At 63.4% G+C, this 57,671-nt stretch carries 37 protein-coding genes; 18 read left to right on the top strand and 19 right to left on the bottom strand.

The window, feature by feature from the left end:
* Positions 1 to 135: 135 nt before the first annotated feature.
* The gene (locus tag AC3WLP_RS12855) at positions 136 to 1,509 is read left to right on the top strand and encodes an 8-oxoguanine deaminase (protein ID WP_017147710.1); all 1,374 of its coding nucleotides are present in this window, start codon (positions 136 to 138) and stop codon (positions 1,507 to 1,509) included.
* A gap of 189 nt (positions 1,510 to 1,698) precedes the next feature.
* Here AC3WLP_RS12855 and AC3WLP_RS12850 read toward each other — a convergent pair whose 3' ends face one another.
* On the bottom strand, positions 1,699 to 2,190 hold the full coding sequence (locus AC3WLP_RS12850; RefSeq protein ID WP_012052813.1) for a GNAT family N-acetyltransferase: 492 nt from the start codon (positions 2,188 to 2,190) through the stop codon (positions 1,699 to 1,701).
* A 162-nt stretch (positions 2,191 to 2,352) separates the two neighbouring features.
* Between AC3WLP_RS12850 and AC3WLP_RS12845 the strand changes: the two genes are divergently transcribed.
* Both AC3WLP_RS12845 and AC3WLP_RS12840 read left to right on the top strand, forming a co-directional pair.
* Complete coding sequence (locus AC3WLP_RS12845; protein WP_012052814.1) at positions 2,353 to 2,943, top strand: biliverdin-producing heme oxygenase; 591 nt, start codon at positions 2,353 to 2,355, stop codon at positions 2,941 to 2,943.
* Positions 2,944 to 3,142: 199 nt separating this feature from the next.
* Positions 3,143 to 3,517 (top strand): hypothetical protein, encoded by a 375-nt coding sequence (locus tag AC3WLP_RS12840; RefSeq protein ID WP_014860835.1) that lies wholly within the window; start codon positions 3,143 to 3,145, stop codon positions 3,515 to 3,517.
* A gap of 29 nt (positions 3,518 to 3,546) precedes the next feature.
* Here AC3WLP_RS12840 and AC3WLP_RS12835 read toward each other — a convergent pair whose 3' ends face one another.
* Entirely contained in the window at positions 3,547 to 3,702 is a 156-nt protein-coding gene (locus AC3WLP_RS12835) for a DUF2986 domain-containing protein (protein ID WP_003250831.1), read from the bottom strand.
* Positions 3,703 to 3,913: 211 nt separating this feature from the next.
* Here AC3WLP_RS12835 and AC3WLP_RS12830 point away from each other — a divergent pair, with 211 nt between their 5' ends.
* Positions 3,914 to 5,668, top strand: coding sequence for a phosphoethanolamine transferase CptA (locus AC3WLP_RS12830; protein ID WP_080580314.1), 1,755 nt, complete (start codon positions 3,914 to 3,916; stop codon positions 5,666 to 5,668).
* 10 nt (positions 5,669 to 5,678) lie between these two features.
* On the opposite strand, the gene AC3WLP_RS12825 is transcribed toward AC3WLP_RS12830, so the two are convergent.
* From AC3WLP_RS12825 to AC3WLP_RS12810, 4 genes are read right to left on the bottom strand one after another with little or no spacing between them, the layout of a single operon-like run.
* Entirely contained in the window at positions 5,679 to 6,209 is a 531-nt protein-coding gene (locus AC3WLP_RS12825) for a PqiC family protein (protein WP_014753505.1), read from the bottom strand.
* An 11-nt stretch (positions 6,210 to 6,220) separates the two neighbouring features.
* Positions 6,221 to 7,861, bottom strand: coding sequence for a PqiB family protein (locus tag AC3WLP_RS12820; RefSeq protein ID WP_012052817.1), 1,641 nt, complete (start codon positions 7,859 to 7,861; stop codon positions 6,221 to 6,223).
* The gene (locus AC3WLP_RS12815) at positions 7,861 to 8,490 is read right to left on the bottom strand and encodes a paraquat-inducible protein A (RefSeq protein WP_012052818.1); all 630 of its coding nucleotides are present in this window, start codon (positions 8,488 to 8,490) and stop codon (positions 7,861 to 7,863) included. The genes AC3WLP_RS12820 and AC3WLP_RS12815 overlap by 1 nt, the downstream gene beginning before the upstream one ends.
* A complete protein-coding gene (locus AC3WLP_RS12810) occupies positions 8,487 to 9,083 on the bottom strand; it encodes a paraquat-inducible protein A (protein ID WP_014753506.1) in 597 nt (198 codons plus the stop codon). Before AC3WLP_RS12810 ends, AC3WLP_RS12815 begins: the two co-directional genes overlap by 4 nt.
* A gap of 150 nt (positions 9,084 to 9,233) precedes the next feature.
* Between AC3WLP_RS12810 and AC3WLP_RS12805 the strand changes: the two genes are divergently transcribed.
* On the top strand, positions 9,234 to 9,707 hold the full coding sequence (locus AC3WLP_RS12805) for a YMGG-like glycine zipper-containing protein (RefSeq protein WP_003250819.1): 474 nt from the start codon (positions 9,234 to 9,236) through the stop codon (positions 9,705 to 9,707).
* Positions 9,708 to 9,756: 49 nt separating this feature from the next.
* Here AC3WLP_RS12805 and AC3WLP_RS12800 read toward each other — a convergent pair whose 3' ends face one another.
* Complete coding sequence (locus AC3WLP_RS12800) at positions 9,757 to 10,662, bottom strand: LysR family transcriptional regulator (RefSeq protein WP_014753507.1); 906 nt, start codon at positions 10,660 to 10,662, stop codon at positions 9,757 to 9,759.
* Positions 10,663 to 10,939: 277 nt separating this feature from the next.
* Here AC3WLP_RS12800 and AC3WLP_RS12795 point away from each other — a divergent pair, with 277 nt between their 5' ends.
* Both AC3WLP_RS12795 and AC3WLP_RS12790 read left to right on the top strand, forming a co-directional pair.
* Complete coding sequence (locus tag AC3WLP_RS12795) at positions 10,940 to 11,326, top strand: VOC family protein (RefSeq protein WP_003250815.1); 387 nt, start codon at positions 10,940 to 10,942, stop codon at positions 11,324 to 11,326.
* A 41-nt stretch (positions 11,327 to 11,367) separates the two neighbouring features.
* Positions 11,368 to 11,937: a hypothetical protein gene (locus AC3WLP_RS12790; RefSeq protein ID WP_088512752.1), complete on the top strand. Its 570-nt coding sequence runs from the start codon at positions 11,368 to 11,370 to the stop codon at positions 11,935 to 11,937.
* 176 nt (positions 11,938 to 12,113) lie between these two features.
* Here AC3WLP_RS12790 and AC3WLP_RS12785 read toward each other — a convergent pair whose 3' ends face one another.
* From AC3WLP_RS12785 to AC3WLP_RS12775, 3 genes are all read right to left on the bottom strand, one after another.
* Positions 12,114 to 13,793 carry an MFS transporter gene (locus AC3WLP_RS12785; RefSeq protein WP_012052821.1) on the bottom strand — a complete coding sequence of 560 codons (1,680 nt, stop codon included), beginning with the start codon at positions 13,791 to 13,793 and terminating at the stop codon, positions 12,114 to 12,116.
* Between the two features lie 261 nt (positions 13,794 to 14,054).
* Entirely contained in the window at positions 14,055 to 14,474 is a 420-nt protein-coding gene (locus AC3WLP_RS12780) for a VOC family protein (protein ID WP_012052822.1), read from the bottom strand.
* A 75-nt stretch (positions 14,475 to 14,549) separates the two neighbouring features.
* Positions 14,550 to 15,476: an alpha/beta fold hydrolase gene (locus AC3WLP_RS12775; RefSeq protein ID WP_003250808.1), complete on the bottom strand. Its 927-nt coding sequence runs from the start codon at positions 15,474 to 15,476 to the stop codon at positions 14,550 to 14,552.
* A gap of 182 nt (positions 15,477 to 15,658) precedes the next feature.
* On the opposite strand from AC3WLP_RS12775, the gene AC3WLP_RS12770 reads away from it, so the two are divergent.
* Positions 15,659 to 20,548: an NEL-type E3 ubiquitin ligase domain-containing protein gene (locus AC3WLP_RS12770; protein WP_371919691.1), complete on the top strand. Its 4,890-nt coding sequence runs from the start codon at positions 15,659 to 15,661 to the stop codon at positions 20,546 to 20,548.
* Between the two features lie 7 nt (positions 20,549 to 20,555).
* On the opposite strand, the gene AC3WLP_RS12765 is transcribed toward AC3WLP_RS12770, so the two are convergent.
* The gene (locus tag AC3WLP_RS12765) at positions 20,556 to 23,060 is read right to left on the bottom strand and encodes a UvrD-helicase domain-containing protein (protein ID WP_088512754.1); all 2,505 of its coding nucleotides are present in this window, start codon (positions 23,058 to 23,060) and stop codon (positions 20,556 to 20,558) included.
* 185 nt (positions 23,061 to 23,245) lie between these two features.
* On the opposite strand from AC3WLP_RS12765, the gene AC3WLP_RS12760 reads away from it, so the two are divergent.
* The gene (locus AC3WLP_RS12760) at positions 23,246 to 23,944 is read left to right on the top strand and encodes a pirin family protein (RefSeq protein WP_003250802.1); all 699 of its coding nucleotides are present in this window, start codon (positions 23,246 to 23,248) and stop codon (positions 23,942 to 23,944) included.
* 216 nt (positions 23,945 to 24,160) lie between these two features.
* On the top strand, positions 24,161 to 26,932 hold the full coding sequence (locus tag AC3WLP_RS12755) for an amino acid adenylation domain-containing protein (RefSeq protein ID WP_088512755.1): 2,772 nt from the start codon (positions 24,161 to 24,163) through the stop codon (positions 26,930 to 26,932).
* A 27-nt stretch (positions 26,933 to 26,959) separates the two neighbouring features.
* On the opposite strand, the gene AC3WLP_RS12750 is transcribed toward AC3WLP_RS12755, so the two are convergent.
* Positions 26,960 to 27,445, bottom strand: a complete 486-nt coding sequence (locus AC3WLP_RS12750) for an isochorismatase family protein (protein WP_003250798.1) — start codon at positions 27,443 to 27,445, stop codon at positions 26,960 to 26,962.
* A gap of 160 nt (positions 27,446 to 27,605) precedes the next feature.
* Positions 27,606 to 38,432 (bottom strand): peroxidase family protein, encoded by a 10,827-nt coding sequence (locus AC3WLP_RS12745; RefSeq protein ID WP_088512756.1) that lies wholly within the window; start codon positions 38,430 to 38,432, stop codon positions 27,606 to 27,608.
* Between the two features lie 545 nt (positions 38,433 to 38,977).
* Between AC3WLP_RS12745 and AC3WLP_RS12740 the strand changes: the two genes are divergently transcribed.
* The 6 genes from AC3WLP_RS12740 to AC3WLP_RS12715 all read left to right on the top strand — a co-directional run bounded on the left by AC3WLP_RS12740 (position 38,978) and on the right by AC3WLP_RS12715 (position 46,520).
* A complete protein-coding gene (locus AC3WLP_RS12740) occupies positions 38,978 to 40,714 on the top strand; it encodes a type I secretion system permease/ATPase (protein ID WP_014753516.1) in 1,737 nt (578 codons plus the stop codon).
* A gap of 6 nt (positions 40,715 to 40,720) precedes the next feature.
* Positions 40,721 to 42,061 carry an HlyD family type I secretion periplasmic adaptor subunit gene (locus AC3WLP_RS12735; RefSeq protein WP_012052828.1) on the top strand — a complete coding sequence of 447 codons (1,341 nt, stop codon included), beginning with the start codon at positions 40,721 to 40,723 and terminating at the stop codon, positions 42,059 to 42,061.
* Position 42,062: 1 nt separating this feature from the next.
* Positions 42,063 to 43,391: a TolC family outer membrane protein gene (locus AC3WLP_RS12730; protein WP_088512757.1), complete on the top strand. Its 1,329-nt coding sequence runs from the start codon at positions 42,063 to 42,065 to the stop codon at positions 43,389 to 43,391.
* A 215-nt stretch (positions 43,392 to 43,606) separates the two neighbouring features.
* Complete coding sequence (locus tag AC3WLP_RS12725) at positions 43,607 to 44,470, top strand: sensor domain-containing diguanylate cyclase (RefSeq protein ID WP_014753518.1); 864 nt, start codon at positions 43,607 to 43,609, stop codon at positions 44,468 to 44,470.
* Positions 44,471 to 44,487: 17 nt separating this feature from the next.
* On the top strand, positions 44,488 to 45,840 hold the full coding sequence (gene chrA, locus AC3WLP_RS12720) for a chromate efflux transporter (RefSeq protein WP_012052831.1): 1,353 nt from the start codon (positions 44,488 to 44,490) through the stop codon (positions 45,838 to 45,840).
* A gap of 11 nt (positions 45,841 to 45,851) precedes the next feature.
* Positions 45,852 to 46,520 (top strand): class I SAM-dependent methyltransferase, encoded by a 669-nt coding sequence (locus AC3WLP_RS12715; protein WP_012052832.1) that lies wholly within the window; start codon positions 45,852 to 45,854, stop codon positions 46,518 to 46,520.
* Positions 46,521 to 46,588: 68 nt separating this feature from the next.
* Here AC3WLP_RS12715 and quiC read toward each other — a convergent pair whose 3' ends face one another.
* Positions 46,589 to 48,496: a 3-dehydroshikimate dehydratase QuiC gene (gene quiC, locus AC3WLP_RS12710; protein WP_003250790.1), complete on the bottom strand. Its 1,908-nt coding sequence runs from the start codon at positions 48,494 to 48,496 to the stop codon at positions 46,589 to 46,591.
* A 289-nt stretch (positions 48,497 to 48,785) separates the two neighbouring features.
* Here quiC and AC3WLP_RS12705 point away from each other — a divergent pair, with 289 nt between their 5' ends.
* The gene (locus tag AC3WLP_RS12705; RefSeq protein ID WP_014591486.1) at positions 48,786 to 50,159 is read left to right on the top strand and encodes an MFS transporter; all 1,374 of its coding nucleotides are present in this window, start codon (positions 48,786 to 48,788) and stop codon (positions 50,157 to 50,159) included.
* Between the two features lie 113 nt (positions 50,160 to 50,272).
* Here AC3WLP_RS12705 and AC3WLP_RS12700 read toward each other — a convergent pair whose 3' ends face one another.
* The 5 genes from AC3WLP_RS12700 to AC3WLP_RS12680 all read right to left on the bottom strand — a co-directional run bounded on the left by AC3WLP_RS12700 (position 50,273) and on the right by AC3WLP_RS12680 (position 56,450).
* Entirely contained in the window at positions 50,273 to 51,685 is a 1,413-nt protein-coding gene (locus AC3WLP_RS12700) for a DOPA decarboxylase (RefSeq protein ID WP_088512758.1), read from the bottom strand.
* A 149-nt stretch (positions 51,686 to 51,834) separates the two neighbouring features.
* Positions 51,835 to 52,779, bottom strand: a complete 945-nt coding sequence (locus tag AC3WLP_RS12695; protein WP_003250783.1) for a LysR family transcriptional regulator — start codon at positions 52,777 to 52,779, stop codon at positions 51,835 to 51,837.
* Between the two features lie 137 nt (positions 52,780 to 52,916).
* Positions 52,917 to 53,630 carry a YebC/PmpR family DNA-binding transcriptional regulator gene (locus AC3WLP_RS12690; RefSeq protein ID WP_004575404.1) on the bottom strand — a complete coding sequence of 238 codons (714 nt, stop codon included), beginning with the start codon at positions 53,628 to 53,630 and terminating at the stop codon, positions 52,917 to 52,919.
* Between the two features lie 97 nt (positions 53,631 to 53,727).
* Positions 53,728 to 55,119: an FAD-dependent oxidoreductase gene (locus AC3WLP_RS12685; protein ID WP_014753524.1), complete on the bottom strand. Its 1,392-nt coding sequence runs from the start codon at positions 55,117 to 55,119 to the stop codon at positions 53,728 to 53,730.
* Positions 55,120 to 55,133: 14 nt separating this feature from the next.
* A complete protein-coding gene (locus AC3WLP_RS12680; protein WP_088512759.1) occupies positions 55,134 to 56,450 on the bottom strand; it encodes an MFS transporter in 1,317 nt (438 codons plus the stop codon).
* A gap of 243 nt (positions 56,451 to 56,693) precedes the next feature.
* Here AC3WLP_RS12680 and AC3WLP_RS12675 point away from each other — a divergent pair, with 243 nt between their 5' ends.
* Positions 56,694 to 57,563, top strand: coding sequence for a LysR substrate-binding domain-containing protein (locus AC3WLP_RS12675; RefSeq protein WP_014753527.1), 870 nt, complete (start codon positions 56,694 to 56,696; stop codon positions 57,561 to 57,563).
* The last annotated feature ends 108 nt before the right edge of the window (positions 57,564 to 57,671 follow it).

Below are 57,671 nucleotides of genomic sequence, written 5' to 3'. Positions count from 1 at the left end.
GCCTCTTCGCGGCTCAAGCCGCCAAGAGGCCGGCACGGGTACTTCGAGCTGTATACAATCAGTAAAAAGCTTGCTTACAATACCGAGCGCCTATGACATCGGTAATCGCCGATGCGTATTGCGCAGGCTTGCACCATGTCATCTACAAACCCTGCAAAAACGCTCCTCGTCAAAAACGCCGCACTGCTGGTCACCATGGACGGCGAACGCCGCGAAATCAAGAACGGCGGCCTGTTCATCGAAGGCAACCTGATCAAGCAAGTCGGCCCCAGCGAAACCCTGCCGCAACACGCCGACGTGGTTCTGGACATGGCCGGCAAGGTGGTCATCCCAGGCCTGGTCAACACCCACCACCACATGTACCAGAGCCTCACCCGCGTGGTACCGGCAGCTCAGGACGGCGAGCTGTTCAACTGGTTGACCAACCTGTACCCGATCTGGGCGCGCCTGACCCCCGAGATGATCGCGGTGTCGACCCAGACCGCCATGGCCGAGCTGATCCTGTCCGGCTGCACCACCTCCAGCGACCACCTGTATATCTACCCCAACGGCTGCAAGCTCGACGACAGCATCCACGCGGCGGCCGAGATCGGCATGCGCTTCCATGCCGCGCGCGGCAGCATGAGCGTGGGCCAGAGCCAAGGCGGCCTGCCACCTGACGCAGTGGTGGAAAAGGAAGCCGACATCCTCAAGGAATCGCAACGCCTGATCGAGGACTACCACGATGCCAGCCACGGCTCGATGCGCCGTATCGTGGTCGCGCCATGCTCGCCGTTCTCGGTCAGCCGCGACCTGATGCGCGAAGCTGCCGTGCTGGCGCGCCAGTATGGCGTGTCGCTGCACACCCACCTGGCCGAGAACGTCAACGACATCGCCTACAGCCGCGAGAAGTTCGGCATGACCCCTGCCGAGTACGCCGAAGACCTTGGCTGGGTCGGCCATGATGTATGGCATGCCCACTGCGTGCAGCTCGACCAGCACGGCATTGAGCTGTTCGCCCGCACCGGCACCGGCGTCGCCCACTGCCCATGCTCGAACATGCGGCTGGCCTCGGGCATCGCCCCGGTACGCAAGATGCGCGACCACGGCGTACCGGTGGGCTTGGGGGTCGATGGCTCTGCCTCCAACGACGGCGCCAGCATGATCGGTGAAGTGCGCCAGGCCCTGCTGCTGCAACGGGTGGGCTTCGGCCCTGACGCGATGACCGCACGCGAAGCGCTAGAGATAGCCACCCTGGGTGGCGCGAAAGTGCTCAACCGCAATGATATCGGCGCCCTGGCCCCGGGCATGGTCGCCGATTTCGTCGCCTTCGACCTGGGCCATGTGGCGTATGCCGGCGGCCACCATGACCCATTGGCGGCACTGGTGTTCTGCACCCCGACCCAGGTGCATACCAGCGTGATCAACGGCCGCGTCGTGGTGAAAGACGGCCAGCTGGCCACCGTCGACCTGCCGCGGGTACTGGAACGCCACAACCAGCTGGCCCATCAGCTGGTCAGTGGCACTTGAGGCCAGGCATCAGCTCGGCATCGCCGGGTTGAATGAAGGTCATGCGCAGCCCTTTGGGCTGCGCTGTCATGTAGAGAACAAAGGCAGCAAGCCACCAACGTCAATCAAAGCGTTACCTGTTTTCCCATGAGGAAAGCCGGGTGCGTGGCTAGAAGCTGCGGGTAGCGCACACTACGATTTCACGTTCACTCAAAGGCCCATGACCATCTCATGCCAGGCCATGCCGCCGTGGTCCGACGGCGACGGTTTCACGTATCGGTAGCCCAGCTTCTGGTACAGGGCCACATGCTGCTCCTTGCACATCAGGTGAATGGTCTGCTTGCCCGCCGCATGCATGCGCCCGATGAATTCGTTCATCAACAGTTTGGCGTAGCCTTTGCCCTGGTGGGCCGGGTCTACAACCACCGACATGATCACCACGTTCGCGGCCGCCGGGTCATGGCCGACCAGCTCTTTGAAGGCCTCGTCGGACATCACGACCTCGTGGGCGCAGCCACTGTTGATGAAACCCACGATCTCGCCGTCACTTTCCAGCACCAGGAAGCCTTGTGGGTACTGCGTGATACGCGTGCGGATTTTCTCCAGCGTGGCCGCCTCATCCCCTTCATAGGCGCCAATTTCGATGGCGTAGCAACGCTCGGCATCGGCGGGAACGGGGGTGCGGAACTGAAGGGCGCTCATGGCAAGTATCCTTGGCAATGGTAAAGACAGCCGCCATGATAAATGAGCCTCGACCTTGCGCTCCATCATTGCGAACTCGGTCAGGTCGGGCGTGTGACGCTTGATGCTTGCCAAGGATGGCAAGCATCATGGGGACCTTGCTCTATTGCCACGGATACGCCGATGACCGCTGTAACTTCCCCCTTCACCGAACCAAGCCGCTGCAAACGCCTGAAAGCGGCCAGCAGCAGGGATCATGACAGCGTCGATCAATTGGTAATGGCAGCGCGGCCCTTCGAGAACCGCGAGCGTTATGGTCGCTTCCTGCAGGTGCAGCACCGCTTTCATGGCAGCCTGCTGGCGTTGTATCAGGATGAACAGCTCAACCAGCAACTGCCGGGGCTGGCGACGCTGTCACGTTTCGCGGCAGTCGAGGCCGACCTGCGCGACCTGGGCCTGCCGCTGCCAGCGCCCCCCCAACCGGTCTGTGTCAGCTCGGCCCAGGCCTTGGGATGGCTGTATTGCAGTGAAGGCTCGAACCTGGGGGCGGCGTTTCTCTACAAGCACACGCAATGTCTTGGGCTGGAGGGTGACAAGGGCGCCCGCCACCTGGCCCCTCACCCGGATGGCCGAGCGCTGCATTGGCGCGCATTTGTTGCCAGGCTGGACAGCCTGGTGCTGGGGGATCAGGAAGAAGCAGAGGTGGTGAAAGGGGCGATTGCTGCGTTCGACAGTTACCGGCGGCATTTGCGTGAGGTGTTTGCAGGCCTATGACTGACCAGTGGGGCACTCACGGCGGATACTGCACAGCGCCAACCACCCCGGCAAAGTTCTTCAAGTTGTTGCTGTAGCGAACTTTTTCCTGATTTCCTGTCTATGTGTGAGGCACAGAAAGGTAGCGGAACGCGAGACAAGGTTCGCCCCACACCTGCTGGCCAGATGGCTCATTCGTTATCAGAGGTTGGCTACGCTCATGAAAATACATGTCGCAAGGTTGGTGCTGCTCGGCCTGTTCTCGCTCGCGGCGGTGGGCACGGCATCGGCAACGCAAATGAAAGCCGCCGAACCGGTTTCACCGGCTGTCCAGTCACCGTTAAAGCCAGCCGGCAACCCTTGGTCGAGCGTGGCCAGCGTGGCCGTTGAACAGCCGGCCACCCTCCTGGCGCATGATGACGATCGCTGGCACGACCATCGAAGCGACTGGCGCCGCGAACAGTGGCGGCGTGAACAAGCCCGTCGGGACTGGGAGCGGCGGCGCGACTGGGAACGGCGCCGTGATTGGGAGCGCCGCCATGAGCGCGCCATGCGCCAGCGTCATCATGACGCGCATCATTACTACCGCCGTTGAAGCCCAAGCGATCGGTTTTAGGGGCAGTGTCAGTCGGCCAGCTGCGGAGCCTCCCCCGCCGCCTCTGCCTCCATCTTCAAGCGGTCCGCCTTGCAGATGTACTTGGGCTTGCGTGGCGCCAGCTTGGCACTGGCCTTTTTGGCATGCGCCTGCAATAGCTGCTTGATCTTCTTACGACGGTTCATAGTCTACGGGGCCTTTCAGGACGTTTCGCTGCCGCCATCATACCCCGGCAGCCTTGGGAAAACGCGGTGAACAGCCCAGCTTATGCCTGCTACGGCCATGCAGGTCACAGGATTAACCGCGTTGACGTTATTTTCACAGTCCGCAGATTAGCGTCACGCCCTTTCCGGTCACGCGCACAACCGCTGGCCGCCAAGGTACGACGAGGCATACGTGTCAAACACTACATCCCCCGCCGCGCACAAGCGCGTGGACTGGGCCGGGCTCGGCTGGCTCTTGCTGTTCTTCTGGTATTTCTCCGGTGTAACCCAGGCGCTGCTGCTGTTCAGCGGGACGACCGGCTTCGCCGGTTTTCGCGATGCACTGTTCCTCAGCAGCCTGTGGCTGGCGCCCGTCCTGTTGCTGCCGCGCTTCACCCGCGCCACCGCGGCAATCATTGGTCTGGTGCTGTGGGCTGCATCGCTGGTGGGCCTGAGCTACTTCGGCATCTATCGCCAGGAGTTTTCACAAAGCGTCATCTTTGTGATGTTCGAGTCCAACACCGCCGAGGCTGGTGAGTACTTCAGCCAATACTTCAGCGTGGGGCTGGGCCTGGCACTGGTGCTGTACACGCTGGTCGCGGTAATGCTGTGGCGACGCGTGCGCCCGGTCAGCCTGCCGCTTCGCAGCCGCCTGCCGGTGGTCGTGCTATTGCTGGTGGCCAACCTGGTCATGCCGTTCTACAAGCAGATGGTCACCCAGGAGCGCAACTTCGCCGATGCGCTCGAAAAAGTGCAGCAGCGAATGGAGCCGGCCGTCCCTTGGCAGTTGCTGGTCGGCTACCGACAGTACCGCCAGCAACTGGACAACATGCAGAAACTGCTGGCCCAGAATGCCGCACTGCCACCGCTGCAAAACCTGCGAGACAGCAGTGGTACAGCGCCACGCACCTTGGTATTGGTGCTCGGCGAGTCGACCACCCGCGAGCACATGCACCTGTATGGCTATAACCGCGATACCACGCCCAACCTCGACGCGCTGGCCGCCAGCGACAAGGGCCTGACCGTGTTCCGCGACGTGGTATCGCCGCGCCCGTACACCATCGAAGTGATGCAGCAGATCCTCACGTTCGGCGACGAGCAGAACCCGGACCGCTTCCTCAGCGACCCGTCGCTGATCAACCTGCTGAAACAGGCAGGCTACAAGACCTTCTGGATCACCAACCAGCAGACCTTGACCAAGCGCAACACCATGCTCACCACCTTCTCGCAGCAAACAGACGCGCCGGTGTACCTGAACAACCAGCGCAACCAGAATGCCAGCCAGTACGATGACGTGGTGCTGGGACCGTTCGAGAAAGCCCTGCAAGACCCTGCGCCCAACAAGTTCATCATCGTGCACCTGCTGGGCACGCACATGGACTACCGCTACCGCTACCCGGACAACTATGCGCACTTCAACGACAAGCAAGGTGTGCCAGCCAAGCTGACGGCGGACCAGGTAGAAACCTACAACTTCTATGACAACGCGGTGCGCTACAACGACTATGTGGTGTCGACCCTGATCAAGCGTTATGCGGCAGGCAACCCCAACGGGTTCCTGATGTACCTGTCCGATCATGGTGAAGACGTGTACAGCTCCGGTGACCACGACCGCCTGGGGCGCAATGAAGGCGCACCGACCCGGCCGATGTACACCATCCCGTTCCTGCTGTGGACCTCGCCTAGCTGGCAGGCCGAACACCCGCGTGACTTGCAGGCAATGGCCAACCGCCCCTACAGCAGTTCGCATCTGATCCATACCCTGTCAGACCTGGCCGGATTGAGCTACGACCGCTATGAACCGGCCAAGAGCCTGGTGAGCCCACAGTTCGTGGTAGCACCACGCTGGATCGGCGACCCGTACCGCAAGGATGGATTGCGCGAGTTCGATCAGCTGCCGCAGGACACGGCCGAAGGGGCACAGGAAACAGCCAGCACCCGGCAGTAATAAGGCCGGTTCATGCCCGGCAGCTACCCTGCAGGGCACTCCCCCGCACCGCCTCGGCCAACTTGCGCAGGTTGGCCTGGTGTGCATTCACCAGGCTGGTGATGCTGTTGTCCGCGGCAGTCTGCACAGACGTATGGCAGGTCAGCTCGGCCTGCCCTTGCTGCTTCAGGCGCCACACCGCCTCCAGCGAGGCATGGCGCCCCGGTACCGTGTCGAAGCGCTGCACATCCACCCGCAGCGACGCCTTGCCACCGCCCGCCGGGCCGCCCAACAGGTCCTGCAGGGCGCTGCGGAATTCATCCACCAGGTTGGCGCCCCACCACTCCGTCTCCAGGATGGCCAGGCCGCTCTGCCCTTGCCGCACCACCAACTGTGGGCGGTCGACCTGGGGCGGCACAGCCACCCTGACCACCTGGATGCGCTGGCCGCTGTCACGTACCGGTTCGCTCGGTACCAACGTGTGGTAGTTGTTCGGCGTACTGCTACAGCCCCCGAGCCACACCAGCAGGCTGGCCACACATACATTGCGCAGTCGTTGCATCGGCTGTCTCCTCAGGGTTCAAGGTCTGCGGGCCCGGCCGCTTTCGGCCGGCCACGAATGAGCGACTCGGGGTGTCGGCCCAGGTAATCGGCAAGGTCACGTAGCGACCGCGACATGCGCTCCAGCTCGTCCAGTGTTTCGCCCATTCGCTCGCGCTGCGGCGAATCTTCGGAAATGGCCGAGTTGGCCGTGCGCAGGGTCTTGTGCACCTCGTCCAGCGCCACCTTCACCTCCGGCAGCGTCTGGCCATTGAACTGCCTGAGGCTGGCGCGCAGCTCACGCAAGCTACCGTCCAGGTTACCGGCGATGCTTTCCAGCGGCAGCTTGGCAATGCGCTCCATCACCCGCTGCAGCTGTTCCTGCAACTGCTCAAGGCTGCCGGGCAGCGTCGGGATCATGATGGGGTTGGCAGCCATGTCGAAGGTCACCTTCGGGGCATCCGGGTAGAAGTCCAGCGAAATGAACATCTGCCCGGTGATCAGGTTGCCGCTACGCGCCTGGGCCCGCAGCCCATGTTCGACAAACGTGCCAATCAGTTTCCGCGCCCCTTCCATATCACCCTCGGTGTGCTTGAACACCGCCAGCATCTTGCGGTGCACCGGCCCTAGCCGCTGCGGGTAGATCACCGCATCGACCACTACCGGGAAGCTCTGCCGCGTAGCATCGTAATCGAGCTGGATCGAGGTGACCCGGCCAAACTCCACCCCCTTGAATTCCACTGGCGCGCCCACCGACAGGCCACGCATGGCCTGGTCGAAGCGCAACTGCAGGTACTGCGCCTGGCCATGCGGAGGCGACAGCGCCATGTCGCGGTCCGCGAATAGCTGGAAGCGGGCCTGGTCGGCAGCAGGCTCGGCTTGCGCGGCGAAATCGGGCGAGCCGAAGGCCAACCCGCCCACCAGAATAGACGACAGCGATTCGGTATCGACCTTCAGGCCATTGGCACCGATCTGCATGTCGATGCCACTGGCATTCCAGAAGCGCGTGTCAGCAGTGACGAACGTGTCGTAGGGCGCCTGCACGAACACGCCAATCTCTACCCCCTTGCCATCGCCCTGGAGGGCAAAGGACACCACTTCGCCCACCGGGATCTTGCGGTAGTAGATCGAAGAGCCGATATCCAGTGAGCCCAGGTCGCTGGCGACAAGAACGAAACGCTTGCCCTTTTCGTCATAGGTGATCGGGGGTGGCAGCTCCAGGCCGACAAAGGACTTTTCCGGCACCTTCGACTCGCCTGAATCGGCCCCGATGAAACTGCCCGAAAGCAGCGTGTCCACCCCGGAAACCCCGCCCACGCCGATGCGCGGTCGCACCACCCAGAAGCGCGCCCCCTGGGTAGCAAACGAACGGGCATCGTTGGAGAGCTGAACCTTGGCCACCACGCTCCTCTTGTCGTCGGCCAAGTCCACCGTGGTCACTTCGCCAATCACCACGCTGCGGTATTTTACCTGGGTCTTGTGCGCCACCAATCCCTCGCCACTGTGGAAAGAAATGGTAATCACCGGCCCTTGCTGCATCCAGTTGCGCACCACCAGCGAAGCGCCGATCAGGATCGCCAGGATCGGCACGATCCATACCAGCGACACACTCCAACGTCGGGTGCGCACTTCAACCTGCCCAGGGCCCTCGCGCTTGTCAGTCTGTTGCCCCATCAATGCGGCCTCCCCTCGTTGGCATGGCTATCCCAGATCAAGCGTGGATCAAAGCTCATCGCAGAGAACATGGTCAGCACAACCACCATGCCAAAAAACAGAATGCCCACACGCGGCTCGATGGTGCCCAGCCCGCGCAGTTGCACCAGCGCAGCCACCAACGCCACTACCATCACATCGAGCATGGACCAATAGCCGATCAGCTCGACGAAGCGGTACAGCTGCGAACGCTGCCGGCAGGCCCAGGAAGAACCACGCTGGGCAGTGAACAGCAGCAGGCCAAGGGAAAAGAACTTGATGGCGGGCACACCCACGCTGGCAATGAAAATGATCAGCGCGATGTCCCAGGCCCCGGCTTCCCAGAACTCCAGCACGCCACCGCCAATGGTGCTTTCTGTACCACTGCCGAGCATTTCGGTGTGCATCACCGGCAGCAGGTTGGCGGGGATGTAGAAAATCAGGGCGGCCAGCAGAAACGCCCAGCCACGGCTGATGGCATTGGCCTTGCGCCGGTGAATGACGGCGCCGCAACGGTTGCAGGTGTGCGCGCCACTGCGCGTGTCGCATGCCTGGCCACAGCCATGGCACAGACACAAGCCAAGGTCGTGCGCCATGGCTGGGACAGTCATACCTGTTCCCACAAATCGCGGATGTCCTTGCCGGCAATGTGGATGATCAACATGCTCAGTGCGGCCAGGGCCAGCAGGCCGATACCGGGGATCACATCGAGCAGCCCCGCCAGCTTGATCACCGCCACCATCGCCCCCAGCAGACACACCTCCAGCATGCTCCAGGGCCGCAGGCTTTCCAGGCCACGCATGCACAGGGCAAAGCCGGGGGCACGCTGACCGGCAAGGGCAAAACTCAACACCCAGCACAACAGGGCAATTTGCAGCAGCGGCGCAAAAATGATCGACAGCGCCATGACCAGGGCGATGAAGGTGATACTGCCGTGACTGAGGATCTGCACGGCGTCCCACAAGGTGGCCGAGTGGGTCAGCCCCTGCATGCCGATGGTCATCACCGGGTAATAGTTGGCGAACACCAGCAGGACACCGCCAGTCACACTCAATGCCAGCCGCTGCTCGATGGTCAGTGACCTGTGCCGGTACAGCACGCCGCCACAGCGCTGGCAAAGGGCACGTTGATGTTTGAGCAGCGGTGCACGGTGGTACACCGTGTCGCAATACTCGCAGATGATCAGATCTTGCATCTGGCTCATGGTTTGCCCGCAGGTAGCCTTGGATCAGGCCAAGAGGCTAATCGGAACGGCGTCTGATATCCGGTGTAGACCATCTGGGCAAAACTTCCATCACGACCTCAAAGGCGAACTATCCTGTGAGGCGGGCTTTCCGCCCGGTGGAGGTGTGCCATGCGTACGTTCACGTGGAGTTACCTGTTGATGCTGCTGTGCGCAGCATCGGCCGCCCAGGCGCAGTCGGTGGTGCCGCTCAAGGGCCAGAGCAGCCAGCAGATGCAACTGGATATCAACGATTGCAATACCGTCGCCACCAATGCCGCAAACGGCACGGCGACGTCCAGCGACCCCCATGTCGGTGGCCGGGTTCGCGGTGCAGCTGCGGGTGCCGCCGCCGGTGCTGTAGGCGCGCAGGTGCGCGGCAACCAGCATGACGCGTTGTATGACCGGGTGGGTGACGATGCCAAACAGCAATACCGGCAGAACCGTGCTGGCGAAGTGGCCGCCGCCGGAGCCGCGGTCGGTGGCATGCGCCAGCGTCAGGACCGGCGCCAGGACCGGCGCGGCCAGGACGAAGCCAAAACCCAGGCCCATGCCAGTGCCTACAGCGGTTGCCTGCAGGGGCGCGGCTATCAGGTCAGCCCCTGAGCAATGCCACGCCATGCGCCTCCTGCCGGGGTAGCATGGCGTGCTCAGTTCAGAACTTCGCCAGCTCTTCCCGGCAAAACTCCACGAACAACTGCGCCGGTTTGGTCAGCTGGACTCGCTTCAACCACGCCGCAGCCAGCCCCGACAGCGCCACCGGCTCGGCAATGTCGAGCATTGCCAGGCGCTGGCCGTCATAGGTGTATTCCGAGTGCGGACGGGTTACCAGCAACGAAAAACCGAAACCCTGACCGACCATGCCGCGCACCATCTCGATCGACGGTGAACTGAAGACAATGTTCGGTGCCAGGCCCATCTCGTTGAACAAGCTGACGAAGTAGGTGCGGCTAGGGGCCACGTCCAGCAGGATCATCGGCTCGGGGCACAGGTCGCGCAGCGAGACCTGGGCCTGGCTGGCAAAGCGGTGGTTCTCGGGTAGCAGCACATAGGGCTTCTGCGGCGGCATCAGTGGCTCGGCCTCGATGGTGCCATCCAGGTCGTGGTCATAGAGAAATGCCAGGTCGAATGTTCCGGCGGTCAGGCCCTGGATCAGGTCCTGCTGTTCACCGTCGCGCAGGCGAATGTCCACACCCGGGTAGCGCTGACGAAAACCGGCGATCAGGCGCGGCAGGTAGAGTGGCGCCACGGTTTCGAAACAGCCAATGTCGATTTGCCCGGCGACGGTATCGTTGTCGGCCAGGGCGTTCTGTTCGAACTCATGGGCCATCTGCAGCAGCGACTTGGTCTTGGCATAGAAGCGTTTGCCACTGGGCGTCAATGACACGCCCTGGGCGTGGTGGCGAATGAACAGCTGCACACCGAAACTTTCCTCCAGGCTCTTGATGGCCGTGGAGATGGACGGCTGGGCGATGTACAGCTGGCGTGACGCTTCGGCCACACTGCCCGCTTCCACGGTGGTGACGAAGTACTTCAGTTGTCGCAAGGTATAGGCAGCCACAGGGTACCTCTCTGACGCGGGTCTGGGCAGGCTGGGATCATGCCTCACACTTTACCCTTGGCTGCCGCTCTGCGGGGGCTGAGCGCTGAAGGATTTACCTATGCCTTGAACAGGTTTTTTGTAGGGTCTGCCAGTACCTCGTCTCACAGGCCTGCGTAAACCGGCGCCGCACCACGCTTGCACCTGTAACGGGCCCCCGTGGCACTGCAACCACTGGTCAAAAACGCCCGAACGTCTTTACTGATAGTCATCGGCCCCAGGTAAACGGTGTGTGCTTATGAAGATCGTGGTCACCAGCATCCTCGTCGACGACCAGGCCAAGGCCCTGGCTTTCTACCACTACGTACTCGGTTTCGAGCCCAGGCACGACATCCCCATGGGCCGGCACCGCTGGTTGACCCTGACTTCGCCCAACGACCCCAATGGCGTCGAACTGCTGCTGGAACCCGACGCGCACCCGGCGGCCAAGGTGTACAAGGCCGCGCTCAAGCAGGATGGCATCCCCGCCACCTCGTTCGGCGTGCGCGATATCCAGGCCGAATACACCCGGCTATGTGCAGCCGGTGTGCAGTTCATCCGGCCACCCACCCCAATGGGGCCGGTTACCGTGGCGGTGTTCGATGACACGTGCGGCAACTTGATCCAGATTGCCCAGAAGCACTAGCCGGTTGCCCTTACCCCAATGCGCACCCACAAGGAAAAAAGATGCGCCACGAATTCAGCGAAGTGCTCAACGACCTGGTCGACTACTTTCTGCTCGGCGATATCCAGTTGCTCGAGCGCTTCAAGCAAGACCATCAACTGCCCGACGACCTGGCCGGTGCGTTCACCCACGGTGACAGCGGCGACCAGGCGGTGCGCGAAGGCATCGTGCTGCCGCTGGCCGGTGTCGACAACCTGCCCTACCGCATCCTGTTCACCCTCGATAACCACACACCGGCCCTGCGCGAGGCCGGCAGCCGCCTGAAGCACCGGCGCAATGGCTATGTACTGCGGATCGAGCACGGTGCGCTGATGCTGTACACCTGGCGCATCCTGCAGCACTTCACGCCCAAGACCCTGGGTGACCTGATGGCGCGTTACCAGGTGCCAGGGCGGCCGATCATCGAACTGGACAATGGCTGGTACGACGTGGAGGTGCTGGCGGGGGCACTGGTGCGCGACGGGTTGTACGAGCCGGCATTCGAGTTCGTGCTGAAGAAGCGCTGGAGCCGGGGTGAGGCGACAGCTGTGGATACCGGGTATGCATTCGGGCTTCGTGGCTACTTCGACTGATTGATCGCCTGTGCCGGCCTCTTCGCGGGCAAGCCCGCTCCTACACACCATTCGAGGCCTGTGCCGGCCTCTTCGCGGGTGAACCCGCTCCTACACTGCATTCGAGGCCTGTGCTGATCCTTTCGCGGGTGAACCCGCTCCTACAGCGAAGGGGCCAGCACAGGCAAACTCGACCTTCAGGTGTGAGTGATATCCCGATCCTTGGTCTCCGGCAGGAAGAAGATCCCCAACACCGCCGTCATCACGGCAATCACGATCGGGTACCACAAGCCGTAATAGATATCCCCGGTCGCTGCCACCATGGCAAACGCCACGGTCGGCAGGAAGCCACCGAACCAGCCATTCCCGATGTGGTAAGGCAGCGACATCGAGGTGTAGCGGATGCGCGCCGGGAACAGCTCCACCAGCCAGGCGGCAATCGGCCCGTAGACCATGGTTACGTAGATCACCAGAATGGTCAGCAGCAACAGCACCATCGGGTAGTGGATCTTCGCCGGATCGGCCTTTTCCGGGTAGCCCGCCTCTTTCAAAGCACCACTCAGGGTTGCGGTAAACGCTTCGCTTTGCACCTTGAAGTCCGCCGCCGCCAGGCTGCTGCCATCAAAGCTCGGCAATACCCGTTCGCCAATGCGGATCTGTGCCACGCTGCCGGGCTCCGCCGCTTCATTGGTATACGGGATGGCGCGCTTGGCCAGCAGGCTCTTGGCAATGTCGCAAGAGCTGGTGAATTTGGCCTTGCCCACCGGGTCGAACTGGAATGCACATTGGCCCGGGTCGGCCACCACCACCACCGGGTTCTGCTCCTGGGCAACGAATACATCCGGGTTGCCGTACTCGGTCAGCGCCTTGAAGATCGGGAAGTAGGTCAGTGCAGCGATGATGCAGCCGGCCATGATGATCTTCTTGCGGCCAATCCGGTCGGACAGGCTGCCAAAGAAAATGAAGAATGGTGTGCCGATCAACAGTGAACCGGCAATCAGCAGGTTGGCGGTCTGCGGCTCGATCTTGAGCGTCTGCAACAGGAAGAACAACGCGTAGAACTGCCCGGTGTACCACACCACGGCCTGGCCGGCGGTGCCGCCGAGCAGCGACATGATCACCACCTTGAGGTTGTCCCAGCGGGCGAACGATTCGGTCAGGGGCGCCTTGGATGCCTTGCCCTCGGCCTTCATCTTCATGAATACCGGCGACTCGTTCAACTGCAGACGGATGTACACCGAAATCGCCAGCAGCAGAATCGACAGCAGGAACGGTATCCGCCAGCCCCAGGCCTCGAACGCTTCCGTCCCCATGGCCGTGCGACAGGCCATGATCACCAGCAGCGACAGGAACAGCCCCAGGGTGGCAGTCGTCTGGATCCAGGCGGTGAAAAAGCCGCGTCGGCCCTTGGGCGCATGCTCGGCCACGTAGGTGGCCGCGCCGCCGTACTCACCGCCCAGCGCCAGCCCCTGCAGCAAGCGCAGGGTGATCAGGATGATCGGCGCGGCCACGCCAATCGTGGCGTAGCCCGGTAGCAGCCCCACCACTGCGGTGGACAAGCCCATGATGACAATGGTGATGAGAAAGGTGTACTTGCGCCCGATCATGTCGCCCAGGCGACCGAACACGATGGCGCCGAACGGTCGGACGGCAAAGCCGGCGGCAAAGGCCAGCAAGGCAAAGATGAACGAGGTGGTTTCATTGACGCCAGCGAAGAAGTGCCTGGCGATAATCGCGGCGAGTGAGCCGTACAGGTAGAAGTCGTACCATTCGAACACCGTGCCCAGGGATGAGGCGAAGATGACCTTGCGCTCCTCCTTGGTGATGCCGCGTTGGGGCGCGCTGCTGCCCGTGGATGCGCTGTCGAGAACCGCCATGGGTTGCCTCCGTCATGTTGTCATGCAGGCCGGAGCACCTCACAACCACTTCACCGTCGCACCCAGGCCCTTGAGCTTGCTTTGTTTGCGCGAAGCACGACGAGGCGGCCCGCCTCGGATCGCAGCAAGGTAAATGAAGCATAATCGGGATTGCCTGGATATCCACCCGCCAGGCCCTGCACAAGAAGACGGCCTGGACTACACGGCAGCACCGGGTGCTGGGCGATATCGGGTTGGCTGACGATTTTGGCGGGGGCGGTTTCAACCGCCAGGCATTACCGGCCCCTTCAACTCGACCTGATTACCGTCCGGGTCGTAGCAGTAAAGCGAAAGCCCCTCGCCTTCGGCACCATAACGCTTCTCGGCAGGCTCCACCTTTACCCCGGCGGCTTCCAGATAGGCCGTCAACGCGGCCTCGTCAAACGGCTCGATGCGCAAGCAGAAATGGTGCAGGTTGCGCCCTTCCACGCCCGGTGCAGCTCCGCCTGGCTGCCCCAGCGGGCCATCCAGGGTTACCAGGTCGATCATCGCCGTGCCCGTGGCCAGGTGCACCATGCCCAAGTCTTCGCGCACGCGGCTGACGGTGCAGCCGAGCAGTTCGGTGTAAAAGGCAACACTGCGCGGCAGGTCGCTGACCCGCAACACAAGGTGGTCGATGTGCTTGATGGTGAAAGGCCGCATGCCGGGCTCCCTGTGGCGTGTTTGCGAATACGTTCGCCACCATAGCCCAGGTTCACGCGGCGTGACCAGAATCAGCTACTCGTTCACCAAGCGTTGCAGAACGCCCCCTTCATGGCGCGTCAGGATACGCAGCAACTGGTCGACCAGCGCCCGGTCCGGCGCATCCAGGTGGAAGTGGTGCCCGCCTGGGTGCCAGGAGACTTTCGCCTGGCTGGGCAAGGCGGCCTGACGCCGGGTAAAGGCCTCGCCGGTGAAGGCCCCCTGGCGGCCGAACAGCAGGTACAACGGGCAGCGGATCTGACTGAGCAGGTCGCAGGCTTCGCGCTCGGTCAGTGGCATGGGTTCGGGCAATACCAGCCGCGGGTCGTGGCGCCAGCAATAGCCATCGTCCAGCTGTAGCAGGTCGCGCAGCGCCAGCAGCCGAGCGGCACCTTCCGACAGTTCGGTGTCCAGCCGCTCGCGGCGTTGCGCCAGGGCGGTGTCCAGGTCGTCGAAGCGACCAACATCCGGCTCGGCAAAACCCGGCAACTGGCTACGCTGTACCATGCGCTTGAGCCGGTAAGCCCGCGCCAGGTGCTGCACGCGGTCATCCTCGGCCACCGTGAACGGTGCCCCCATGCCGTCGAGGAAGGTCATGCTGGCAATGCCACTGGTCATGGCCGCCAGCAGCGACGCTATACCGGTGCCCATCCCATGGGCCAGCACATGAAATTGCGCCAGGCCCAGGCTGTCGGTCACCGCCAACATGTCTTCGGCATGCTCCCACAGGTAATAGCCGCTGTCGTGGCGACGATGCCCAGAACGGCCATGGCCAATCAGGTCGGGGGCCACCACGAAGCAGCCGTCCAGCATCGGTGCCAGGCGCTCGAACGAGGCAGCGTTATCCAGCCAGCCATGCAAGGCCAATATGGGAATACCGTCTTCTGCCCCCCAGGTTCGAACCGCAATTTCAACGCCATCGAGGTCTAGCAGGTGGTCTTTCGGACTGCACAGCGAACGCATTGCAATTCTCCTTGGCTGAAGCCTGCACCATGACCTGCCTCACCCTCTCGCAGATGCTCCCTCGCTGCCAGCCCCCCACCGACCCGCGCATACGCAGGACCGACCGCTGCCAACAACTATCTACCGCACCCCGGCGCCTTGATCAGCGTGGACTGTCTCCCCCCACAAAAGAGATGGTGACCATGACAACCCCGACACCGTTGCATCAGAACCAGATAACCCGATCGTTACCGAAATGGAGCAAGGCGCTCCAACCCACGCATACGCGCAAAGTGGTGCAGAGCCTGTACAAGGAGTACCTCGATGAAGATGGCACCCCTTACTCGTGGTATGCCACTGCCGATGGGCCAATGCGTGAGCAGTTGCACAACGCGTTGCAAACCCGTAACAAACGGCTGGCGCAGGTCAAGCAGGCGCTAGGCGAGTTCAAGGACATCATCGCGTTCTGCGGCCCTCTGTTGACTGAGCGGTTGAAGCTGAATGTACCCGTAGACAGGGCGCAGTATGTGTTCCAGCCCTTTGAGTCAGAGGCCAACATCTGGGTTGGCGTTCCCGATGTGGAAACGCCTTTGGTCCCGGACGTGGAAGCGGACGTGCTGGCCACCCGCCCCGTCGGCCAGCCGCAAACACGCAGTTTGCTGGAGGCTGCCCTGCACAACTTCGAGGGGCTGGACGAAGTCGGTCCCTACAGCAGGCTCACCGACGCCGCTGGCAGCGACACGCCCCTGGCAGGCCTGACGATGGCGGACTTCGTCAGACATTGTCGGGCATTGGACCTTGGCAAACGCTATCAAGACCATTTGCTTGCGACCCATGAAGGCGCCAATCGCGCTGAAATCCAGCGCCTGTCGATTGCAGCGAACCGTGAGGCCTTGAGGGTCCAGGCATTGATCGCCAAGCTCAAAGGCCTGCTGAGCGAGGCCGGGCTCGATGCGCTTGGGCAACTGTGCGACGGCAAGCCTCACCCCACCTATGAAAACGAGGCGTTGCATTGCTGGCACTTCAACCTGTTCGATACCCCCGTCCACGAAATACTGTTCATCGGGCCAGACAACCCTTACCGCAAGAACCCCTGCATTGTGTATATCCCTGGCGACAGCGAGCACCCGGTAAGGGAGTTCGCTTCTCGTCAGGAAGCGGGCAAGCACCTGCGCAGCCGGCTATTGCAAAGCGAGTTTCGCCGCGCTTTGGTGCATTTAGCCTACAAGGACAGGCAAAAAGAACTCGCCGTAAAGCTGGAAATCGCGCTGTTCGAAGAGGATGAAGCGGGCATACGCAAACCCCGCATCATGCCAGTGATCCCTTTTACGCTCTCGCCCATCAGGACCGACCCTTGGACGTCCTTGTACAACGCACACCTTGCGCGCATGAAGGCCGACGCAAAAACCATTGCTGTGCCTACCGCCGAAGTCGACGCCAACGCCCGCAATGAGCGTCTGAAATACTGGTTCGACCTGGGGATGAACGTGCTGAATGTCGCCGCGTTCTTCGTGCCGGGTTTGAACACGGTCATGCTAGGCGTTTTTGCTTACGACCTGATGAGCTCTGTTTTCACCGGGTTCGAGGCCTGGGAAGAAGGTGATACCCGGCAGGCACTGGCGCAGTTGGAATCGCTGGCCATCAACGCGGGCGTGATTGCCGGCTTTGCAGTGGGCACCAGGATCGTCCAGGCGTCTGGCTTTGTCGATGCACTGAAAAGTGTATGGCATGAAGACAAGGAGGTGCTCTGGCACCCCGACATGAAACCCTATGCGAGCACGGCGGTTATTCCTGAGGGGGCTCAACCCGATTTGCTCGGCCATGTACACGTCGATGGGAAGACCTACCTGAAGCTGGATGGGACCCTGTACGAGGTGTTTCAGGGCACTGATCAGCAATGGCGCGTGCGCCACCCCGATGACGCGCAGGCCTATGCCCCACGCTTGCTGCATCAGGGTAACGCCCGCTGGCAACTGGCCCATGAACAGCCTCTGGAATGGGACCGCGAACAGCTCGCGCGCCGCCTCGGCAGCCATAGTGCAGGCCTGGACGACAGCGAACTGGACCATGCCATGCGCAGTACCGGTACCGATCCAGACGTGCTGCGCCGCACCCAGGCAACGGGCCTGCGTCCACCCGCTTTGTTGATCGACACGCTGCAGCGGTTGCAACTGGACAATCAGACACAACAGATCATCAACTGCGTACGCCATGGGCTGCCGCTGGCTGCGTACAAGAACTTTGCCTTGCCTGAGTTGCTGCGCCTGCCGGGGTGGCCCGAGGGGAACGTGCTGAAGGTTTACCAAGGGCCAGAACCCTGGGGCGAATCGGTGCGCTACGGCCCCCCTCACACGCTGGGCCAGACAGAAATCGAAATTACCCGTACCGACCTGGACAATGGCCAGTTGAGCCAGACCGTGCTGGATCAGATGGATGAAGAAGCCATTGGGCATTTGCTCGGTGACACACCAACCGAGCACCGATCATCCGTACTGAACAATAAGCTCGCGCAACACCTGGAACAGCATCGCGAGGCGCTGTTCGAGAGCCTGCAACAAAGACACCGTCCCACACGCCCAGCAACCGCACAAACCCTCGCCCGGCAGTTTCCTGGGCTGCCGGACAGCGCGCTTGAAGCATTGCTTGGCAACATCAGCAACGCCGAACGGGAACGCCTGACCAACGGCCGGGTGCCGCTTCGCATTGCCGAAGAAGCACGCCTTCTGCAAGCTCGAGCGCGGCTTGACCGCGCCCTCCTCGGCCTGTTCAGGCCTAGCCTGGCCAACGACGACAGTCTACGCATCAAACAGGCGCTGCAAGCCGCGCACCCGCAGGCTGACCCGGCCCGGTTGCTGCAACTTGCCCTTGACGATCGCCAGCACTGCGCCTCACTGATCGGCCAGCAACCCATCAACCCCAGGTTCCGCTCCCCTTTGCGGTTGGCCAACGGCCAGCTGGGCTATCCCCTGAGCGGCCGTGGCCTGCAAGGACGAGCCTTGCCGGCTGCACGTCGACTCCGGGCGCTCTACCCCGAACTCAACAGCGAGCAAATCAGTGGGCTACAAGCCGAACTGGCTCGAGGAGGCGACCTGGGTAGCGCCATCAACCGGCTGGAGGTCGAGCAGCGTACCCTCAACCGGGATCTCAACCGCTGGGTAAGCACCGCCCGCACCCTTGAAGAGCGCTTTGATCGCCAGCAATGCACCGAGCGACTGATGAGTGCTTCCCGCCGTGAAGGCGGTGCGCAAGCCGAAACACTGGTACTGGACCGTATGCAGCTCGAAGCGCTACCCGCTTTCACTGCACGCATGCCGCATATCCGCAATCTCAGGCTCGAGGGGCTGCAGATGCGGCGCCTGGAGGGCAGCTTCCTGACGAACTTCCCTAACCTGGAAACCCTGGAAATCATCGGTAACCAGGACATCAATGCCGAAACATTGTTCGAGGCGCTCAGGTCGGCACCACGGCTACGCGAGCTGGGCCTGACAGACAATGGCTTGACCACCCTTTCACCCACCGCCCAACAGGCCATCGGGGCTATGCCCGGCCTACGGCTACTCTGGCTCAGCCGCAACCGGCTGCAACTTGACACCAACAGTTTAGGCTTCCTGACGCGCTTGCCCCTGGATGCCCTCGGCCTGGGCCACAATCAAATCACACTTGACGAAAGCCTTGCCGCCCAGTTCCAGGACATGATCCACCCCACTGTACTGCACCTTTCAGGCAACCCACTGCAACTGGCGCCCGACCTGCGCTTCATGGCCCGTCTTGTCCACCTGGAGCTTGAGCGTTGCGAACTGCAGCAGTGGCCCGACAGCCTGACCGTCCTGATGAGCCAGCCCCAGTACCAACTGCGCTACCTGAACCTGTCGTCCAACCGCATTCGTACCCTGCCAGACTTGCCTGGTGTGCTGCGTACCCCGTTTGCCCGCGATGTCGCCGCGCACTTGCCGGAGCGCCGCTGGCTGTTCAACTACAACACCCTGGAAGCCCAGACACGAGCACGCCTGGGCAGTAGCGGCGTCAACGTATTCGAGCACGCAGAAGACGTGCCACTGTGGCAGGGCATTTTCCGTGGCGAGGCGAGCAGTGCCGAGGAGCAACTGTGGAGCGACCTGTTCGACCAAGGTGAAAACGCAGCGCTGCTGGGCGTACTCGAACGTCTTGCCCAATCGGCAGAAGCGCAGCGTGATGGCGAGGCCCTGAGGGCACGCGTCTGGAAGCTGTTGGATGACGCGGCCCGCGACACCGCGCTGCGTGAACGCCTGGCCACCGTGGCCGGCGACTTCCCGCCAACCTGTGGCGACGCAGGTGCCGACGCGTTCAGTGCCTTGGAGATAGAAGTGCTGGCCCACGAAGCGGCAGCCGTCGCCGGTAGTCGACCCGCTGATCTACTGAGCCTGTATGGCAAGTTGTATCGACGCAGTCAGGTCAATCAACTGGCCGATCGCATCAGCTGGAGAAGGTCCTTGCGCAAACAGGCGCTGCTCGACGGGGCCTTCGATGAAAACCTCCCCCCCTACGATGAGCTGGACGACCCCTCAGCCTTTCCAGACAGCGAACTTCAAACGGGGCTGGTGGACGATGTCGAGGTACGTTTGGCCTTGCGCCAGTCGTTGGCCAGCGCGCTGGACTACCCTGAGCCGAGCCGAGGCATGCTGTACCGCAATACGGCCAGAATCAACGACACAATCATCGAAATGGTGAAAGCTGCGGTCCGTTCCCTGGACAAGGATGCCATCGCTCGAGAGCAATGGTTGACCCAGCAGCCTGGCTGGGTCGAGTACTTGAAACGAGAGCATGCGGCACAGTTCAGCCTGATCACCGACTTCTGGCGGCCAGGCCTTGACTACCTCTATTACTGCCTGGATGAAACCGCCGACCCAGTGACATCACTGGACAGCTCTGTGCGACGAGCCTTGGCCAGGGTCATGCCCGAAAGCCCGGTGGATGCTGAGGGCAGGCTGCGGCGCGTCGTGCTCAACGAGCAGCAGTATCGCCAGGGCGTGGACGCGCTGACTGCCGAGCAGCAGCAGGTTGAAACCGGTCTGCTGATCAGCCTCACCCGCCAGACGCAAACAATCGGCCGCTGAACCCCACTCACTGCCCGCGCAGGTCTTCGAAGAAGGCCTGCTTGCCGTCCACCTGGCTGGACGCCCGTGGGGCCGCTGCGGCGTCACCGCTGGCGGTCTCCACGTGCCAATAACAGTGCTGCACTGCGCGGGTCACCGCCACGTAGGCCAAGCGCTGCACTTCTTCCTTCTGTGCCGAGTCGAACGGTTGGGCATCACCTGCCTTGCCCAACCCGGCCTGACGGTATACCTGGTTCTTGTAGGGTGAGCTGGTCAGGTACTGGCAGTCACCCAGCATGAACACCGCATCGGCCTGCAAACCCTTGGCACTGTGGTAGGTCAGCTGGCGCAGCCGGCGCTGCTCGGCCGGAAGCGCCGCGTCGGCGTGCAACACGCTTTGCAGGTGCTCGTTCATCAAGGCCCGGTCACTGCCCTTGCGGTACAGCATCATGACCGTCTCACCCCGCTGATAGTGCTCGACAAGCGTTTCGCCCAGTGCAGCCTCGTCACGGTCGAACACCTTGACCGGCGAGCCGGGCAACTCAGCCGCCGGGCCACTGGCGCGGGCTTTCTTGCCGGCAATCGCCGGGGTGCCCTTGACCAGGTGCTCGGCCGCATCGATCACCTGTTGCTGGCATCGGTAGTTGTCGATCAGCATCACCCGCGTGTTGGCCGGCGACGGGAACGCCTTGGTGAACTCCATGAAATACTTGGGCGAGCTGCCACGCCAGCCGTAGATCGATTGCCAGTCGTCCCCCACGCACAGCAACGACGAATGCTGGGCATGGCGCCCGGTGTGCATGGCCGGGCCGCGGCGCCGTATTTCGGCGAGGCTGGCACGCAACCAACTGACGATCTGTGGCGACACGTCCTGGAACTCGTCGATCATCAGGTGCGCCAGCGGCCGCAGCAATGGATCGGGCAGCAAGTGCAGGTTTTCCGGGTTGTTCTCGCCAAACAGGGCGAACATGCGGTTGTAGCTCATCACCGGCGGCGACTGGTCCAGCAGGTGCGCTTCCAGGGCTTTCCAGTACAGCGCCAGGGCCTCGAAGAACAGTGCATCGCTGTCGCCGGACGGAAAGCTCATCGCCGCCACCGCTTTGTTCACCTCCAACCCAAGGTTTTCGATGAAATTGGCCGCACTGACGAACGCATCCAGCAGCGGCGCCGGGGCCAGTTCGCCCTTGACCTTGTACTCGAAGCCAGGCCCGGCCACGGCATCGCCCGCCAACGATGCCGCCAGGCGCCTGGCCATGGCGTAGTTGTCGAGCCAGATCAGCGGCCTGTCGCAGAACGCCTGCAACAGTGTGCGCTTGACCGCCCACTCGGCACGCACGGTCAGCTTGGCGCCGGGGCGCTGGTACTGCGCGCTTTGTGCGGGGTCGAAGCCCAGCACCACCAACGGCCCCTGGCCTTCCAGGCGGCCATGCACATGGAAGCGGCTGCCACGGATATCGACCGTTTCGCGGCAGGGCTCGATGCCCTTGATCGGCCAGACGCCGGCGGCAAACCACAGGTCCTCGATCACGTCGCACAGTTCTTCGTCGCGCTGGGCGGCCAATTGGGTCACCTGGGCGCGCTTCTGCACATCGGGGTTGTTCGGGTCCAGCGGCTTCAGTTGCAAGGCTTCGCTGCGCAACTGGCCGACCAGCTCGGCAAAACGCGGGCTCTCGCCCAGCAAGCTGCTGTAGCACTGGTTCAGTTGCTGGCGCTGGGCATCGTTCAGGCGCAGGTCGAACGGGTTGCTGTCGGCCTCGGCCTCACGCCCGGCAGGCATCTCGTGGCCCAGTGTTTCAAATGCACGCACCTGGCCGAAGCCTGGCAGGCTGCGCACCAGCGGCAGAATGCGCGAATGGAACGTGCGCACCAGCTCGCGGGCCTGCACAGGCTGCAGGTTGATCTGCCACAGGGCGAACACCTGCAGCAGGCGCTTGATGAAGTCCTTGCGCGATTCGCGAGTGAAGGTGACCACGGTCATCGCATCCAGCTCGTAACCCAGGTAATGACGCAGCAACAGGATGCGCAGCACCAGCGACGTGGACTTGCCTGCCCCGGCGCCTGCCACCACGCAGGTAGACGGGGTGTCACTGAAGATCAGCTTCCATTGCGCGGCGCTGGGCTGGGCTTCGGCGGGCAGGCGCTGGGCGACATCGGCCTTGAAGCGCTTTTTCAACTCGGCCGTCAACGGCAGGCGCCAGTCGTCGAACAAGTTGTCATCCTGGCCTGGCACGGCGGCGCTGTCGGGGCGCGTATCGCGGATCACCAGCACCTGGCGCCCCGCTTCATAGCCCTCCACGCGACCACGCTCGAACCCCTCACGCACACCATCGGCATGGCCAGTGCGCTGGCCTGTGGCGTGGCCGAGGAACCACGAGTCGCGGTGCTGGGCTTGCAGGCGGGTCAGGCCACGCCCCAGCAAGCGGGCGGCCAGGCGGCGAAACCAGGGCAACTGGGCAGGAGGGGTAAGGTCGGCGGGGGCCAAGGGTTGCTCGTGGGCCACGGTCACTCCGTTGAAAATCAAAACAGCAGGCATGTTCGCCGCATCGACGAAAAATCGCCAGCGAATGCTTGCAGATCAGTGGATTAGGCGATGAAGCGAATAAAACGTCACATAAAAAGCATCTATAAAACAGATTGTTTTAAGCCGATATTTACGCTTATTTTCGATGTTTCTTTAGCGCATCATGGCGTCATTCCACTGATTCAAGGAGCACGACCATGCTGCAACTGCGACCCTTCGAAAGCCTCGGCCACGCCAACCATGGCTGGCTCGATGCCCACCACCATTTCTCGTTTGCCGAGTACTACGACCCGGCACGCATGCACTGGGGTAACCTGCGGGTTTGGAACGACGACCTGATCGCGGCCGGCAGCGGCTTCCCACCGCACCCGCACCGCGACATGGAAATCATCACGTATGTGCGTGAAGGCGCGATCAGCCACCAGGACAGCCTGGGCAACAAGGGCCGTACCGAAGCCGGTGATGTTCAGGTCATGAGCGCCGGTACCGGCATTGTGCACAGCGAGTACAACCTGGAAGACATTGATACACGAATTTTCCAGATCTGGATCGTGCCGGAGCGCACCGGTGAAGCACCGCAGTGGGGTAGCCGGCCGTTCCCCAAAGGCGAGCGCGGTGAAGGCTTCGTGACCTTGGCCAGCGGCCGCGCGGGTGACGAGGACAGCCTGCAGATCCGTACCGATGCCCGTCTGGTGGCTGCCACCCTGCGGGCGGGTGAAACCGCCGAGTACCGCTTCGATGCCGCACGCCGGGGTTACCTGGTGCCGGCCAAGGGGCTGGTGGAAGTCAACGGGTTGCGGGCCAAGGCGCGCGATGGCGTGGCGATCGAGCAGGAAGCGGTGCTGCGGGTGACCGCCATTGAGGACAGCGAGATCGTGCTTGTGGATGTGGCCTGAAAACCAGGCCTGTGACAATCCATGTCGCAGCGCAAGGCGGCTCCCATGGAACAACCGCTAACCCGTAGGGTTAGCAGGGTTTTATGGGGGCACGCTTGCGGTCCTGGACCTGCCCGGCTATCGCAAGGCAGCCTTCAAATGTTGGCGCCATCAGCCAGCCTGCACTAGCGTTGTGCTACCAGCCAGCCCAACGTTCCTGCGGAGCACTCGATCATCATGCCGGACCTGCGCCCGAACCCGACGCTGTGCCTGGAGTACCGTGCCGAACAGCCCATTCACCACGCATTCATCCAGCAGGCCAGCCGCTACCCGGCGGCCATTGCCATCATTGGCCAGCACGCAACCTGCAGCTACTCCCAACTGGAGCAGATCAGCGCGGGTATTGCCGCGTTTCTGGTTAAAAACGCCGCCAGCGGCACCGATCGTGTGGTCATCGTCAGCCGCCGCAGCGCCGCCCTGGTATACGCCATGCTCGGCTGCCTGCGTGCCGGCCTGGCCTTCACCGTGGCTGACGCCGCTTACCCAGCCGCGCGTATCGAGCAAATCGTCAACACCTTGAAGCCTGCAGTGATACTGCGCTGTGCCGAGGCAAGCGTCGACGTCGGCCAGCCCATAGTCGTCACGGTGCCTGAAGCCCCCGCTGAAGCGCTGCAGGCCTTCCCTCGCCAACCTGTCGCGCTGCCCGCTGTCAGCCCTGAGCAGCCGGCCTACATCACCTTCACCTCGGGCAGCACCGGTGAACCCAAGGGCATCGTTACCCACCACGCACCGCTGGTGCACTTCATCGACTGGCATGTGCGCCAGCACGGTTTCACTCAGGCCGACACCTTCTCGCTGCTTTCTGGCCTGGGCCACGACCCGGTATACCGCGACGTGTTCACGCCACTGTCGCTTGGCGCGACCATTGCCTGCCCGGCGCAGTCGACCCTGACCGACCCCTCACGGCTGGCGAGCTGGCTTCACCAGTACGGTGTGAGCGTGATCCACCTTACCCCGCCGTTGGGCAAGCTGATCGAAACTGGCGCACACCTGAACGGCCAGGTTCTCGACCACCTGCGCTACCTGTTCTGGGGGGGCGATGCACTCAGCCCGACGCAGTATCAGCAGGTCCGCGCCATCGCACCGAATGCCGTCAATGTGAACTTCTACGGCACCACCGAAACCCCACAGGCCATGGCTTTCCATACCCTCGACCCGGAAGTGGACAATGCCCGGGTGCCCTTGGGCAAAGGCATTGCCGATGCACAATTGCTGGTGATAAACCCGGCCAACCAGCTGGTCAGCGAGGGCGAGACAGGCGAAATCCTGATCCGCAGCCCCTACCTGTCGCGGGGATACTGGGGCGACGCGGGGCTGACCGAAGCCAAATTCATCGCCAACCCGTTCACCGCTGACGCGGCCGACCGCTGTTACCGCACGGGTGACCTGGGCACCTACCTGGCCGATGGCAGCGCCAGTTTTCTGGGGCGCGCTGACAGCCAGGTGAAAATCCGGGGGCATCGCATCGAGCTGGCAGAAATCGAGAACGCCATCTGCCGTCACCCGCACATAGGGCAATGCGTGGTCCTGGCCAACCACGAGGGTGCATCGACCCGGCTGGTGGCCTATTGCGTCGCGCAGCAAGCCATCCGTGTTGACGAACTGCGCCAGGCCCTCAGCGGCCAGCTGCCTGACTATATGGTTCCGGCGCTGTTCGTGTTCCTTGATGCCCTGCCGCTCACCCCCAACGGCAAAGTCGACAAACGCGCGCTGCCTGCTGCATTTGACGACAGTATCAGCCCACCGTTGTCACCCTTGGCCGAAAAGCTGAGTACAGCCTGGGCACGCATCCTCCAGGTACCGCGCCTGGACGCCAGGTTGAGCTTTGTCGAGCTGGGCGGCGACTCGCTGTCGTTCGTGCAAGCTTCGCGCGTGCTCGAAGCACTCATCGGCCACCTGCCTGAACGTTGGGAAACCCTGCCGGTGTGCCAGCTGGCCGAGCTGAGTACGCCGCCCAAAGGCGTATGGCGGGTAATGGAAATGCCGGTGTTCATCCGCATGCTCGCCATCATCCTGATTGTGGTCGGCCACCTGGGTGATTTCGACCACTGGCCGATACTCGGCGAAACCTCGGTGCTGTTCCTGGTCTCCGGCATCGCCCTGGCGCGCTTTCAGCTCAAGGCCATCGAAGCGCGTGGCGATGCACGCACGCTGCTAAGGTCACTGGCAGCCATCGTGGTGCCAACACTGTTGTACACCGCATTGATCCAGCTGGTATTCGACCGGCTGCATTGGCAATCGCTGCTGCTGGTTTCCAACTGGTTCCCCGCCAGCGAGGTCAGCCTGTTCAACTATTGGTACATCGAAGTGTTGGTGCAGATGATCGTGATCATTGGCCTGGTGCTGTCGATCAAGCGCGTGCGCCAGGTGCTGGTTGCCGACCCGTTTCGCTGGCTGATCATCGCTGCCTGTGCACTGGTAGCGCTGGATGTGCTCCTCAACCAGTTCGTGTTCGACGCCAGTGCCCTGCTCAACCGGGTACCCCAGCACTTCCTGGCGGTGATGGTGCTGGGCATGGCCGTGCACCATGCCGACACGACCTCACGCAAATGGGTGGCCAGTGCGGTGGCCGTGCTGGTGGTTGGCGAGCTGGACCTGATGGCGGTTGCCGGTGTTGGCTGGCAAGCGCTCACACACTATGTCGACATCGCCCTGCCAGCGATACTGGCGCTTGTCTGGTTCCGCTCGGTACCAGTACCCGCCCTGGTTGCACGGGCAGGTGCGGTGATCGCTTCGTCAACCTTGTATATCTACCTGACGCATTTCCAGTTCGAGTCGGTGGCGGAGCATGTTTTCAGGCACCCGCTGTTCGAGGTGGCCCTGGCACTCGCTGGAGGGGTACTGGTGAGCTATTGCTGGAACACCCTGTTGCGCCTGCTGTTTACCCGCAGGCGCAAACAGCACCAGGCGCGTGGAGCCGATCCAGCTGAACGCGTCACCTCTGCCTGAACGAAGATGACCCCGCCGGCGCATGCACTACGCGCGTCCGGCCAGTTCAGCCAGCACCTCGGCCGAGGTAGTGACCTGGCGGAAGTGGTGCTTCCACAGGTCGGTACCCAGCTTGCCCGAACGGTCCAGCGACGACCCTATTGTCATGTCTGTCACCAGCGTGGGCATCAGCCCTGCATCGAACAGGGCAAAGCCGGCGGCCAGCACGCAGGTTTCGGTCTGCAACCCACACACCAGCACCCGCTCTACACCCAATTGCCGGATGTAGTCGATAGCTTCGGCACTTTGCCCATAGCCATGCTTGACGAACACCTGGTCGGCCTCGACCAGGCTTTCGTCCTCGGCCGCCGGGTGCCAACCGAGCTGGCGCTCGAACGGCGTGACCTGTTCATCGTGCAACTCGACCGAGGCTATGGTGGGAATGTTCGCTGACAACCGCCGCAAACCATCGACCAGCCACTCGGGTGGGCTGAAGGTGGACTGAACATCGACGATGAGCAAAACCTGGCGCATGGGCGGATTCCGGCACGGGCAAAAGGCGCGAAGTATAACGCGAAGCAACTGCCGTGGTCGCTGGACAGGCCCGGGGAACCATTCGGCGACTCTTTGCGCAGAAAAAGGGGCTGCTGCGCAGCCCCCCTGTTGTACCCGTAACAGCTAACCCCAGCGCCCCTCAACCGGCCAGGATGAAGTCTGCGGAGGTCACCGTGGTTGCCTCTGCCACCCCCACCAAACGTATGGAGTCGGCAGCACCGATACTTACCAAGGTGTCCGCACCAACATCGGCGATGGTCACACTGGCGCCAAAGGTGGCTGCGGTAATGTTGAGGGCGGTGATATCCAGCCGGTCCTGGCCACCCGCCGCAATGGCATCAAAATTGATGATCAAGTCGTTGCCAAAGCCTGCAGCGAACTGGAACACATCGTTGCCATCGGTGGCTATCAGGGTGTCGTTACCGGCCCCACCCACCACCGTATCGTTACCTGCCGCACCGTTGAGGAAGTCGTTGCCGGCCCCCCCGATCAGGGTGTCGGTACCCACGTCGCCGAACAATGTGTCGTTACCATCGCCGCCCTGCAGGGTGTCATTGCCGTTGCCGCCATCCAGGCTGTCATCGCCAGCGCCCCCGTTCAGGTTGTCGTTACCGGCCTCCCCCAGCAACGTGTCGTTGCCGCCACCGGCATCGAGGCTGTCGTCCCCCCCTCCACCGCGCAGTTGGTCGTCACCCAGGCCGCCGAACAGCTGGTCGTTCCCGGCGTCGCCGTTGAGGGTGTCGTTGCCGGCATTGCCGTTGAGCACATCGTTACCGCCGTCGCCGCTGAGCGTGTCATTACCTGCCCCACCGTCGATGATGTTGGCCAGCCCGTTACCCGTGCCGGTGAAGTTGCCCACCCCGGTATAGGCCAGGTTCTCGACGTTGGCCGCCATGGTGTGGCTGGCCAGCGTGGTACGCACAAGGTCCGTACCGGCCCCCGTCGCCTCGACCACTACATCCCCGGCGTCATCCACCACATAGGTGTCGTTGCCCACGCCACCCACCAAGCGGTCGGCACCCGCACCGCCGTTGAGCAGGTCGTTGCCGGCCCCCCCCGTGAGGGTGTTGGCCAGCGCGTTACCGGTACCGGTAAAGGCGCTGCTGCCGGTATAGGTCAGGTTCTCGACGTTGGCACCAAGGGTGTAGCTGGCCAGGCTGGTCTGCACCTGGTCCGTGCCACCATTGAGTGCCTCGGTGACCGTATCCCCGGCGTTGTCGACCAGGAAGGTATCGTTGCCGGCACCGCCATTCATGGCATCTGCGCCAAGCCCGCCGTTGAGGGTATCGTTGCCATCCTCGCCATTGAGGAAGTCAGGGTCGTCACCGCCATTGAGGATGTCGTTGCCAATGCCACCGAACAGCTGGTCGCTGCCGCCCAGGCCGTTGAGCGTGTCGTTGCCGCCCAAGCCCGAGATCACGTCATTGCCTGCGCCACCGGTCAGGGTGTTGGCTCCATTGGTACCAACCAGTACAACACCCGGTGGCACGGTGACTGCAGCGGTCGCCGCCGAGGTCAGCGACTCCAGGGTGCCGAAGCCGTCGGTGTAGCGCACGATCACCCGCAGCTGCTGGTTACCCTGGGCGAAGCCAGGGGTGAAGGTGGCCGCCGTAGCCCCGGCGATATCGGCGAAGGTGCCGCCGGTACCTTGCTGCCACTGGAAGCTGAAGGCCCCCAGGCCGTCGATGTCGGCAATTGCGCCGGTGAGCGCGGTCAGCGTCTGGCCCTGGTCGGGCGTGGTGTCGCTGATCAGCAACGCACCGGTCGGCGCATCGTTGACGTTGGCCACCGGGTCGAGGATGTCGGAGGCGACGCTTTCCTGCACGCCAAAGTCATCCACGTAGCTGACCACCACCCGCATGTTCTGCCCCACTTGCGCCTGGGTCAGGACGAACGTGCTGCTGATGGCGCCGGCGATGTTGACCCAACCGACACCCCGGTTGGACTGCCACTGGAAGGTGAACTGAGGGTTGCTCAGGCCGTCGGCGTCGACGATGGTGGCCGGGTTGGCGGTGAGCGTTTGATTCTGCACCAGCAGCCCGGTCACGGTCGGCCCGGCGCTCGGCGCGCTGTTCGGCGTCGAATCGACGATTTCCAGCGTGCCCTTGGCATCCTGGTACACCGCACGCACGCGGATGTTCAGGCCGGCGACATCGTCCGTGACGCGGTAGGTCGTACCGGTGACCCGTGTCGCTTCACCAGCGGCCACAACCGTGATGTCTTCATAAACCCCGGAACCCGGCAGCGCCTCGACTTGCCAGTAGTAGGCCACGGGGCCGTTCACCGCACCGGTCGCATTGGTTGCGCTGACATTGTCCGCGTCATGCACGGCGAGGTTGCTTACCCTCAGCAGCTGGCCACTGACTGGCGTATCGTCGCGCAGGCCGGTGGTAGCATCGAGAATCGCCAGGTGGCCGGTGGGGCCGGCGTTGACTGCCGTACCGACGCCAGAGGCCTGCGAACTGTCAGAGAACTGCAGGCGCTCAATGCCGGTCAGGTGGTCGACGCCATCGCGACCGGCCACCAGGTCGGTGACGGTCACCGAGTTGCCATCGACCACCACGCTGTAGTCGGTGGACACCCCAGAGTACACCGCCGTGTCGTAGTCGTCGGTGCCGCTGAGGATCTCCCGCACGATCACCAGCTGGCCCGGCTTGTAGGTGCCATTGAGCATGAACGGCACCATCGGCTCCATGCTGTTGAAGCTGGCGATTTCCGGGCCGGTGCCATCAGGGTTGGCGCGTACGCTGATGCGCACGTTCAGCCACTTGTCGCCGTCGAGGATATCGTCGCCACCCCGGCCTTCGAGCAGGTCGCTACCGCTGCCGCCGAGGATGATGTTGCCACCGTCATAGAAGGTCGCCCCGGCCGCCAGCAGGCCGGCCAGGCCGTCGATCAGGCTGATGTTGGTCAACACGCTGCCGTTAGCACCTGCAGTAGGCAGCGAGGTGGCGTCTTCGCTGTCGCCGCGCAGGAAGTCGCCATGCGCCGAGCCCGACAGGCCTTCCATGATGTCGAAGCGCACCAGCGTCGAAGCGCCCGAACCCGGTACCAGCGGCACATCGAAGAAGCGGTCGCTCATGTCGATGGACACGCCTTGGGCCAAGTCCTTGAAGGTTGCCCAGTCATAGCCCGAGCCACCAATGTAACGGTCGCCGAACCCCAGGCTGCCGACCATGATGTCGTCGCCGCCTTCACCGTTGAACTTGTCGTTCTCGTTGCCGCCGACAAATACGTCGTTACCGATGATCGGGTCGTTGCCGAGCGGGTCGAAGTTGTCGCCAGGCGCGCCGTCCGAGGTGCCCTTCTCGATCCAGTCGTCACCTTCGTTGCCCATGTCCTGCTCGTTGGCCTTGCTGCCGAGGATGAAGTCATTGCCCTGACCGCCGATGGCTTCGGAGGCGTCCTCACCAGTGACGATAAAGTCATTGCCGAAACCGCCGATGATCAGGTTGATGCCATTACCGCCGTGCAACACATCGTTGCCGTCGCCGCCCTGGATGTTGTCGTCACCGCCCATGTCGCTGATGATGTCGTCGCCGGCCCCACCGCGCAGCTGGTCGTTACCGTCACCCCCCTCGATGCGGTCGTTGCCGGCATCACCCCAGACCGTGTCGTCGCCTTCGCTGGAGACCAGAATATCGTCCCCGTTGGTGCCGCCCAGCACGATGTGCTCGGCACCGGCATAGCGGATGTAGTGGGTGTCCGGGCCAGCCGTCAGCGGGCTGTCGCGGAACACCACCTGCTCGCCGTTTTCGCCCAGCGGGTCGGCGCTGCCAAGGCCCTCGTTGTACTGCTTGGTCTGGTCCAGTTCCAGGTAGAAGCCAGGGTCGGAGAACACTAGGCCTGGCAGGTGGGTGGCTGAGCTGTTGGCCATGATCAGCTTGGCGAACGAGTTGCTTTCCAGCTCGGCGTTCATCGACAGGCCCGCGGTGCGCTCCAAATAGTAGAAGCGGTCGCCGTCCTGCAGTTTCTCCATCTGGTTCTCGAATACAAAGTTGAAGGTGCTGCCGAGCATGCCGCCAAATGGCGCTTTTGCTTCCGCCAGGCCGCCGATCCACAGGTCGATGGCATCGACACCGGTCACGGTGACTGCCTTGAGGTCATCGGCAGTACCCAGTACACCGTCCTTGCCGGGCAGGGTCACATTGGCCCAGGCGCCGCTGCTGTTGAGGAAGTCCATGCGGTCGGCGGGTGCGCCATCGCCGCCGAACACCAAGGCCATGGCCGCGGCGCGTTTTTCCAGCAGGGTGGTGGCAGCGGTGATGGTGCTGTGGGTGCCGTAGGCCGCGATGAAGTTGATCAGCGACTCTGGATGTTTCAGGTGTTGCACCAGGTCGACCCAACTGCTGTACGGTTTGAGCTGGGTATCGCCGGTTTGCCCGTAGATTTCACGGCGCACAGCGTTCAGCGAAGGGATACCGACGTCGCGGCCACGGGCGATGTTGATCGCTGGCAGGTCCAGTGGCAGGCCGAGCAGGTTGTTGCGCAGCGCCTCGGTGACGAACTCGTCGATTTCGTTACCGGCCTGGCGGGTGACCCCGCGCACGATGGCGCTGGTGGCGTCCTCGGGGGTTACGCCACTGGCGGCATAAGCCAGCGGGTTGAGGAAGGCCGCGATCAGCCCCAGTTGCTGGTCGGGGTTGGCGCTGGCCGGGTCCTGGATGACGTTGAAGTCGATGTCGAAGCGGTCGACAGTCTCGGTCAGCATCGAGTGGCCAAAGCGGTACACGGTGTGGGCGAACTCGGCCACGATCGAGGCATCGAGGTCGACGTCGTACACCTGGGTCGGGGCAAAGAACAGGTCGACCCGAGGTTGCACGGTGCGGGCGAACTCCTCGAACACCAGGTGCTGGTACTGCATTTCGGTGCCGAACTTGGCCGCCTGGAACAGCCGCTCGCCATTCCACACCAGGGCATCGATCTCGGCCGGGGTGACTGGTAAGGCGCTGACGGGGTTGAGCAGCCACTCGTTGAGGAAGGCCAGGTCACCCGAGTCGAGCACGGTGTCCATGGTCTGCGCCACCAGCCGGTTGTGCTCGGAGTGGAAAATCGCATGCACGGCGGTCAGGCCGATGTTCTCGTTGACCCGGCCGTCACCGGCGATGTAGTGCGCGTCCAGCAGTTCGTTGTCGTAGGCCAGGTTGGCACCGGTCTGCGGGTTGACCGGCACGGCATTGCCGGCAACGTTGTCGGCATCCGGCGCCAGCACGCCGCCACTGAACACCGGCACGGCATTGTGGGCGATGTCGGCAAGGAACTGGTGCCCGGTACGCACGGCGTTGGTCAGGTCGAGCGGCGCCAGCGGGTTGCCTTCGACCTCCTGGTCATCAGCGGTGCCGGCAATACCGTCCAGGCCTTTCATCACCACCATCGGGTAGCCGTTGGGCCCTTTGATGAAGTTGCCGTAGGCGTCGGTGGCCAGCAGCGGCACGTTGTCGACGTCGGCATCGGTCAGGTTGATGCCGAGCAGGTCGCGGGCCTGGGCCTTGACCACCTTCCAGGTGGCCATGCCGCCGATCTCGGTGTCGTCGGCCGTGCCGAACCGCCCATCAGCGCCCAGGTCGCGATTGGTGATCAACCGGCCCGTGGCGACCGGGCCGTCGTCAGTCATGAGATAGGCGCGCAGGAACACCTGGTGCGAGGGATGCGAGCTGTAGGTCTGGTTCTGGTCGACGAACGGCGTGGTGGTGTTGGTGTGTTCGCGGATGTCGTCGGCGTTGCCAAGGATGCCGTCCGGACCAGGCAGGTTGGTGGCACGGGTTACCACCATGAAGTTGGTGAAGCCACCCTCCACGTACAGCGGGTCATCCGGTTGCAGCGGGATGTAGATGGTACCGGAGCCGCCCTTGGTGACCAGGTCCAGGCCATGGTCGAAAAACTGCCCGAAGAAGGTCATCCAGGCGTTGAACGGCGCAGACAGCCCGGCATCGGCAGCGGTGTTCTCGAACAGGTACACGTCATGGTCGTCGGTGGTGCCGAACTGGCCGTCCATGCCCGGGCTGGCGACGATGCGCACGCCATCCTTGAGTACGTCGTCGTTGCCTGCGGCGCCGAAGTTGAGCACGCCATCGGCACCCGGGTCATACGCGGTGGCATAGGCTGCCGGGTTGTTGGAGGTCTGGTCGACAATCAGGTTGCTGATGGTACGTGGCTGCGAATCGAACACCGGCCCGCTGGTCTGCTGGTACGACGACCCCGGGATCGCCGGGGAACCTGGGCCGAAGAAACCGGCTGGCGCACCTTCGGCCGGGTTGAATACCGGGTCGGTCACGCGCGGGAAGACGTTGTCGGCGGCACCGTACTGGGTGTTGTTGTTGCCGTTCAGGTTCATCAGGTTGTTGTTCGAGCCATCCACCGCACGCAGGCCCATGGCTGCGCGGACGTTGGGGATCAGCGAGAGGATGTCCTGCCCGGCGGCATCGGCCTCGGCAATCTTGATTTGCGCGAGGATGAAGTTCAGGTCGGAGCGCACCATGTGCAGGCCGGCACCGCCGTCACTGGCATCCACCACCGGGGTGGCCACTGTCGGCACCACGGGCGCGCCAGGTTGCACCACGGTGGTAGGCTGCGAGTACAGCACTTCGGTGGTGCCATGGGCATCCTGATAGATCGCCTTGACCCGCAGGCTCAGCCCGGCCAGGTCTGGCGACACCTTGAACGAAGTGCCATCGGCGCTCTGGAAGGCCAGGTCGCCGGCCGGTAGCAGGATGATGTCCTGGAACACACCGCTGCCCGGGTCGGCCTCGAACTGCCAGTAGTAAGACACCGAACGGTCGGCGAGCGAGCCCGTCGGGTTGCCCGCACTGATATTGTCGGCGTCGAGCACAGCGGCCACGCTCACCGTCAGCATGTCACCCACGGTAATCGCACCGCCGTTGCTGTCGAGCAGGGTCGGGCTGCCGGTGGGTTGTGCGTTCACCCCCTCCACCAGTACGCGCTGGCTATCGGCAAACTGCAGGCGCTCGATGTGCAACAGGGTATCGACGCCATCGCGGCCGGCCACGGTGTCGGTCACGGTCCAGACGTCATCGGCGACATCGGCGGTGCCCTTGGTGTTCTGGGTCACCAGGTACTCGCTCTGTAGCCCAGAGAATATTGCCGTATCGAAGGCGGCCCCGCCGGTCGAAGTCCCGGGCAGGATTTCGCGCACGGCCTTGAGTTGACCGGGGTTGTAGGTGCGGTCAAGCATGAACGGAATCATGTCGGCCATGCTGTCGAAGCTGGCGATTTCCGGGCCGGTGTGGTCGACGTCGCCAGGGGCGTAAACGGCGATGCGCACGTTGAGCCACTTGTCGCCATCGATCAGGTCATCGCCACCCCGGCCTTCGATCAGGTCACTGCCATTGCCGCCGAGCATGATGTTGCCGGTGGCAAAGCCGGTGGTGGGCAGGCCGGCATCCGCCAGGAACTGCTGCAGCCCACGTATCAGCGCCACGTTGGTCAGCGCACTGCCGGTGGCGCCGCCATGGTTGAGAATGGTCACGGCATCGACGTCGTCGCCCTTGAGCACATCGGCGTAGGCCGAACCGGACACCCCTTCGACCTCGGCGAACCTGTCCAGAATCGATGCCGGCGAAGCGCCCACCGGGTTGAACACGCCAGCGTTCTGGTTAGGCGCGTTGCCATGGGGCTGAGCCAAGGCGGCCAGGCTGAGGTCCACGGTGACACCCACGCGGTCATTCTTGTTGGTGACCCAGTCGAAACCGGACATGCCGTCCATTTTGTCTTGGGCATCGCTGCCGACGAAGATATCGTCGCCGCCCTCACCGATCATTTCGTCAAAGCCGCCGCCCCCGACGAAGATGTCGTTGCCAATGACTTCGTCACCCAGCAAGGGTGCGAAGTTGTCACCAGGTGCGCCGTCCTGGGTGCCCTTCTCGATCCAGTCGTCACCTTCGTTACCGGTAGGTGGCAGGTTGGTCTTGGCGCCGAGGATGAAGTCGTCGCCCAGGCCACCGAAGGTGGTGCTGATGTCTTCGGTGGTGATGATGAAGTCCTGGCCATCGCCGCCCAGGATCAGGTTACCGGCAACCCCCATGCTGCCAGCGACGATCACGTCGTTGCCGGCGTTGCCTTCCAGGCGGTTGTCGCCGAACGAATCGGTGATGATGTCGTCGCCCGCGCCACCCAGCACCGCGTCGTTGCCGGCACCGCCTTCGAGCAGGTCATCACCGGCATCGCCATAGAGGGTATCGTCGCCTTCGCTGGAGATGATGATGTCGTTGCCAGCGGTGCCACCCAGCACCACATGGTCTTCACCGGTGTAATGCAGGAAGTTGCCGTCTGACCCGACAGTATCGGGGTTATCGCGGATCACCAACGGAACGATTTCAACCCCGTTGATCTCGATGCCGCCAGTGGGGTCGGCCTTGCCGTCGGCACCCAACCCGGTGAACTGGTTGGCCTGGTTCACTTCCAGGGTGAACGTGGGCGTGAGGAACACGGTGTTGGACAGGTGGGTGACGTCGGAGTTGGCCATGATCAGCTTGGCGAAGGAGTTGTTTTCCAGCTCCGTACCAAAATTCATGCCCGCCGTGCGCGACAGGTAGTAGAAGCGGTCACCGTTCTGCAGCGCTTCCAGCTGGGTTTCGAAGACAAAGTTGAAGCTGGAACCGAGCATGCCGCCAAACGGCATTTTCTTCTCGGCCAGGCCGCCGACCCAGAAGTCGATGGCGTCGACCCCGGTCACGGTCACCCCGGCAATGTCGTCGGCCGTGCCGGCGATGCCGTCCGCGCCGGCCAGCGTCACGTTGGCATAGGCACCGGTGCCGTTGAGGAAGTCGAGGCGGTCGAGGGGGGCGCCGTCTCCGCCAAGTACCAGTGCCACGGCGGCGGCGCGCTTGGCGGCCTCGGTGGTGGCCCCGGTAATGCTGCTGTGGGTGCCGTAGGCGGCAATGAAGTTGATCAGCGACGCCGGGTGCTTGAGGTGGTCGGCAAAGTCGACCCAGCTGATGTAGGGCTTGAGCTGGCTGTCGCCGGTGGCGGCATAGAACTCGCGGCGGGCCTCGTTCAGGCTGGGGATGCCGGTATCACGACCACGGGCGATGTTCAGCGCAGGCAGGTCAAGTGGCAGGCCGAGCAGGTTGTTGCGCAGGGCTTCGGTGACGAACTCGTCGATCTCGTTGCCCACCTGGCGGGTAACGCCGCGGATGATTGCGCCCGCCGCTTCATCGGCCGTGGCCCCGCTACCGGCGAACGCCAGCGGGTTGAGGAACGCGGCAATCAGGCCCAACTGCTGGTCGGGGTTGGCCGGGTCGGCAGAAACCGGGTTGAACGCCGGGTCGTAGCGGTCGACGGTTTCGGTCAGCATCGAGTGGCCGAAGCGGTACACCACATGGGCGAACTCGGCGAGGATGGCCGGATTGATCGAGGTGTCGTAGCCGTTGGGGGCGAGGAACTCATCGATCTGCGGCTGGATGGTGCGGGCGAACTCTTCGAACACCAGGTGCTGGTACTGCATCTCGGTGCCGAACTTGGCAGCCTGGAACAGCCGCTCGCCATCCCACACCAGCGCGGCGATGTCGGCAGGCGCGGTGGGGATAGCGGTGACGTCGTCGATCAGCCACTCATTGAGGAACGCCAGGTCGCCCGCGGCCAGCAGAGTATCCTTGGTCTGCTGCACCAGGCGGTTGTGCTCGGAGTGGAACACATGGTGCACGGCGGTCAGGCCGATGTTCTCGTTCACCCGGCCGTCACCGGCGATGTAGTGCGCGTCGAGCAATTCGTTGTCGTAGGTCAGGTTGTTGCCACCCTGCCCGACCGGCTGTGCGTTGCCCACCAGGGTGTCGGCGTCAGCCTGCAGCACACCCCCAACCACCACGGGCGCGGCATTGTGGGCGATGTCGTCAAGGAAGCCATGCCCGGTGCTCACGGCATTGGCCAGGCTGATCGGCGCATTGCGGTCGCCCTCGACCAGCTGGGTGACGTCATCGGCGGTGCCAGCAATGCCATCGGCGCCGTTGTTCACGCGCACGACCACCTGCGGCATGCCGTTGGGTCCGCGCAGGAAGTTGCCGTAGGCATCGGTGGCCAGCAGCGGCACGCTATGCACGTCGGCATCGGTCAGGTTGATACCCAGCAAGTCGCGGGCCTGGGCCTTGACCACCGCCCAGGTAGCCATGCCACCGCTTTCGCCGTTGCCATCGTCGGCGGTGCCGAACTTGCCATCGGCGCCCAGATCACGGTTGGTGATCAGGCGCCCGGTTGCCACCGGCTCACCTGCGGCGTTGACCGTGTATTCGCGCAGGAACACCTGGTGCGAGGGGTGCGAGCTGTAGGTCTGGCTCTGGTCGACAAAGGGCGAGGTGGTGTTGGGCTGGCTATCGTCGGCGGTACCCACCACGCCATCGGCGCCGGCGGTGCGCACGGCGCGGGACAGCACCATGAAGTTGGTCGGGCTGCCGGCCACGAACAGGGGGTCGTCCGGGCGCAGCGGGATGAACACGATGTCGGTGCTGCTCTTGCTGACCAGGTCCAGGCCGTGGTCGAAGAACTGACCGAAGAAGGTCATCCAGGCGTTGAAGCCGGCGGTCAGCCCGGCGTCTGGCGACACGTTGGGGATGAAGAACACAGGCTTGTCGTCTGCGGTGCCGAATACGCCATCGATACCAGGGCTCATCACCGGCGCGGCACCGCCGTTGGCCTCGACGGCGGCCGGGTTGTTGGCTGTCTGGTCGACGATCAGGTTGCTGATGGTGCGCGGTTGCGAATCGACGACATTGCCGGTGCCGACATAGTTGGCGCGGTAAGACGCTTCGAGCAGGCGCAGGAACGAGTTGTCGGCTGCGCCGAACTCGCTCTGCCCGGTGACCAGGTTGTTGTAGCTGCCATCCACCGTGCGCAGGCCAAAGGGTACCTGGCTGTTGGGCAACAGGTCGATCAGGCTGGCGCCATCGGCGTGTGCCTCAGCGATGAAGATCTGTTTGAGGATGAATTCAAGGTCCGACTTGCTGAAATTGGCCATTGCAGTTGCCCTCGATCTGTCCGGAGATGACACAGGGCAACAGGGTCCTTCCCGCGCCCAGTCAGTGTTGACGTGCGCAGAATCTGGTTGGGTGTACCGGGCTCAGTAGCCCAGCACTCGTGTGCTGAAACCTCTGGCCTCTTCTTGGCAAGCTGGCCCCCCGTTGCAGGAGGGGCCCTGTAAACCGTGCGCAACAGGTGTAACGCACGTGCATCGATCCCAGCTCGCACAGGGCCCGAATACTTCAGACTAAAGTCGTAGGCCAAAAGCTTGTCAATATTTCGTCAAAAAAATCTCGACCAATGATAATTCGATGCAACTCACTGTTTTCCTGTGACTTATGAAAAGTTCAAAGTATTTATAGAGCAAAATGATATTACGGAATGTTTCGTTGCAACCTACGCTGCTGCATGTGGGAGCAACGCAGCGTTTTGGCCAATATCGCCATCAGAGCGACCCGCCTGCGAGCCGACCAAGAAGCCACAACTACCGTTTTACGGGGCGCCGCAAGGGCTTCCCGCTTTGTGATGAAGGGAGGCCCCCCGATGGCTAAGCCACCACGCACCCGCTCCGAGCTGGCCGACGTGCTGTTTCGCTTGCGCCGCAGCTTCTACGCCCTGGCCGCCTTCAGCGGTGTGATAAACGTCATGATGTTGACGCCAGCCATTTATATGTTGCAGGTGTACGACCGCGCCCTGGTCAGCCGCAATGTCACGACCTTGGGCATGCTCACCTTGCTGGTGGTCGGGCTGTTCCTGCTGATGTCGGCCCTGGAGATGGTCCGCACCCGGGTGTTGATAAGGGTGGGCAACGGCCTGGACATGAGCCTGAACCGGCGCCTCTTCAGCGCTGCCTTCGAACGCAACCTGAGCCGTGCCGGCGGTAACCCGGCCCAGGCCCTGCAGGACTTGGCGCAGGTACGGCAGTTTCTCACCGGCAACGGCCTGTTCGCGTTCTTCGACGCCCCCTGGACACCGATCTACCTGCTGGTTTGTTACCTGATCCACCCCTGGCTCGGGCTGGTCACCACGATTGGCTCGCTGATCCTCGTCGGGCTGGCCTACCTCACTGAAAAGGCTACGCAAAAGCCCTTGGCCGAAGCCAACCAGGCAGCCATGTCGTCAGCCAGCTACGCCAACAACAACCTGCGCAACGCCGAAGTGATCGAAGCCATGGGCATGCTGCCGTCAATCGGCAAGCGCTGGTACCAGGGCCACTTGCGCATCCTGCAGATGCAGACCCTGGCCTCCGACCGCGCGGCGCTGATCAGCAGCACCGGGCGCTTCGTGCGCATCACCCTGCAATCGCTGATCCTCGGCACCGGCGCGCTGCTGGCGATCGAGGGGACGATCACCCCCGGCATGATGATCGCCTGCTCGATCCTGACCGGCCGAGCCCTGGGCCCGGTGGAACAGGTAATCGCCGCGTGGAAGCAACTGCTGGGCTGCCGCCTGGCCTGGGGCAGGCTCAATGACCTGCTGCAGGACTACCCGCAACGGCCACCGAGCATGTCGCTGCAGCGGCCAATGGGCATGCTGGCCGTGGAGAACGTGATCGCCGGCGCCCCTGGCAGCAGCACCAGCATCGTACGCGGAGTGAGCTTCAGCCTGGCCCCGGGTGACAGCCTGGGTGTCATCGGCCCTTCGGCCTCGGGCAAGTCCACCCTCGCCCGCCTGCTGGTAGGTGTGTGGCCGGCCCAGGCCGGCAAGGTGCGCCTGGACGGCGCCGATATCTTCACCTGGAACAAGGCTGAACTGGGCCCGTGGCTGGGCTACCTGCCGCAGGACGTGGAGCTGTTCGAAGGCACCATCGCCGAAAACATCGCCCGCTTTGCCGAGGTGGACAGCGACGCGGTGATCCGTGCCGCCCGCAGCAGCGGTGTACACGACATGATCCTGCGCTTCCCGCAGGGTTACGACACCCGCCTGGCCGCCGATGGCAGCCCATTGTCTGGCGGCCAGAAGCAACGCATCGCGCTGGCCCGCGCCCTGTATGGCGAACCCAACCTGGTGGTGCTGGACGAGCCCAACGCCAACCTCGATGACGTGGGTGAAAAAGCCCTGGTCGATGCCCTGGCCGAGCTCAAGGCACGCGGCGCCACGGTGGTGCTGATTTCCCACCGGCCCAATGTGCTGTGCGCAGTCGACCAGATACTGATGCTGCGCGACGGCGGTGTGCACATGCTTGGCAGCCGCGACGAAGTGTTCGCCGCGCTGCGCAAGGCCGCGGTGATTCCGGCAACGGCTGCGGCACCGCTGGCTTCGGTCAAAGTACGGGAGTAACCAACCATGCAGATGACTCAACATGCCGAACTGATCCCCGCCGAGACCAGCCACCTGATCGACCTGGACGCGGGCCGCCCGGTACGCTGGGGCGTATGGCTGGTCATCGCCGGCTTCGGCGGCTTCCTGCTGTGGTCCTGCCTGGCGCCACTGGACGCCGGCGTGGTCGCCACCGGTACGGTCAAGGTCACCAGCAACCGAAAGGCGGTCCAGCACCTGAGCGGTGGCACCGTTGAAGCGATCATGGTGCGCGAAGGTGATGTGGTGAAGAAAGGCCAGGAAGTGGTGCGCCTCGATGCCCTGCGCGCGGTGGCCGAACAAGGCGCTCTCAGCGCCCAGTACATCGTCAGCAAGACCGTGGAAAACCGCCTGGAAGCCGAACGCGATGGCCGCGATACCGTGACGTTCGACCCTGCCCTGCTTGAACACTACGCCAATGACCCACGCCTGCTGGCCGCCATGGACCTGCAACAGCGCCTGCTCGATACCCGCCGCGCGGGCCTTGCCGGTGAACTGAGCATCCTTGAAGAAAACCTGACTGCCTCGGCAGTGCAACTGAAGGGCCTGCAGCAGGTGTACGGCGCCCGCGCCTCGCAGATCGGCTTCCTCAACCAGGAACTGCAAGGCACCCGGGTACTGGCCGCCGAAGGTTATGTACCCCGCAATCGCCTGCTGGAGCTGGAGCGCAGCAATGCCGACCTGTCCGCCGGCCAGGCCGAAAACCTCAATAACATTGCCCGGGCGCGCAGCCAGGCCACCGAGATCAAGCTGCGCATCCTGCAGCGCCAGCACGATTACCTGAAGGAGGTGGAGTCGCAACTGACCGATACTGCCAAGGAAAACACCACCCTGGCCGATCGCTTGCGCGCACTGGACTATGAAGTGACCCACACGGTGATCCGCTCGCCGATCGACGGCATGGTGCAGGGCCTGAGCATCGCCACGGTCGGCGGCATCATCCAGCCCGGGGCCAAGATCATGGAGGTGGTGCCGCTCGACCAGCCGCTGCAGGTCGATGCGATGATCCCGGTGCAGGCGATCGACAAGATGGTCCCAGGCCTTGCCGTGGACATCGCTTTCCCGGCCTTCAACCATGCGCAGACACCGAACATTCCCGGCCGGGTAAAAACCATTTCCGCCGACCGGCTGCTCGATGAAGAAAGCAAGCAGCCGTTCTACCTGGCCCAGGTCGAAGTGACGCCGGCCGGCATGGGCCTGCTGGGCAGCAACCACATCCGCCCCGGCATGCCTGCCACCGTCACCATCAAGACCGGCGAGCGCAACCTGCTCAGCTACCTGCTCAAACCAATGCTCGAACGTGTGGACGCCGCGTTCAAGGAGCAATGACATGAAACGCCCATGCCTGATGGTGTGCCTGCTGGGAGTTGCCGTACAGGCCAGTGCCATGGACCTGAAGCAAGCCTGGGACCTGTTGCAGTACCAGGGCCCGGTCTACCGCGCTGCCGTGCATGAAAAACATGCCGGTGGCGAAAACCGCGCCATCGGCGAGGCCGGCCTGCTGCCGCAGATCAACGCCTCGGCCTACTTCAACCAGGTCAATGGCAGCCAGCGCCAGAATGGCCAGGACAATGACCTCGACTATGACTCCAAGGGCGCCAACGTGCGCCTGCGCCAGCCGCTGTTCAACAAGCAGAAGATGGCCGAGTACCGCCAGGGCCAGCAACGCGCCGACTACAGCGTGGCGGTGTTCGATGCCAAGAGCCAGGACGCAGCGGTGCGCCTGGCCGACGCTTACTTCGACGTGCTGCTGGCCAGCGAAACCATCACCCTGGCCAAGGCCAAGCTGAGCGCGTTCGAGGAACAGCTGGCATCGGCGAAGCGGCGCAAGGAACTGGGCGCCGGCACCATCACCGACGTCGACGAGTCGGTGGCCCGGCGCGACCTGGCCGAGGCCGACCTGATCGACGCCCAGGACAACCTGGTCAATGCCCGGCGCAAGCTGGAGGAATACATTGGTGAAACCCCGCAGGCGTTGACCACCCTGCAGGCGGGCTTCAGCACCCCGCCGCTGATGCCGGGCAACCTGCAGGAGTGGCTGGTCAAGGCCCAGGCTGACAGCCCGCTGATTCATGCGCGCCGGCACAGCTACGCGCTGGCCGAGGAAGAAGTCAACCGCGCCCGCGCCGGACACTACCCGACCCTGGATTTCGTGGCGGGTTACACCGCGGGCAGCAGCCAGTCGATTTCCGAGCTGAACCAGCGCAACCACTACAGCTCGATCGGGCTGGAGCTGAACATCCCGCTGTACAGCGGTGGCAGCACCCGTGCCCTGACCCGCCAGGCCAGCGCCAACAGCGCCAAGGCCCTGGATGAACTGGACGCCACTCGCCAGGAGGTGATTTCCAACACGACCCGCGAGTACCGTGGCGTGCAGAGTGGCGCCCTGCGCATTCAGGCACTGGAGAAGGCCGTGACCTCCAACGAGCGTTCGCTGACCTCGACCCGCAAGGGCTTCAAGGAAGGTGGCACCAGCACCAACTCGGATGTGCTCAATGCCGAGGAGCTGCTGTATGACGCCCGCCATGATCTGTTCGAGGCCAAGCTCAACTACCTGATGTCGCGCCTGCGGCTGGCCTCGTCGGTGGGCAGCCTGGGGGATGATGATATCGAGCAGATCAATGATTACCTGGGGCCGGAGCTGATAGTCAGCAATTGATAGCGACCTCAAGCTATGAAGTGCCCCTGCACGAGCAGCCTTGTACTGCGAACAGGCCAGCAAGGCCTGACCGGTGGCAACGATCCACGAGACCCACCCCTTTCGATGCGGTCGTTGCCAGTTTCAAGGAAGGGGCACCCGCCCTGCAGGCTGCCGTAGCTGCGACGTATTCCTTCAGGCTATGATCGGTCACCCTGCCGCGGACACCCTGAGCCATGCCCGTAGACCTGCAAGCGTTGTATCCCAGGCTGATCCACCTGATGCTGGACACGGTATTCGTGGTCGACAGGGAAAACCAGATCGTGTTCGTCAGTGATGCCTGCAAGACACTGCTGGGCTACGAGGCCTGCGAACTGATCGGCACGCCGATTACCCGCTACATGCACCCTGACGACCTCGCGGCCACGCGCGCCTCGATCATGCGGGTGATGAACGGCCAGCCGCACTACGACTTTTGCAACCGTTACCTTCGCAAGGATGGCAGCGTGGTGCACATTCTGTGGGCGGCCTGCTGGTCCGAGGAGGCCCAGGCGCGTATCGGCGTGGCGCGGGACGTTACCGCCCAGCGCAAGGCCGAAGACGAACTGCGCTTCCTCGCCCATCATGACCCGCTGACCCGGCTGGCCAACCGCGCCATGTTCAATGAACGGCTGGACACTGCCCTGGCCGCAGCCCGGCGTTACAACCGCAGGCTGGCCTTGCTGTTCCTCGATATCAATGACTTCAAGCAGATCAACGACAACCACGGCCACAGCGTGGGTGACCGGGTCCTGTGCACACTGGCCCGCCGCCTGGAAAGCTGCGTAGGGGCGGCTGGCACGGTAGCGCGGATGGGCGGTGACGAATTCACCGTGTTATTGCCCGATTGCCCGTCGCCGGAGGCCATTGCCACGCACGTGCAGTACATTCTCGCGGTCATGGCTGAACCGCTCGATGCCGAGTTTGCCGGCATCGATGCACCATCCTGCAGTATTGGCGTGGCCCGCTTTCCCGAAGACGGCAACGATGCCGACATGTTACTGCGCCATGCTGACGGGCACATGTACCGAATCAAGCGCCAACGCGCTGCGACTGGCTGAAAGCAAGGGCACACCGCATGGCTGAACACCTGCAAGCAACCGCCGGGCAAACACCCGCCTCTGTCGGCCTGGCCCAGGCATTGCTGTTCTGGCTGAAGCTGGGTTTCGTCAGTTTCGGCGGCCCGGCCGGGCAGATTGCGATCATGCACCAGGAGCTGGTGGAGCGGCGCCGCTGGATCAGTGAACGGCGTTTCCTGCATGCCCTCAACTACTGCATGTTGCTGCCCGGGCCCGAGGCCCAGCAACTGGCCACCTACATCGGCTGGCTGATGCACCGCACCTGGGGCGGGGTGATGGCCGGCGCTCTGTTCGTGCTCCCGTCGCTGTTCATCCTGATCGGCCTGTCGTGGGTGTACCTGACCTGGCGCGAAGTACCGGTGGTCGCCGGGATTTTCGAAGGGATCAAGCCGGCCGTGACCGCCATCGTCGTGCATGCCGCCCACCGCATTGGCACGCGGGCGTTGAAGAACGGCTGGCTATGGGCGATTGCCGCGGCCTCGTTCGTGGCCATTTTCGCGCTTGACGTCCCCTTCCCGCTGATCGTGCTGGCGGCCGCACTGCTGGGTTATGTCGGCGGCCGGCTGCTGCCGGCACAGTTCGCGCCCGGTGGTGGCCACAGCGCAGCCAGCCCCCGCCAGCGCCCGGCGTTGATCGACGACGATACCCCGATACCCGCGCACGCCCGCTTCAGCTGGGGCCGCCTGGTGACCTTGCTGCTGGCAGTTGCAGCGCTTTGGCTTCTGCCCATGGGCCTGCTGATGGCGGCCTTTGGCTGGCACGGCACACTGACGCAAATGGGCTGGTTCTTCACCAAGGCGGCGCTGCTGACTTTCGGCGGTGCCTATGCGGTGCTGCCCTATGTCTATCAAGGGGCTGTCGGCCACTATGGCTGGCTGTCGCCCACGCAGATGATCGATGGCCTGGCGCTGGGCGAGACCACGCCCGGGCCGCTGATCATGGTGGTGGCCTTTGTCGGTTTCGTCGGCGGCTACCTGCAGCCGATGTTCGGCGCCCACCAGGCGTTCCTCGCGGGCGCAGTGGCAGCGAGCCTGGTGACCTGGTTCACCTTCCTGCCCTCGTTCCTGTTCATCCTCGCCGGAGGCCCGCTGGTGGAGTCGACCCACAACGCACTGAAGTTCACCGCCCCACTGACCGGGATCACTGCGGCGGTGGTGGGGGTAATCCTCAACCTTGCGCTGTTCTTCGGCTACCACGTGCTGTGGCCGGCCGGGTTCGATGGCGCGTTCCACTGGTCCTCGGCGGTGATAGCGCTCGCGGCGGCTGTGGCGCTGTTCCGCTACAAGCGCGGGGTGATACACGTGTTGATCGGCTGCGCCGTTGCCGGGCTTGCCCTTCACCTTTTCCGCTGATGGAGCCGATCATGCGCAACCCTGAAGACGCCTTGCTCGACAGTTGGCACCATAACGCCCAAGTCTGGATCGACGCCGTACGCAGCGGCGCCATCGAAAGCCGTCGCCAGGTCACCGACCAGGCCATCCTGCTGGCCATCCTCGCCCGCCAGCCCGAACGGGTACTTGACCTGGGCTGCGGTGAGGGCTGGCTGCTGCGCGCGCTGGCCAGCCGGGGTATCGAGGCCGTGGGCGTCGACGGCGACAGCTCCCTGGTGGATGCAGCGCAGGCTGCGGGCGCGGGTGAGGTGCACCTGGCCAGCTATGCGCAGCTGGCTGAGGCGAAGGTGCATGTTGGCAAGGACTATGACCTGATCTGCGCCAACTTCGCGCTGTTGCACCAGGACATCATTGAACTGTTGTCGGCCATGCGTACTTTGCTGGTGCCCGGCGGTGCGCTGGTGATCCAGACCCTGCACCCGTGGAGCGTGGCCGGTGGAAATTATCAGGATGGCTGGCGAGAGGAGTCTTTTGCCGGGTTCGCCGGGGATTGGCAACCGATGCCTTGGTATTTCCGCACCCTGGCCAGCTGGCTGAATGCGCTGGACATGGCGGGGTTGAGACTGTTCAGTCTGCAGGAACCGCAGCACCCGCAGAGCGCGGTGCCGCAGTCGTTGTTGATGGTGGCTGAGCGTCACTGAATCGGGCCGTCACGATCCTGTGGAAGCAGGGTTCACCCCGCTCCCACAAGACAGGCCGGTGCAGGCGACTACAGCACCGGCTTGCGCGCCGCTCCGCTTCGAGCCTTGGCCATGGCTGCCAGGCGCACCGCAACGTTGGCAGCGCCGTAACCGGCGTACCCCGCCTTGCGCTGGATGATCTCGAAGAAGAAACGCTCCTCGAACGGCTCGGTATACACGTGGAACAGCTCGCCACCTTGAGCGTCACGGTCGTACAGCACGTTGTAGTACGCCAGTTCGCTGAGGAACTCGTCGTCGAAATCGAAACGCGCCGCCAGGTCGTCGTAATAGTTCAGCGGGATTTCCAGCAGCGGTACCCCTGCCAGCTTGGCCCGCGCCACTTCACGGAAGATGTCGTCACAATCGAAAGCGATGTGATGCACGCCCGAACCACGGTAGCTTGACAGCGCATGGGCGATGGCGGTGTTGCGGTTTTCCGAGATGTTCAGCGGCAGGCGCAAGGTGCCGCACTGGCTGCGCAGGGCGCGGCTCTTGACCAGGCCATACGGGTCGGGCAGCACCACTTCGTCGTCGGCGGCGAAGTCGAACAAGCTCTTGTAGAACAGCACCCAGCTGTCCAGCGACTCGGCCGGCAAGGCCAGCGCCATGTGGTCGATGCGGCGCAGGCCGCCGGTCGCGGTTGCGTTGTTGTCCAGGCTGAAGTCGGTGTCGTACAGGGTGTGGCCGGCAGTGCCCTGCTCTACCAGGTACAGCAGGCTGCCATCGGGCGCACGCACCGCCGGCACTTCGCATTCATTGGGACCGACCAGGCCGCGGAACGGCTGGCCACGGAAGGCGGTGGCCCGCTTCAGGGCCGCTTGCTGGTCCTTGACCCGCAGCGCAGTGGCGCACAGCGACGGGCCATGGGCCTCGAAGAAGTTGTGGCCAAAGGAATACGGTTCGGCGTTCAGCACAATGTTGATATCCCCCTGGCGCAGCAGTTGCACTTCTTTGCTGCGATGCTTGCCGGCTTCGGCAAAGCCCAGGCGCTTCAGCCAGTTGCCCAGGCGCGCGCCGACGGCTTCGTCGACCGCGAACTCCAGGAACTCCACGCCGTCATAAGCGCTGGCCGGCGGCGGGGAGAACAGCACGCCAGGTTCGATCGGCGTGTTTTCCTGCTCCAGGCGCAAGCGGGTCTGCTCTTCGAGGTACAGCAGCGAACGCAAGCCGTCGGCGGCATTCTGCCGAGTCGGTGCGGCGCGGAAGCCGTCGTTGAAGATTTCCAGCGACAGCGGGCCACGGTAACCCGTGGCGAGGATCGGCGCCAGGAAACCGGCCATGTCCATTTCGCCCTGCCCCGGGAAGCAGCGAAAGTGGCGGCTCCACTCCAGCACATCCATGGCCAGGATCGGCGCATCGGCCATTTGCACGAAGAAAATCTTGTCGCCGGGGATGTCGCGGATCGCGCTGGGATCACCTTTGAGCGACAAGGTGTGGAAGCTGTCGAGGATCACCCCGAGTGCCGGGTGGTCGGCCTGGCGCACCAGGTTCCACACTTGCTGGTAAGTGTTGACGTGGCGGCCCCAGGCCAGCGCTTCGTAACCAATGCGCAGGCCACGCTTGCCGGCATGTTCGCCCAGCAGGCGCAGGTCGTCGACCAACAGTTGCTCGTCACCCAGGGCATCGGCCTGGACGTTGCTGCACACCAGCACCAGGTCGGTACCCAGCTCCTGCATCAGGTCGAACTTGCGTTCGGCGCGGTCGAGGTTTTTCTGCAGGCGGTCACGGCGGCAGCCTTCAAAGTCGCGGAAAGGCTGGAACAAGGTGATGGCAATGCCCAGGTCGGCGCACATCTGGCGCACCTGGCGCGGGCTGCCAGCGTAATAGAGCAGATCGTTCTCGAAGATCTCGACGCCGTCAAAACCGGCGGCGGCGATGGCTTCGAGCTTTTCCGGCAGAGTGCCGCTCAAGGACACGGTAGCGATCGAACGCTGCATGGCGGGAGTTCCTTGTTGTTGGAAGAATACGGTGCCATTCGGGCAAACAACCCCTGTCACAGTTTATGGCACGATCGATTATTCGCAGGTAAAGTCGTCGCTTCAATCTCTTTGTACGGAATGGTTAGTTTTGCGTTCGATTATCGCACAAAACCCGTTTTAGTGAATTGCTAGACCGCGGGCCCGTGGTCAACATGGACCACAGACGCAGGCACACCGACCGTTGCCTCCTGCCTTGGCATAACCTCTGGCGGAACCTGCGCAAACAACAATAACAACGGAGACAACGATGGCTCACTCCAGCTCGCAAGCAAAGAAAGCGACCGCCAGTGGATGGATAGGCTCGGCACTCGAGTACTACGACTTCTTCATCTACGCCCAGGCCGCTGCGCTGATTTTCCCGCAGATTTTCTTCCCTAACACCGACCCGAAAATGGCCATCATTGCCTCGTTGGCCACCTATGGCGTGGGCTACCTGGCACGCCCGATCGGCGCCTTCGTACTGGGCCACTGGGGTGACACCCGCGGTCGCAAGAACGTCCTGCTGCTGTGCATGTTCCTGATGGGCCTGTCGACCATGGCTGTCGGCCTGCTACCCACCTACCACGACATCGGCTACCTCGCACCGGCCTTGCTGGTGGTGTTGCGCCTGATCCAGGGCTTTGCCGTGGCCGGGGAAATTTCCGGTGCCAGCTCGATGATCATGGAGCACGCGCCGTTTGGCCGAAGAGGCTACTACGCCAGTTTCACCCTGCAAGGTGTGCAAGCGGGCCAGGTTCTGGCGGCGGCGGTATTCCTGCCACTGGCTTACTTCATGCCTAGCGAAGCCTTTACCGAATGGGGCTGGCGCATTCCGTTCCTGATGAGCGCCATCGTGCTGATTGCAGGCTTCATCATCCGCAAGGAAGTGCACGAAACCCCAGCGTTCGTCAAAGAAGAGAAACAGGACAAGGTTGCCAAGTCGCCCATCAGCGAAGCCTTCCGCCACAGCTGGAAGCACATGGTGCTGGTGATGTTCATGGCCCTGATGAACGTGATCCCGGTCGTGGCCACCATCTTCGGTGCGGCCTACGCGGTGCAGCCGGCGTATGGCATCGGCTTCGACAAGAGCGTGTACCTGTGGATTCCGGTGGTCGGCAACATCGTTGCGGTGCTGGTGATCCCGTTCGTGGGCAACCTGTCTGACAAGATCGGCCGTCGCCCGACCATGATCGCTGGCTGCCTGGGCTCTGGCCTGCTGGCCTTCGTCTACCTGTATGCGATCAGCATCCAGAACGTGCCAATGGCGTTCGCCGCCTCGATCGTCATGTGGGGCATGGTCTACCAGGGTTACAACGCGGTGTTCCCAAGCTTCTACCCAGAGCTGTTCCACACCCGCTACCGCGTTACGGCCATGGCCATCGCGCAGAACATCGGCACCATGCTGACCGCCATGCTGCCCGCGCTGTTCGCAATGGTTGCTCCGCCGGGCTCGGACAACATTCCGCTGGTAGTCGGTGGGCTGGCCTTCTTCATCACCGGCGTGTGCGCCCTGGCGGCCTACATTGCCCCGGAAACCCACCGCCTGGCGATGGACGACCTGGGCAACCCAGACGCCAAGCCGATGGAAAAGGCTGCCTATGAAGCCAGCCGTAAAGGTAGCTTTCAGGCGGTGAGCCACTGATAGATTGCAGGGGCTGCCTTGCAGCCCCTTCGCGGGCAAGCCCGCTCACACAGGTACCGTACAGGCTTCAGCCCTGATGCGATCCTTTGAGAGCGGGCTTGCCCGCGAAGGCTTCAGCCCTTGATCACGTCCTGCAGACGTGCCCACAGCCGCTGCACATCCCCCCGCTCGGTCGGCAGCGCACCAATCGAAACCCGCACCATCCACCGCCCGTCCAGTGTAGCCGGCGTCACATAAGCATCGCCGGATGCATTCAGCCGCTCGGCCCAACCCTTGGTATGCGCATCCAGCGCCTCCCCTTCAAGCCCCGCCGGTCGATGGCGAATGCACAAGGTCTGCAGCTGTACTGGCGCCAGCACTTCCCACTCCGCCGCCGCCTCGACCTGCCCCGCCAACCACTGGGCATTATCCAGGTCACGCCGCAGCCGCGCCTGCAATGCATCGACACCCTCGCTGCGCAACATGAACCACAGCTTCAACGCACGGAACCGACGGCCCAGCGGAATGCCCCAGTCGCGCAGGTTCTTCACCTCGCCATCCACCGCCGACTGCAGGTAGCTGGGATTGGTGCTCATCACGCGAATCAGGTGCTGCGGATCGCGCACGTAGTAGATCGAGCAATCGAAGGCCACACCCAGCCATTTGTGCGCGTTGACCACCACCGAATCGGCCAGCTCGATGCCGTCCCACATCCAGCGGCACTCGGGCAGGATCATCGCCGAGCCGGCCATGGCCGAATCAACGTGCAACCACAGCCCATTGGCCTGGGCGATTTCGCCCACCGCGCGCAGCGGGTCGAGGGCAGTGGTCGTCGTGGTGCCGGTGGTGGCAACCACGGCGCACGGCTGGTTGCCGGCAGCCAGGTCCTGTTCGATCGCCGCCTGCAGTGCCTCTGGGCGCAGGGCGTAGCGTTCGTCGGTGGGAATCAGGCGGATATTGTCGCGGCCAAAACCTGCCAGCAATGCAGCCTTGTCCACCGAGCTGTGGGCGTGGGCGCTGACATACACGATCAAAGGCTTGGGCTCGGCCTGCAGGCCACCACGTACCAAGGCGTAGTCAGTGGCGCGTTCACGGGCACTGATCAGCGCCACCAGGGTGCTGGTCGAGGCAGTGTCCTGGATCACCCCACTCCACTGGCCAGACAGGCCAAGCAACTGGCGCAGCCAGTCGAGGGTGGTTTCTTCCAGTTCGCTCAGGGCCGGGCTGGATTGCCAGGACAGGCCCAGCACGCCCAGACCGGTACTGAGGAAGTCCCCCAGCACCGAGGACAGGGTGCCATTGGAAGGGAAATAGCCATAGAAATCCGGGTGCTGCCAATGGGACAGGCCGGGCATGACCAGGTTATTGACGTCGTCGAGAATGGCCGCGAAAGGTTCGCCTTGTTGAGGGGCAGTTGCGGGCAAGGCGGCCTTGAGATAGCCAGGTTCGACCTGGGCCATGACCGGGCGCTCGCCCACGGTCTGACGGTAGTCGGCAATCAGGTCGATCAGTTGGTGGCCGTACTGGCGGAATTGTTCGGGGGTCACGCTAGCTCTCCTGGGGTTATCCATTGCCTGTGCTGGCCCTTTCGCGGGTAAACCCGCGCCTACAGCCGCGAAGAAGCCGCACAATCAACACAATGCCCCAGTCTAGGCACCTATCCCCAGCCGAATAACCCCCGCTTCACGCATAGCTGCTATGGCAAACCCGCATGCCCACCCTGCACCCCGAACTGCGACTGACGCCACAGCTCGAACACCCGGTTGCGCAACCAGCGGTGCTCGGCCGAAGCCTGCAGGCGCTGATGCCACACCACCCAATAGCGCTGGCTGTGGTCAATGAAGCCCAGTGGCCGCCAGGCCAGGTGATGTAAACGGCACAACTGCCGGGCAATATGCTCGGGGACCGTGGCCACTGCCTGACTGTTGGCAATCACTTGTACCGTGGCGCAGAAGAACGGCACTTCCAGGCTGACCCGTCGCTGCAGGCCCTGTGCACGCAAGTGCCGGTCGATGAAGCTGTCCTTGTCGCCACCGCCCGAAATGCGCACATGCTTGTACGCCAGGTAGTCGGCCTGGCTGAGCGCGGCCTGCGCGGCCAACGGATGATCCTGGCGCATCAGGCATACCGCGCGGTCCTCACCCAGCAGCCGTCCGTGCAGGTTGGGCGGCGACTCGTCGAACAAGGTGGTCGCCAGGTCGATTTCTCCGCTGGCCAGCAAGGCGTACTGGCCGGCCTGCCAGGTGCGGTACTCCAGCGACACACCTGGCGCTTCGCGCTCCAGCGCCGCCACCAGCAGCGGCAGCATGTGCTCGGCCACATAGTCCGAAGCGGCCAGGCAGAACCGCCGCTCGCAACGCGCCGGGTCGAAGATGGCGGGCTGGCGCAGCGCGTGCAGTTCTTCGAGCACCTGGCGCAAAGGCTCGACCAGGGCTTCGGCGTGTTCGCTAAGCACGTAACCACGCCCTTGGCGCACCAGCAATGGATCATCGAAGGCTTCGCGCAGGTGGGCCAACTGGCGGCTCAGGGCCGATTGGCTGACACCCAGGCGCTCGGCCGCGTGGCTGAGGTTTTTAAGCTGCAACAGGTGGTCGAGGGTACGCAGGTGGGCGAGGCTGAGGGAGGCGAAGGTGGGGTTCATGCAGGCTCCCTGCGGTGGAATTCAAGGGCCCTCTCGCGGGCAAGCCCGCTCTCACAGGGTTCTCACATCGTTCAGCATCGTGAAAAACCTGCGGGAGCGGGCTTGCCCGCGAACAGGCCGCAACGCGGCCCCGACGATTACTCGGTCAGGCCAACATAGACGTTCTGCACGTCATCGTGCTCGTCGATCGCCTCGAGGAACGCTTCGACCTCGGCCAACGCTTCAGCACTCAGGCTGGCCGCGCTTACCGGGTTTTTAGGGGTGTAGCCGATTTTTGCTGCGGTCACGGTGAAACCATGCTCTGGCAGGGCCTTCTGCACCGCGTCCAGGTCGGTGGTGTCGGTGATGAACAGGGTCGAGCCCTCTTCTTCACCTTCCTCGAAGTCCTGGGCACCGGCTTCGATCGCGGCCATTTCCGGATCAGCGTCAGCGCTCGCAGGCGTGGCTTCGATCAGGCCTACATGGTTGAAGTCCCACGCTACCGAACCGCTGGCACCCAGCTGGCCCTTGCGGAACAGCACGCGGATCTGCGCGACGGTGCGGTTGATGTTGTCGGTCAGGCACTCGACGATCAGCGGTACCTGGTGCGGTGCGAAACCTTCATAGCTCACCGCATGGTATTGCACGGCATCACCGTCCAGGCCAGCGCCCTTGCGGATTGCCCGATCCAGGGTCTCGCGAGTCATCGAAGCTTTCTTGGCTTGCACGATGGCCAGGCGCAGGCGCGGGTTCATGTCGGGATCGGCACCCGACTTGGCCGCGATCTGGATTTCCTTGGACAGCTTGCCCATGATCTTGCCTTTGGCATTGGCCGCTGTTTCTCTATGTTTGGCTTTCCACTGTGCGCCCATGTCGACTCTCTTGTTTCAGCGGCCGGTTCAGGAAGCGACCGGCCAAAAGTGGGTGCATTTTATACGCCCTCGAGCATGGGATCGACAAGAAATCTCATCAGCCTTTATCGGCCTTGCCCGCCGCTGCGGCAAACCGCGCCAACCGCACGTCCAGCCTTCGCGGGCGCACACCACGATCTTCGGCCTGCTCCTTGCGGCGGATGGCATTGCGCACCATCAGCGAGCCCAGGTAGCGGATCGGCTCGGGCGGGAACAGCCCCAGCGGCCCTTTGACCAGCGGCGACCGGGTCCACGGGTTGTCCAGCCCCAGCGCCAGCGACGAAAGAATCTGCCCGCCCATGTGGCACGGGCCAACACCGCTGCCGGAGTAACCAAAGCCATAGAACACGTTGCCCTGCCCGTCCAACCGACCAAAGAACGGCAGCCCGGTTACCGAGCGATCCGACGGCCCGTTCCAGCTGGCCGCCAGTGGCACCTCGGCCAAGGCCGGGAAAAAGCCGCCAAGGCTTTCGCGCAGCAACCGCCGATACGGCGACGGCTGGTCGAACACCGGCAACATGCGCCCGCCGTAGGCAAACGTGTTGCCGCCCTTGCCGAGCATCAGCCGGCCATCGGAGGTGTTGTGGTAGTAGTGCACAAAAATGCGCGAGTCGAGCACGCTGATGCCGCTGTCCAGGCCGATCTGGCGCAGCAGCTCGGGGCACGGTTCGGTAATGACCATGTCGCTGGAAACGATCGCCACACTGCGCTCGAACTGCGGGAAGACGCGCGCCATCCAGGCATTGAGGCCCAGCACGACACGGTCGGCGCGCAGCGTGCCGTGGGCCGTGCGTACCTGCACCGGGGCGCCGTGTTCCAGGCCGGTCATGGCGGTGCCTTCGTAGAGGCGCACGCCGCGCTGCAAGGCCACGCGGCGCAGGCCGCGCACCAGTTTGCCAGGCTGCACGGTGGCGGCGGCCGGCGAGAACCAGCCCTCCAGGTGCCGTGCTGAACCGGCCAGGCGCTGCACCTGCTCCAGCGGCAAGCGGCGGAACGAGTTGATGCCCTTGTGCTCCAGCGCGGCGATCACCGCGTCGGTGGCACCGACCTGCGCTGCGTTGGTGGCCGTGTACAGCGTGCCGTCCAGGCGGTAGTCGCAGTCGATGCCATTGGCCGTGCAGAACACACCGATGTCTGCGATGCTGCGCTCCGACTCGCGCACCAGCCGCACCGCTTCCGCCGCCCCGAACAGACGTTCGAGGGTGAAGTACTTGGCCGACCAGGACAACGCACACCCCCCATTGCGGCCGCTGGCACCGGCACCACAGATGTCGGCCTCGATCAGCACCACATCCAGGGCCGGCACCGCTTCCTTGAGCATCAGTGCCGTCCACAGGCCGGTGTAGCCGCCACCGACAATGCACACATCGCAACGGGTATCGCCTTGTAGCGGCGGGCTTACCGCCTCCTGCGCCGAATCCAGGGCCTGTTGCAGCCAGAAGGGTCTCATTCGCTCGCTTTCCTTTAAGTACGCAGTGGCTTGATTGCCATGCTGGTGTTCGGTGCCACGTCGGTGCCTTGCGCGATGCTGGCCGGGCGGCTGTTCCAGTGCGGCAGCAACACCAGCGCCGAGAACAGCGCACAGCCCGCGAACACGATGAACACCGTGACGCCGTCGAAGTAACCCGGCAGCAGCCCACCCAGCACCGCGCCCACCGAGCCACAGCCGTTGACGAAACCTGCTGCGGTGGCGCCGGCCTTGGCGGTGCCGAAGTCGATGGCTGCAGCGCCGCTGATCATCGAGTCCGGCCCGTACAGGGTCAGGCCCATGACGAACAGCAGCGCCACCACCAGCAGCACGCTGCCGGTGTGCATGGCCGCCATGAACGCCGCCAGTGTCAAGGTCAGCAGCACCAGGCTGATCACGCAGGCCGGCATGCGCCGGGCGCCAAACAGTTTGTCCGAGGCCAGGCCGATCATGATCGGGCCAAGCAGCCCGGCCAGTTCGAAAGCAGTCGGGATGATTGCCGCGCCCACTTTGCCCACCGAGGGCATCTGCTCGAAGACGATCACAGGGCCCCACAGCAAGATGGCGTAGCGCGCCGGCTTCAGCAGGAAATACGCCAGGCCCAGGGTCAACACCGTGCGGTTGCGCAAGATTTCCCGCAGGGGTGCCCACACGCTGCACAGGTTGTCGGCCGGGGCCATGCTTTGCGGCTCGGGCTCAACCGCCGGCAAGCCGACGTCCTCGGGTTTGTTGCGCTGCAGGAAGAAGAACAGCACCGCCACCAGCGCCACCACGACCGCGCTGGAGAAGAACGCCGCATGCCAGGTGCCCACCAGGGTGTAGGCCCACCAGCCCGCGAACGGCGAGGCCACCAGGCCGCCGAAGGCATAGCAGGAACTCCACAGGCCCAGCACCCGCCCGCGCTGCGAAGCCGGGAAGAAGCTGCCGATGTTCTTGCACAAGCCGGCCCAGCCGGTGGATTGCGCCAGGCCCTGTACCAGCATGCAGGTGGCGAAGATCGGGAAGGTTGCGTAACTGCCCATCACCACTGCCGCCGCCGCAGAAATCAGCAACCCGCCCAGCACGACCACGCGCGGCCCGAAGCGGTCGGCAAGCATGCCCCAGGTGAATTGGCCCACGGCATAGGCGGCCAGGTAGATGGCATCCAGGTTGGCCATGGCGGCCTTGTCGAGCATGAAGCCTGGGTCTTCGGCGATGCCCAGTTTGGCCACCGAGAAGGCTTTGCGGGTGAAGTAGAAGGCGGCGTAAGCCAGCCAGGTGATGGCGAAAATCTGGATGCGCCAGCGTTTGAACGCGGCTAGGGATTGATTCATGTAAGTCTGACCTCTTGCTCAAGTGTGCCGGCAGAATGTGAAGAAACGCCTGTCTTGTTCTTGTGTTACGCACAGCGATGACGAGGCTGTCATCGGGTCAGGTGGCGCCGTGTGAGCGCCATGGCCCTGGCGGCATTCGTGGTGCCAGCGTCGGGCTGAAATCCATGGAAACAGTTGCTGTAAGATAAATAAAATCGATTTATCGTATTACACACATAAGCCCAGCTTGTTACTGAGGTCGTCATGTCGGTTTCCCACGCTCAACTCAAGGCTTTCCACGCGGTGGCCGTGCACGGCAGCTTTACCCGCGCTGCAGAAAGGCTGTTTCTTACCCAGCCTGCGGTGTCCGATCAGGTGCGCAAACTGGAAGAGCGCTTCGGCGTATTGCTGTTCCACCGCAACAAACGCTCGGTGCAGCTCACCGACCTTGGTGAGCGGCTGCTGGGCATCAGCCAACGCCTGTTCGCCTGCGAGGCCGAGGCACAGGAGCTGCTGCACGACTCGCGTGCGCTGCACACCGGCAGCCTGGTGCTGGCAGTGGATGCGCCGGTGCACGTGCTGCCGCAGATCGCCCGCTTCTGCCAGCGTTATCCGGGTATCCAGGTGAAGATCGAAACGGGCAATACCGACGAATCGCTGGCGCGGCTGTTCAGCTATCAGGCCGACCTGGCCCTGCTGGGGCGGGATGTCGACGATGAGCGCCTGCATTGCCTGCCGCTGCGTCGTGACCCGATGGTGGCGTTCGTTTCCCACCACCACCCATGGGCCAGCCGTGGCTCGATCAGCCTGGCCGACCTGGACGACACGCCACTGGTGCTGCGCGAGCCCGGCTCGGTAACGCGGCAAACGCTGGAAGAAGAGATGCAACGTGCCGGCCTGCGGATACGCGCAGCGATCCAGGTGGAGGGCCGGGAGGCGGCGCGTGAAGCGGTGGTGGTAGGGATTGGTGTGGGCGTGGTGTCGGCGGCGGAGTTCGGTGCCGATGCGCGGGTGTGTGCGTTGCCGATTGTCGATTGCCAGCGGCATTTGACCGAGACCCTGGTGTGCCTGAGCGAGCAGCGTACACGCCGGGTGGTGGCGACTTTCCTGCAGATGGTCGAGGAAGGGGGGTAGGCCTGTGCTGGCCTTTTCGCGGGCTCGCCCGCTCCCACAGGTCCTGCGCGGCATCCGGAATCTGTGGTGATGCTGTGGGAGCGGGCGAGCCCGCGAAGGGGCCAGATC

It is taken from the genome of Pseudomonas sp. FW305-E2 (genome assembly GCF_058782925.1).
Note: the sequence above shows the minus strand (reverse complement) of the source record. Positions and strands in the feature narration are given on the sequence as shown.

Coding starts and splice junctions, on each gene's coding strand:
- AC3WLP_RS12735 (WP_012052828.1), top strand. CDS start 40,721: ATGCAGATGACTCAACATGCCGAACTGATCCCCGCCGAGACCAGCCAC.
- AC3WLP_RS12770 (WP_371919691.1), top strand. CDS start 15,659: ATGACAACCCCGACACCGTTGCATCAGAACCAGATAACCCGATCGTTA.
- chrA (WP_012052831.1), top strand. CDS start 44,488: ATGGCTGAACACCTGCAAGCAACCGCCGGGCAAACACCCGCCTCTGTC.
- AC3WLP_RS12715 (WP_012052832.1), top strand. CDS start 45,852: ATGCGCAACCCTGAAGACGCCTTGCTCGACAGTTGGCACCATAACGCC.
- AC3WLP_RS12745 (WP_088512756.1), bottom strand. CDS start 38,432: ATGGCCAATTTCAGCAAGTCGGACCTTGAATTCATCCTCAAACAGATC.
- AC3WLP_RS12730 (WP_088512757.1), top strand. CDS start 42,063: ATGAAACGCCCATGCCTGATGGTGTGCCTGCTGGGAGTTGCCGTACAG.
- AC3WLP_RS12765 (WP_088512754.1), bottom strand. CDS start 23,060: ATGCCTGCTGTTTTGATTTTCAACGGAGTGACCGTGGCCCACGAGCAA.
- AC3WLP_RS12755 (WP_088512755.1), top strand. CDS start 24,161: ATGCCGGACCTGCGCCCGAACCCGACGCTGTGCCTGGAGTACCGTGCC.
- AC3WLP_RS12685 (WP_014753524.1), bottom strand. CDS start 55,119: ATGAGACCCTTCTGGCTGCAACAGGCCCTGGATTCGGCGCAGGAGGCG.
- AC3WLP_RS12695 (WP_003250783.1), bottom strand. CDS start 52,779: ATGAACCCCACCTTCGCCTCCCTCAGCCTCGCCCACCTGCGTACCCTC.
- AC3WLP_RS12815 (WP_012052818.1), bottom strand. CDS start 8,490: ATGACTGTCCCAGCCATGGCGCACGACCTTGGCTTGTGTCTGTGCCAT.
- AC3WLP_RS12820 (WP_012052817.1), bottom strand. CDS start 7,861: ATGGGGCAACAGACTGACAAGCGCGAGGGCCCTGGGCAGGTTGAAGTG.
- AC3WLP_RS12855 (WP_017147710.1), top strand. CDS start 136: ATGTCATCTACAAACCCTGCAAAAACGCTCCTCGTCAAAAACGCCGCA.
- AC3WLP_RS12790 (WP_088512752.1), top strand. CDS start 11,368: ATGCGCCACGAATTCAGCGAAGTGCTCAACGACCTGGTCGACTACTTT.
- AC3WLP_RS12835 (WP_003250831.1), bottom strand. CDS start 3,702: ATGAACCGTCGTAAGAAGATCAAGCAGCTATTGCAGGCGCATGCCAAA.
- AC3WLP_RS12810 (WP_014753506.1), bottom strand. CDS start 9,083: ATGAGCCAGATGCAAGATCTGATCATCTGCGAGTATTGCGACACGGTG.
- AC3WLP_RS12845 (WP_012052814.1), top strand. CDS start 2,353: ATGACCGCTGTAACTTCCCCCTTCACCGAACCAAGCCGCTGCAAACGC.
- AC3WLP_RS12740 (WP_014753516.1), top strand. CDS start 38,978: ATGGCTAAGCCACCACGCACCCGCTCCGAGCTGGCCGACGTGCTGTTT.
- AC3WLP_RS12725 (WP_014753518.1), top strand. CDS start 43,607: ATGCCCGTAGACCTGCAAGCGTTGTATCCCAGGCTGATCCACCTGATG.
- AC3WLP_RS12825 (WP_014753505.1), bottom strand. CDS start 6,209: ATGCAACGACTGCGCAATGTATGTGTGGCCAGCCTGCTGGTGTGGCTC.
- AC3WLP_RS12805 (WP_003250819.1), top strand. CDS start 9,234: ATGCGTACGTTCACGTGGAGTTACCTGTTGATGCTGCTGTGCGCAGCA.
- AC3WLP_RS12795 (WP_003250815.1), top strand. CDS start 10,940: ATGAAGATCGTGGTCACCAGCATCCTCGTCGACGACCAGGCCAAGGCC.
- AC3WLP_RS12750 (WP_003250798.1), bottom strand. CDS start 27,445: ATGCGCCAGGTTTTGCTCATCGTCGATGTTCAGTCCACCTTCAGCCCA.
- quiC (WP_003250790.1), bottom strand. CDS start 48,496: ATGCAGCGTTCGATCGCTACCGTGTCCTTGAGCGGCACTCTGCCGGAA.
- AC3WLP_RS12680 (WP_088512759.1), bottom strand. CDS start 56,450: ATGAATCAATCCCTAGCCGCGTTCAAACGCTGGCGCATCCAGATTTTC.
- AC3WLP_RS12785 (WP_012052821.1), bottom strand. CDS start 13,793: ATGGCGGTTCTCGACAGCGCATCCACGGGCAGCAGCGCGCCCCAACGC.
- AC3WLP_RS12840 (WP_014860835.1), top strand. CDS start 3,143: ATGAAAATACATGTCGCAAGGTTGGTGCTGCTCGGCCTGTTCTCGCTC.
- AC3WLP_RS12690 (WP_004575404.1), bottom strand. CDS start 53,630: ATGGGCGCACAGTGGAAAGCCAAACATAGAGAAACAGCGGCCAATGCC.
- AC3WLP_RS12775 (WP_003250808.1), bottom strand. CDS start 15,476: ATGCGTTCGCTGTGCAGTCCGAAAGACCACCTGCTAGACCTCGATGGC.
- AC3WLP_RS12705 (WP_014591486.1), top strand. CDS start 48,786: ATGGCTCACTCCAGCTCGCAAGCAAAGAAAGCGACCGCCAGTGGATGG.
- AC3WLP_RS12760 (WP_003250802.1), top strand. CDS start 23,246: ATGCTGCAACTGCGACCCTTCGAAAGCCTCGGCCACGCCAACCATGGC.
- AC3WLP_RS12850 (WP_012052813.1), bottom strand. CDS start 2,190: ATGAGCGCCCTTCAGTTCCGCACCCCCGTTCCCGCCGATGCCGAGCGT.
- AC3WLP_RS12780 (WP_012052822.1), bottom strand. CDS start 14,474: ATGCGGCCTTTCACCATCAAGCACATCGACCACCTTGTGTTGCGGGTC.
- AC3WLP_RS12675 (WP_014753527.1), top strand. CDS start 56,694: ATGTCGGTTTCCCACGCTCAACTCAAGGCTTTCCACGCGGTGGCCGTG.